This window comes from Ruminococcus sp. XPD3002 (assembly GCA_900119535.1).
Lineage (GTDB): Bacteria > Bacillota > Clostridia > Oscillospirales > Ruminococcaceae > Ruminococcus > Ruminococcus flavefaciens_H.
Genome location: FPJT01000003.1, coordinates 115,343 through 173,013, shown reverse-complemented (window position 1 = coordinate 173,013; position 57,671 = coordinate 115,343). Strand labels below are relative to the sequence as shown.

General features: G+C 44.8%; 41 protein-coding genes (1 of these 41 cut by a window edge). 26 read left to right on the top strand and 15 right to left on the bottom strand.

Annotated elements, in window-relative coordinates:
• From BT127_RS03740 to BT127_RS03705, 8 genes are all read left to right on the top strand, one after another.
• Positions 1-598: the 3' end of an ammonium transporter gene (locus BT127_RS03740; protein ID WP_075423692.1), read on the top strand. The gene continues 1,214 nt to the left of window position 1, outside the view; only the last 598 of its 1,812 coding nucleotides appear in the window; its start codon lies off the left edge, out of view; its stop codon occupies positions 596-598.
• A gap of 89 nt (positions 599-687) precedes the next feature.
• Positions 688-2,289 carry a CTP synthase gene (gene pyrG, locus BT127_RS03735; protein WP_075423691.1) on the top strand — a complete coding sequence of 534 codons (1,602 nt, stop codon included), beginning with the start codon at positions 688-690 and terminating at the stop codon, positions 2,287-2,289.
• A 3-nt stretch (positions 2,290-2,292) separates the two neighbouring features.
• Positions 2,293-4,380 carry a glutamine synthetase III family protein gene (locus tag BT127_RS03730; protein WP_075423690.1) on the top strand — a complete coding sequence of 696 codons (2,088 nt, stop codon included), beginning with the start codon at positions 2,293-2,295 and terminating at the stop codon, positions 4,378-4,380.
• Between the two features lie 4 nt (positions 4,381-4,384).
• The gene (gene dapF, locus BT127_RS03725; RefSeq protein ID WP_075423689.1) at positions 4,385-5,221 is read left to right on the top strand and encodes a diaminopimelate epimerase; all 837 of its coding nucleotides are present in this window, start codon (positions 4,385-4,387) and stop codon (positions 5,219-5,221) included.
• A gap of 11 nt (positions 5,222-5,232) precedes the next feature.
• Positions 5,233-6,432 (top strand): LL-diaminopimelate aminotransferase, encoded by a 1,200-nt coding sequence (locus BT127_RS03720; protein ID WP_075423688.1) that lies wholly within the window; start codon positions 5,233-5,235, stop codon positions 6,430-6,432.
• 226 nt (positions 6,433-6,658) lie between these two features.
• The gene (locus BT127_RS03715; protein WP_075423687.1) at positions 6,659-9,409 is read left to right on the top strand and encodes an RICIN domain-containing protein; all 2,751 of its coding nucleotides are present in this window, start codon (positions 6,659-6,661) and stop codon (positions 9,407-9,409) included.
• 270 nt (positions 9,410-9,679) lie between these two features.
• Positions 9,680-10,435: a flavodoxin gene (locus tag BT127_RS03710; RefSeq protein WP_082334886.1), complete on the top strand. Its 756-nt coding sequence runs from the start codon at positions 9,680-9,682 to the stop codon at positions 10,433-10,435.
• 226 nt (positions 10,436-10,661) lie between these two features.
• Positions 10,662-11,318 carry a GNAT family N-acetyltransferase gene (locus BT127_RS03705; RefSeq protein ID WP_075423686.1) on the top strand — a complete coding sequence of 219 codons (657 nt, stop codon included), beginning with the start codon at positions 10,662-10,664 and terminating at the stop codon, positions 11,316-11,318.
• 164 nt (positions 11,319-11,482) lie between these two features.
• On the opposite strand, the gene BT127_RS03700 is transcribed toward BT127_RS03705, so the two are convergent.
• The 4 genes from BT127_RS03700 to BT127_RS03685 form a co-directional block, all read right to left on the bottom strand.
• On the bottom strand, positions 11,483-13,861 hold the full coding sequence (locus BT127_RS03700) for a hypothetical protein (RefSeq protein ID WP_075423685.1): 2,379 nt from the start codon (positions 13,859-13,861) through the stop codon (positions 11,483-11,485).
• Positions 13,848-14,402, bottom strand: a complete 555-nt coding sequence (locus BT127_RS03695) for an RNA polymerase sigma factor (RefSeq protein ID WP_075423684.1) — start codon at positions 14,400-14,402, stop codon at positions 13,848-13,850. The genes BT127_RS03700 and BT127_RS03695 overlap by 14 nt, the downstream gene beginning before the upstream one ends.
• 166 nt (positions 14,403-14,568) lie before the next feature.
• Positions 14,569-17,142 (bottom strand): dockerin type I domain-containing protein, encoded by a 2,574-nt coding sequence (locus BT127_RS03690; RefSeq protein WP_075423683.1) that lies wholly within the window; start codon positions 17,140-17,142, stop codon positions 14,569-14,571.
• 183 nt (positions 17,143-17,325) lie between these two features.
• Positions 17,326-18,867, bottom strand: a complete 1,542-nt coding sequence (locus tag BT127_RS03685) for a glycoside hydrolase family 11 protein (protein ID WP_075423682.1) — start codon at positions 18,865-18,867, stop codon at positions 17,326-17,328.
• Positions 18,868-19,293: 426 nt separating this feature from the next.
• Here BT127_RS03685 and BT127_RS03680 point away from each other — a divergent pair, with 426 nt between their 5' ends.
• The 4 genes from BT127_RS03680 to BT127_RS03665 all read left to right on the top strand — a co-directional run bounded on the left by BT127_RS03680 (position 19,294) and on the right by BT127_RS03665 (position 28,315).
• Positions 19,294-24,708 carry a leucine-rich repeat protein gene (locus BT127_RS03680; protein WP_075423681.1) on the top strand — a complete coding sequence of 1,805 codons (5,415 nt, stop codon included), beginning with the start codon at positions 19,294-19,296 and terminating at the stop codon, positions 24,706-24,708.
• A gap of 192 nt (positions 24,709-24,900) precedes the next feature.
• Positions 24,901-26,616 (top strand): PstS family phosphate ABC transporter substrate-binding protein, encoded by a 1,716-nt coding sequence (locus BT127_RS16190; RefSeq protein ID WP_082334884.1) that lies wholly within the window; start codon positions 24,901-24,903, stop codon positions 26,614-26,616.
• Positions 26,617-26,738: 122 nt separating this feature from the next.
• Entirely contained in the window at positions 26,739-27,422 is a 684-nt protein-coding gene (locus BT127_RS03670; protein ID WP_075423680.1) for a helix-turn-helix domain-containing protein, read from the top strand.
• 41 nt (positions 27,423-27,463) lie between these two features.
• Positions 27,464-28,315: an IS3 family transposase gene (locus BT127_RS03665; protein ID WP_082334890.1), complete on the top strand. Its 852-nt coding sequence runs from the start codon at positions 27,464-27,466 to the stop codon at positions 28,313-28,315.
• A gap of 247 nt (positions 28,316-28,562) precedes the next feature.
• On the opposite strand, the gene BT127_RS03660 is transcribed toward BT127_RS03665, so the two are convergent.
• Entirely contained in the window at positions 28,563-29,390 is an 828-nt protein-coding gene (locus BT127_RS03660) for a poly(ethylene terephthalate) hydrolase family protein (RefSeq protein WP_075423679.1), read from the bottom strand.
• Between the two features lie 157 nt (positions 29,391-29,547).
• Positions 29,548-32,085 carry a glycoside hydrolase family 3 protein gene (locus tag BT127_RS03655; protein WP_075423678.1) on the bottom strand — a complete coding sequence of 846 codons (2,538 nt, stop codon included), beginning with the start codon at positions 32,083-32,085 and terminating at the stop codon, positions 29,548-29,550.
• 409 nt (positions 32,086-32,494) lie between these two features.
• Here BT127_RS03655 and BT127_RS03650 point away from each other — a divergent pair, with 409 nt between their 5' ends.
• Entirely contained in the window at positions 32,495-33,583 is a 1,089-nt protein-coding gene (locus BT127_RS03650) for an SGNH/GDSL hydrolase family protein (RefSeq protein WP_075423677.1), read from the top strand.
• Between the two features lie 184 nt (positions 33,584-33,767).
• Here the strand turns inward: BT127_RS03650 and BT127_RS03645 are convergent, their stop codons facing one another.
• Together BT127_RS03645 and BT127_RS03640 are read right to left on the bottom strand one after the other, a co-directional pair.
• The gene (locus tag BT127_RS03645; RefSeq protein WP_075423676.1) at positions 33,768-34,766 is read right to left on the bottom strand and encodes a GGGtGRT protein; all 999 of its coding nucleotides are present in this window, start codon (positions 34,764-34,766) and stop codon (positions 33,768-33,770) included.
• A 14-nt stretch (positions 34,767-34,780) separates the two neighbouring features.
• On the bottom strand, positions 34,781-35,473 hold the full coding sequence (locus tag BT127_RS03640) for an iron-sulfur cluster assembly scaffold protein (RefSeq protein ID WP_075423675.1): 693 nt from the start codon (positions 35,471-35,473) through the stop codon (positions 34,781-34,783).
• A 251-nt stretch (positions 35,474-35,724) separates the two neighbouring features.
• Here BT127_RS03640 and BT127_RS03635 point away from each other — a divergent pair, with 251 nt between their 5' ends.
• Positions 35,725-36,207, top strand: a complete 483-nt coding sequence (locus BT127_RS03635) for a deoxycytidylate deaminase (RefSeq protein ID WP_075423674.1) — start codon at positions 35,725-35,727, stop codon at positions 36,205-36,207.
• A 51-nt stretch (positions 36,208-36,258) separates the two neighbouring features.
• Here the strand turns inward: BT127_RS03635 and BT127_RS03630 are convergent, their stop codons facing one another.
• Together BT127_RS03630 and BT127_RS03625 are read right to left on the bottom strand one after the other, a co-directional pair.
• Positions 36,259-37,404 (bottom strand): ribose-phosphate pyrophosphokinase, encoded by a 1,146-nt coding sequence (locus BT127_RS03630; protein ID WP_075423673.1) that lies wholly within the window; start codon positions 37,402-37,404, stop codon positions 36,259-36,261.
• A gap of 70 nt (positions 37,405-37,474) precedes the next feature.
• A complete protein-coding gene (locus BT127_RS03625; RefSeq protein WP_075423807.1) occupies positions 37,475-38,005 on the bottom strand; it encodes an inorganic diphosphatase in 531 nt (176 codons plus the stop codon).
• A 430-nt stretch (positions 38,006-38,435) separates the two neighbouring features.
• On the opposite strand from BT127_RS03625, the gene BT127_RS03620 reads away from it, so the two are divergent.
• Positions 38,436-40,346 carry a GGDEF domain-containing protein gene (locus tag BT127_RS03620; protein WP_075423672.1) on the top strand — a complete coding sequence of 637 codons (1,911 nt, stop codon included), beginning with the start codon at positions 38,436-38,438 and terminating at the stop codon, positions 40,344-40,346.
• Between the two features lie 127 nt (positions 40,347-40,473).
• Entirely contained in the window at positions 40,474-41,892 is a 1,419-nt protein-coding gene (locus BT127_RS03615; RefSeq protein ID WP_075423671.1) for an alanine/glycine:cation symporter family protein, read from the top strand.
• Between the two features lie 105 nt (positions 41,893-41,997).
• Here BT127_RS03615 and BT127_RS03610 read toward each other — a convergent pair whose 3' ends face one another.
• The 3 genes from BT127_RS03610 to proC are packed head-to-tail and all read right to left on the bottom strand — an operon-like array spanning position 41,998 to position 44,407.
• Positions 41,998-42,918, bottom strand: a complete 921-nt coding sequence (locus tag BT127_RS03610) for a YesL family protein (protein WP_075423670.1) — start codon at positions 42,916-42,918, stop codon at positions 41,998-42,000.
• A 47-nt stretch (positions 42,919-42,965) separates the two neighbouring features.
• Positions 42,966-43,544 carry a hypothetical protein gene (locus BT127_RS03605; RefSeq protein WP_075423669.1) on the bottom strand — a complete coding sequence of 193 codons (579 nt, stop codon included), beginning with the start codon at positions 43,542-43,544 and terminating at the stop codon, positions 42,966-42,968.
• A gap of 56 nt (positions 43,545-43,600) precedes the next feature.
• Positions 43,601-44,407, bottom strand: a complete 807-nt coding sequence (proC, locus tag BT127_RS03600; protein ID WP_075423668.1) for a pyrroline-5-carboxylate reductase — start codon at positions 44,405-44,407, stop codon at positions 43,601-43,603.
• Between the two features lie 162 nt (positions 44,408-44,569).
• Between proC and BT127_RS03595 the strand changes: the two genes are divergently transcribed.
• The 5 genes from BT127_RS03595 to BT127_RS03575 all read left to right on the top strand — a co-directional run bounded on the left by BT127_RS03595 (position 44,570) and on the right by BT127_RS03575 (position 50,598).
• On the top strand, positions 44,570-45,364 hold the full coding sequence (locus BT127_RS03595) for an EFR1 family ferrodoxin (RefSeq protein WP_075423667.1): 795 nt from the start codon (positions 44,570-44,572) through the stop codon (positions 45,362-45,364).
• Positions 45,365-45,719: 355 nt separating this feature from the next.
• Positions 45,720-46,616: a hypothetical protein gene (locus tag BT127_RS03590; RefSeq protein WP_075423666.1), complete on the top strand. Its 897-nt coding sequence runs from the start codon at positions 45,720-45,722 to the stop codon at positions 46,614-46,616.
• A 267-nt stretch (positions 46,617-46,883) separates the two neighbouring features.
• Positions 46,884-47,438, top strand: coding sequence for an RNA polymerase sigma factor (locus BT127_RS03585; RefSeq protein WP_075423665.1), 555 nt, complete (start codon positions 46,884-46,886; stop codon positions 47,436-47,438).
• Positions 47,425-48,999 (top strand): hypothetical protein, encoded by a 1,575-nt coding sequence (locus BT127_RS03580; protein WP_075423664.1) that lies wholly within the window; start codon positions 47,425-47,427, stop codon positions 48,997-48,999. The genes BT127_RS03585 and BT127_RS03580 overlap by 14 nt, the downstream gene beginning before the upstream one ends.
• Before the next feature lie 147 nt (positions 49,000-49,146).
• On the top strand, positions 49,147-50,598 hold the full coding sequence (locus tag BT127_RS03575) for a dockerin type I repeat-containing protein (protein WP_139275391.1): 1,452 nt from the start codon (positions 49,147-49,149) through the stop codon (positions 50,596-50,598).
• Between the two features lie 79 nt (positions 50,599-50,677).
• On the opposite strand, the gene BT127_RS03570 is transcribed toward BT127_RS03575, so the two are convergent.
• Entirely contained in the window at positions 50,678-51,058 is a 381-nt protein-coding gene (locus tag BT127_RS03570; RefSeq protein WP_075423662.1) for a YegP family protein, read from the bottom strand.
• Between the two features lie 243 nt (positions 51,059-51,301).
• Between BT127_RS03570 and BT127_RS03565 the strand changes: the two genes are divergently transcribed.
• Positions 51,302-52,171: a hypothetical protein gene (locus tag BT127_RS03565; protein ID WP_075423661.1), complete on the top strand. Its 870-nt coding sequence runs from the start codon at positions 51,302-51,304 to the stop codon at positions 52,169-52,171.
• Between the two features lie 374 nt (positions 52,172-52,545).
• Here BT127_RS03565 and BT127_RS03560 read toward each other — a convergent pair whose 3' ends face one another.
• Positions 52,546-54,213, bottom strand: coding sequence for a CotH kinase family protein (locus tag BT127_RS03560; protein WP_075423660.1), 1,668 nt, complete (start codon positions 54,211-54,213; stop codon positions 52,546-52,548).
• A 228-nt stretch (positions 54,214-54,441) separates the two neighbouring features.
• On the opposite strand from BT127_RS03560, the gene BT127_RS03555 reads away from it, so the two are divergent.
• The 4 genes from BT127_RS03555 to BT127_RS03540 are packed head-to-tail and all read left to right on the top strand — an operon-like array spanning position 54,442 to position 57,611.
• Positions 54,442-55,116 (top strand): response regulator transcription factor, encoded by a 675-nt coding sequence (locus tag BT127_RS03555; protein WP_075423659.1) that lies wholly within the window; start codon positions 54,442-54,444, stop codon positions 55,114-55,116.
• Positions 55,117-55,127: 11 nt separating this feature from the next.
• Positions 55,128-55,916, top strand: coding sequence for a class I SAM-dependent methyltransferase (locus tag BT127_RS03550; RefSeq protein WP_075423658.1), 789 nt, complete (start codon positions 55,128-55,130; stop codon positions 55,914-55,916).
• A gap of 13 nt (positions 55,917-55,929) precedes the next feature.
• Positions 55,930-56,592: a response regulator transcription factor gene (locus tag BT127_RS03545; protein WP_075423657.1), complete on the top strand. Its 663-nt coding sequence runs from the start codon at positions 55,930-55,932 to the stop codon at positions 56,590-56,592.
• Positions 56,589-57,611 carry a sensor histidine kinase gene (locus BT127_RS03540; protein ID WP_075423656.1) on the top strand — a complete coding sequence of 341 codons (1,023 nt, stop codon included), beginning with the start codon at positions 56,589-56,591 and terminating at the stop codon, positions 57,609-57,611. Before BT127_RS03545 ends, BT127_RS03540 begins: the two co-directional genes overlap by 4 nt.
• The last annotated feature ends 60 nt before the right edge of the window (positions 57,612-57,671 follow it).

The window sequence follows — 57,671 nt, the reverse complement described above, 5'->3', positions numbered from 1 at the left end:
CAGAGCTTCCGAGCAGGAAGAGATTCTCGGTCTTGACATCACAGAGCACGGACTCGTTTCATCCTATGCTGACTTCGCTCCGGCAATGAGTGATGCATCAGTTCACGGCTATACAAAGGACGATGCAAAGAGCGTCAAGAAGGTAGGTACTCCCGAGGCTCCGAAGATACCCGTTGATCAGGCTGTTGTGGTTGAGAACTACTCCGCACCTGCACCTGACGGCAGACCTAAGATGACCAACATCGTAGTGGTATTCAAGCAGCAGAAGCTCCAGAACTTCATCGAGGCTATGGAGGCTATAGACGTAAAGGGCATCACGGTCACGAACGTTCTCGGCTGCGGAATGCAGAACGGACAGCGTCACTACTACCGCGGAACTACAGTTGAAATGAACCTGCTTCCGAAGGTAAAGGCTGAGATAGCAGTCTGTGCGGTACCTGTTGAAAAGGTCGTTGCAGCAGCTAAATCGGCACTCTATACAGGCAACTACGGCGACGGAAAGATGTTCATCTATGATATCGAGAACGTCATTAAGATTAGAACAGGCGAGGAAGGCTACAACGCTCTCCACGATTCGGCAGAATGGGAAAAAGCATAAGCTGACAAGGGCGTCTGCGGACATAATAATTTTCTCCCCCTGTCCGCAGACTGTCTTTATCATAAATGTATTTCAAGGAGCATAAACAAATGTCAAAGTTCATTTTTGTAACAGGCGGAGTCGTTTCGGGACTCGGCAAAGGTATCACAGCGGCTTCACTGGGAAGACTTCTCAAACAGCGCGGATATAAGGTGACTATACAGAAATTCGATCCCTATATCAACGTGGATCCGGGTACAATGTCCCCCTTCCAGCACGGTGAGGTATTCGTAACGGATGACGGTGCCGAGACCGACCTTGACCTCGGTCACTACGAGCGTTTCGTGGACGAGAATCTTTCGGTCCACTCCAACGTAACAACGGGAAAGATATACTGGAACGTCATTACAAAGGAGCGCCGCGGCGACTATCTCGGCGGTACCGTGCAGGTCATCCCTCACATCACCAACGAGATAAAGGACAGGGTATACAGTGCCGCAAATGAAGCAGGTGCAGACGTTGTAATAACCGAGATTGGCGGAACCGTAGGCGATATCGAGTCCACACCCTTTCTCGAGGCGATACGTCAGGTAGGTACGGAACAGGGACGTGAAAATGTGTGCTACATACATGTGACCCTTGTGCCGTACATTGCAGGTTCTGAGGAGCTTAAATCCAAGCCCACACAGCACTCCACAAAGGAGCTTCTCTCCATAGGCATACAGCCTGATATCATCGTCTGCCGCACGGAAAAACGCATCCCCGACGACATGGCTGAGAAGATAGCGCTCTTCTGCAATATCCGCAAGGAGGACGTTATCCAGAACCTCACAGCTCCGTCGCTGTACGAAGTTCCGCTCTGGCTCGAAGATGAGGGACTTGCTCATTCTGTTTGCCGTCACCTCGGGATAAAAGACAATGCTCCTGACCTGACCGAATGGACGGAAATGGTACACCGTGCAGAGAACGCTCACAAAAATGTAACTATAGGACTTGCAGGAAAATATGTGGAGCTCCACGATGCCTACCTTTCGGTAGCAGAGGCGCTCCGACACGGCGGCATAGTCAATGATGCAGCCGTTGAGATAAAGTGGATAGACTCCGAGGAAGTGACCGCAGAGAACGCCGCATCTGTTTTTGCGGAATGTGACGGCATCATCGTTCCCGGAGGATTCGGACACAGGGGAGTTGAGGGCATGATAGAGTCCATACGCTATGCCCGTGAGAACAAGGTACCATTTTTCGGTATATGTCTCGGAATGCAGATGTCCGTTATCGAGTATGCAAGGAACGTCTGCGGACTTGCAGGTGCAAATTCTGCGGAATTCGGCGAGACTCCCTATCCCGTCATAGACATTATGGACGAACAGAGGAATATTGACCAGAAGGGCGGAACGATGCGCCTCGGACTTTACCCATGCAAGCTTGGGGAGGATACAAGATGCCGCAGTATCTACGGTGACGAGCTTATATACGAGCGTCACCGCCACCGTTACGAGTTCAACAACGCATACCGCAAGGTACTTACTTCAAACGGACTTCACATCGCAGGTCTTTCCCCTGATGAAAAGCTGGTGGAGATAGTAGAGCTTCCCGAGCATCCGTGGTTCGTGGGAGTGCAGTTCCACCCCGAATTCAAATCAAGACCAAACAAACCGCACAAGCTTTTTGCGGATTTTATAAAAGCATCGCTTGAAAATAAGGAGGACTAAATTATGGAAAAGGTAACTGAATATTTCGGCTCAATGGTGTTCGATGACAGGATAATGAAGGCAACGCTTTCTGAGAAGGTATACAAGTCACTTAAGAGGACTATCGACAGGGGCACACCGCTGGATATATCCGTAGCAAATGCAGTTGCGGCAGCTATGAAGGACTGGGCGATAGAAAAGGGCGCTACACACTACACTCACTGGTTCCAGCCGATGACAGGTGTTACAGCCGAAAAGCACGACAGCTTCATATCTCCCGCACCTGACGGCAGAGTTATAATGGAGTTCTCGGGCAAGGAGCTTGTAAAGGGCGAACCTGATGCTTCATCATTCCCTTCGGGCGGACTCCGTGCAACATTCGAGGCAAGAGGCTATACAGCATGGGATCCCACATCATACGCCTTCATCAAGGACGGCACTCTCTATATCCCTACAGCATTCTGCTCCTACACAGGTGAAGCACTTGACAAGAAGGTACCACTTCTCCGTTCAATGGAAGCAATTAATAAACAGGCGCTCAGAATACTGAAGCTCTTCGGCAATACAAGCGTAAAGAGCATAAAGACTTCCGTAGGTCCCGAGCAGGAGTACTTCCTTGTGGACCGTGATATGTGGAAGCAGAGAAAGGACCTCATCATGACGGGACGCACTCTCTTCGGCGCTATGCCTCCGAAGGGACAGGAAATGGACGATCACTACTTCGGTTCCATCAAGCCGAGAGTTGCCGAGTATATGGCTGACCTCGACCGTGAACTCTGGAAGCTTGGCATCCTTGCAAAGACCAAGCACAACGAGGTAGCTCCCGCACAGCACGAGCTTGCACCTATCTACGATACAACGAATATCGCTGCAGACCACAATCAGCTCACTATGGAAGTGATGCAGAAGGTAGCGCTCCGACACAACCTTGTGTGTCTCCTTCACGAAAAGCCCTTTGCAGGAGTGAACGGTTCGGGCAAGCACAATAACTGGTCTATATCCACCGATCAGGGCGAGAATCTTCTCTCTCCGGGCGAGACACCTTCCGAGAACGCACAGTTCCTGCTGTTCCTTGCGGCAGTCATCAAGGCAGTGGACGATTATCAGGACCTTCTGAGACTTTCTGTTGCTACAGCAGGCAACGATCACCGTCTCGGAGCAAATGAAGCTCCTCCTGCTGTTATATCCGTCTTTCTGGGCGATGAGCTTACGGCAGTTCTGGACGCAATCGAGAAGGATAAGCCCTACGGCGGTACTGCAAAGGAGAAAATGAAGCTGGGAGTGGACGTTCTTCCGCAGTTCAGCAAGGACACCACAGACCGTAACCGTACTTCTCCGTTTGCTTTCACAGGCAACAAGTTCGAGTTCCGTATGCTTGGTTCATCAAACAGCATCTCCTGTGCAAATATCCACCTTAATGCCGCAGTTGCAGAGGTACTGAGACAGTTTGCCGACAAGCTTGAAAAGGCAAAGGACTTCAACAAGGCGCTCCACGACCTTATTCGCAAGACTATCAAGGATCATAAGCGTATCATCTTCAACGGCAACGGCTACGATGACGCATGGATAGCCGAGGCAGAAAAGCGCGGACTTATGAACCTTAAGACCACCGCAGACGCAATGCCTCATATCTGCGACAAGAAGAACGTTGAAATGCTCACATCACACGGCATCTTCACCGAAGCTGAGATATTCTCACGCCGTGACATAATGCTTGAAAACTACATCAAGACAGTGAACATCGAAGCTGTTACGATGATAGACATGGCTCGCAAGGAGATAATACCTGCTGTAGCTAAATTTGCAGCAGATACAGCTTCGGCAGTATCGGTCAAGAAGAGCGTATCAAAAGCAGCCTGCAAGTACGAAACAGGACTTGTTACACAGCTTTCCGACCTCATCGACGAAATGGATTCCGCTGCATCCGCACTTGAAAAAGCTGTTGCCGAGTTCAGAACTATTGAAGTCATAGTTGAAGCATCCGAATTCATACGGGACACAGTCCTTCCTGCAATGGATGCTCTCCGTGCCGCAGCAGACAAGGCTGAAACGGTAACGGCTGAGACTTACTGGCCATTCCCTGCATACGATAAACTGCTTTTCGGAGTGTGATACAATGAGATTTACAAAAATGCACGGCTGCGGCAACGACTACATATACGTGAACTGTTTCAGGGAGAGTGTAAACTCTCCCCGTGAGACAGCCGTAAAGCTCAGCGACAGACACTTCGGTATCGGTTCGGACGGACTTGTGCTTATAATGCCAAGCGAAAAAGCGGACTGCCGTATGCGTATGTTCAATTCCGACGGAAGCGAGTCCGAGATGTGCGGAAATGCCATAAGATGCGTTGCGAAGTACGTTTATGACAGGGATATCATTCACAAGCGCAGCATTTCCGTAGAGACACTTGCAGGGATAAAGTACATCGAGATAAATACGGACGAAAACGATATCGCACGTACAATGACAGTCGATATGGGCGAACCAGTTACGGAAGCATCCGAAATACCCGTAATTGCAGAGACCTCTCCCGTTACGGACCTTGAAATCGCAGCCTGCGGACGTGATTTCACATTCACCTGTGTATCTATGGGAAACCCTCACGCTGTAACATTTATTAACGAGGACGTAAAACTGTTCGACGTTGAGCGTTACGGAAAGGTGCTTGAAGTTGACGAACACTTCCCGCGGAAGGCGAATATCGAGTTTGCAGAAGTCATATCTCCCACCCACCTGAAAATGAGAGTATGGGAGCGAGGAGCAGGTGAGACACTTGCCTGCGGAACGGGTACCTGTGCAACTGTAGCGGCTGCATGTCTCAACGGTATCTGTCCCCGTGAGAAAGTGCGTGTGGAGCTTCTGGGCGGCGAACTCAGCATAGAGTGGAAGGAATCGGACGGTCACATCTACATGACAGGTCCCGCAGAATTTGTATTTGACGGCGAAATATAACGGAGGATATTATGGCAAAGTTTAACGAGAATTTTCTTGAACTGAAAGAAAGCTACCTGTTCAGCGAGGTTGCGAAGAGAGTAAGCACATACAAGGAGAATCACCCCGAAGCTGACGTTATACGTCTCGGCATCGGGGATGTAACGCTGCCTCTGGGACGTACTGTCATCGAAGCAATGCACTCTGCCGCCGATGAAATGGGCATGTCAGAGACATTCAGGGGATACGGTCCCGAACAGGGATATGACTTCCTGAGACAGGCGATAGCAGTTCATTACCGCAGCTTCGGAGTTGAACTGGACGAGGATGAGATATTTGTTTCCGACGGTGCAAAGTCCGATACAGGAAATATCACCGACCTTTTCAGCAGGGACAATACCGTGCTGATACCCGATCCCGTGTACCCCGTCTACGTGGACACCAACACCATGAACGGCAGGAACATCGTCTATATCAACGGAACAGCAGAGAACGATTTCCTTCCCATGCCCGACAGGAATGTCCACGCAGATATCATTTACATCTGCTCTCCGAACAATCCCACAGGTGCATGCTACAACAGGGAACAGCTTCGTGAGTGGGTGGACTATGCCCTTGAAAACGATGCAGTTATTCTCTTTGATTCCGCCTATGAGACCTTCGTATCGGATGATTCTCTGCCCCACTCCATATACGAGATAGAGGGTGCAAAAAGCTGTGCAGTGGAGTTCTGCTCCCTCTCAAAAACAGCAGGCTTCACAGGTACAAGATGCGGCTATACAATAGTACCGAAGTTCATTACCTCCGTCAGCTCGGAAGGCGTGACCATGAGTCTCAACAAGATGTGGAACCGCCGTCAGTGTACGAAATTCAACGGCGTACCCTACGTGATACAGCGTGCTGCGGCTGCGGTATTTACCGACGAGGGACAGAAGGAAACAAAGGCTATGACTTCCCTTTACATGGAAAACGCACGTATCATATCCGATACTCTTTCAGAGCTCGGCATCCGTTTTACAGGAGGAATAAATTCGCCGTATATCTGGTTCGAGTGTCCATTCGGCATGAACAGCTGGGAGTTCTTTGACTATCTCCTTGAAAAAGCGGAAGTTGTTGGTACTCCCGGGGCAGGATTCGGCAAAAACGGAGACAACTGGTTTCGCCTTACTGCGTTCAACGACCGTAAAAACACCGAAGAAGCAATGAAGCGTCTTAAAGCGCTGTTTGCGTGAATATAACTTTTCTTCCCGATCATCAGCCTGACATGGCTCACTATTACAGGTTTGCGTAACCAGTGAGTGACATGTCAGGTTTTTTCAGTTATTGCTCCGACTTTCATAATGACATAAAAAGTTATATAAAGGGTATGATAGGTCATTTACATTCAGCTTGTTTTATTGTATTATATATATAATTAAGGTACTTTATATAGGCAATGTACTTTGAAAGGAGTTTACTATGAAAACTATGCTTTTAAGAAAAGCTGCCGCACTTGCCCTCACAGGTGCGATGCTGCTGGTTCCCTCAAACCTTCCCGCATCAGAGTTAGAAGCGGTCGCAGCTGCGGACAAAGCACGTGTTTCAGTCCATGATCCCTCTGTTATCAAGGACGGCAGCACCTATTACATCTTCGGTTCGCACATCGAGGCAGCTAAAACAAACGATCTTCAGAACTGGACACGTTTTTCAAACGGCTACGCAAGGACGAATAACGTGGAGTTCGGTAACCTCTCGGACAACCTGAAAAAGGCTTTCGCATGGAGCGGCGAGGACTTAGAGGACTGTGCAGGCGGATTTGCAGTATGGGCACCCGATGTTATCTGGAATCCCGATTTCCGCAACGCTGACGGTACAACAGGCGCATACGTCATGTATTTCTGCACCTCCTCGACCTATATCAGATCGGTAATATGCTTTGCCACATCGAAGAATATACAGGGACCGTATACATTCGGTGATACACTTATCTACTCGGGTTTCACCCAAAACGATCAGTATGTGACCAGCGCTACCAAGAACGTCAACAAGAAGTATACCTCGACCAATGTGGACGATCTTATCAGCAAAGGTGAGGTGACGATGAACAACAGCTGGTTCAGCGGAAACAATTTCAACAACCAGCTTTTCCCGAACGCTATCGATCCTACTATCTACTATGGCACTGACGGTAAGATGTACATGACTTACGGTTCGTGGTCGGGCGGAATCTTCACACTGGAGATAGATGCGGCAACAGGACGTGTTATCCACCCGAAAACAGGTACTACACCTGACGGACGTATGGTGGACAGCTACTTCGGTATCAAAATAGCAGGCGGTTACGGCAAATCGGGCGAAGGTCCCTTCATCGAATATGAGCCTGATAACGGCTACTATTATCTCTGGACCACATACGGCGGTCTTAACTGGGACGGCGGTTACAATATGCGGGTTTCACGTTCAAAGAGTCCCACAGGTCCCTTTACTGATGCCGCAGGCAGAAATGCGGTGCTTGAACCCTCTACAAACCTCGACAGTGTAGGCGTCAAGGTCATGGGAAACTACAAGTTCAGCACTCTCGATTCAGCGTATTTTGCTCCCGGTCACAACTCCGTTCTTCACGACGATGACGGAAGGTGGTATCTGTTTTATCACACACGTTTCGAGAACAGCAATATGCATCAGGTAAGAGTTCACGAAATGTTCTTCAACGAGGACGGCTGGCCTGTTGTTACTCCATTTGAGTACGGCGGCGACCATATCTCCGAGGGCGGTTATGAAGAAGCCGATATTGTGGGCGATTACGAGTATATCAACCACGGAAACGGTACAAACGGCGATCGCATAAACTATCAGAGTATAAAGCTCAATGCCGACCATACTATCTCTGGTGCAGTTTCGGGCAAGTGGGAACAGGCTGCGGACAGTGCTGAGGCTACACTTACTATCGGAAATCAGCGTTACAGCGGTTACTTCATTGCAGCCGAGAATGAAAAAGGTACAAAGGTAATGTCCTTTACGGCAGTCGGAAGCAACAATCAGACTGTATGGGGCGCTCAGAACAAGCAATACTCGGGAAGCGAAAGAGCTTCACTTGCGGACTATACAAACGCAGATGCTGAACTGGTAATGGCTCCCGAAACTATCGGCGAAAAGAGCAAGTCCGTGAAGCTCAGCGGAACCGACCTCATAAGCGGCGCGACCTATTTTATAACAAACAAGAACAGCGGTCTTTCCCTTGACCTTCCTGACGGCGCACTGGAAGCAGGTACCAACATTCAGCAGTGGGACTTCAACAAGAGCTGGGCACAGCAGTGGCGGCTCGTTTCGGTGGATGATAACTATTTCCGCATTGTTTCACTGGGCGACGAATCAAAGTGTGTTGCAGTTGCGGAGAATTCCGCAAGGGACGGCGTGAACGTGGAATTACAGACCTATACAGGCGCAGACAACCAGCTTTTCAGGCTTGTTAAAAGCGGAAGCTATTACGGCATCGTTTCAAAGTGCTCCGCAGACAAGAGCGCACTTGATGTATTCGAGTGGTCCAAAGAAAACGGCGGAAATATCGCTCAGTACCCCTATAAGGAGTACGAGTGTCAGGTATGGAAGATAGAGGCTGTACGTCCCTCTGTTCCAAGCGGTACATATACGATAAAGAACTTAAACAGCGGAAGATATATCGCTGACAAGAACGGCAGCGCAGTCCAGAGCGAGGCACGGAACTGGAACATAACAAAGCAGGATGACGGCACATACACTATTCAGACTGCCGACGGCATGGCGCTTACTGTTGAGAACAGCTCCGCAGAGGATGGCGCAGACATAAAGCTGTCAGAATTCAAGGGGGACAGCTCCCAGAAGTTCAACATACAGTGCGGCAAGGACGGCACATATTCTCTGCTGACAATGGCATCAGGCGGCAAAAGCTGTGCTGACGTTTACGAGATAAGCACTGAGGACGGTGCAAATATCTGCCAGTGGGAATACTGGGGCGGCGACGGACAGAAGTTCATCCTTGAACCTGCTGTACCTGAAAAGGCTCCCGAAAAGGTAGTTGGTGACGTCAATGCAGACGGCAGCTTCAATGTTGCGGATCTCGTAATGATGCAGAAATTCCTGCTGAACGCAGACGTTCTTACCGACTGGAAAGCGGGAGACCTTTCCGAAAACGGTCGTATCGACGCTTTTGACCTGATAATGATGAGAAAGTTCATTGCCGTATCAGAGTAAAACCTTTAAAACCGAAAACATCTTTTCACTCCGCAGAGAGCTTCTGATTTTCAGAAAGCTCTCTGTTTTTTGTAAAAGCGTCCGATACTTGTATGAACAGTACAAACTGCGGAGAGGTAAACAGTGCAATATGACAAAAAAGCGGAAACGTATTGACATTGTGTCAGAATACTGCTATAATGACTATAGTGACACGATGTCAGAATTAACGGTTAGGATTTGCGTCCTTGCCTTAAACCACAATAAATACCGCAGAGAAGGGAGTTCATCATGAAAAAAATCATACCGCTGATAGCATCGGGAATGATGCTTTTGACTTCATCCGCTGTTTCTGCCGCAGACATCTATGCAGAAGCTGACGCCGATTCTGCCGCAAATGTTGCTGTCTCTTATACCGCAGAGGACCTTCAGGATTTGCAGGATTTCCTTCTTGCGAAGCCTTCGGATAAGGACCTCTCAGGGAAGTCCTATGACCTTAACGGTGACGGCAAATGGGATGCCTTTGACCTGTGCCTTATGAGGGAAAAGCTCGCCGAAAAGCCGAATACAGGCGGAGATACGATAGTTGTGTATTTCTCACGAACAGGCAATACCGAGAAGATCGCCGAATACCTTATTGATATCACAGGTGCGGACAGCTACGTCATCGAGGCTGTTGAACCCTATTCGGATGCGGATATCGAATACAATAATTCGGACTGCCGTGCAAACAAGGAGCAGAACGACAAGTCTGTACGTCCTGTCATTGCAGGTGAGAAGATCTCTCTCGATGCCTATGATACGGTATATCTCGGCTATCCTATCTGGTGGGGACAGGAACCGCGTATCATCGATACGTTCCTTGAAAGCTATGACTTCTCCGAAAAGACTGTTATCCCGTTCTGTACATCTGCAAGCAGCGGAATATCCACAAGTGAGAGAAATATCGCCGCACTCGTTCCAATAGGTGAACAGCTTGCAGGCAGACGGTTCTCTGCAAGCGCTTCAAAGGAGGACGTTAAAAAGTGGACGGAAAGTCTCGGGTGACAGAATTTTCCGCAGAATATCGGTATCTTCTTGACAATGAGCAAATGATATGATACAATGAAATTGAACAGGAGATTTGTACCCTGTTACATTATAACTTAAGGAGATATTTGCATGATGAATAATACTAAAAAGGAGATAGCAGCGTAAACGGGAGGTTTGCGAAATACTATCTCAACTCAGACCTCCCGTAAGTCTTGTCAGCTATTTCAGGAGGAATTAAAAAATGAATAAATATGACTACATCATCCGTTTGGAAAACGAAAAGGACTACCGCGAAGTTGAAAACCTTGCAAGAGAAGCATTCTGGAACCTCAGTGTTCCGGGCTGCACCGAGCACTATTTTATCCACATGATGCGTGACCACGAGGACTTCATCCCCGAACTGGATTACGTCCTCGAAATGGACGGTAAGATCGTCGGATGCGTTATGTACTGCAAGGGCAAGCTTGTGGACGAACAGGGCAATACCAAAGAGATACTCACTATGGGACCTCTCTGCGTACTTCCCGAATACCAGCGAAAAGGCTTCGGAAAGGCACTTCTTGAGCATACATTTGCTTTGGCGGAGAAAATGGGATACGATACCGTTATTAATTTCGGCAATCCCGATAACTACGTTGCAAGAGGCTACAAGAGCTGCAAGAAGTACAACGTGTGTTTCGAGGGAGATATTTTCCCTGCGGCACTTCTCGTAAAGGTGCTGAAGGAGGACGCTCTCGACGGACGCAAGTGGTTCTATCACCAGTGTGATGCGGACAAGTGCTGTGAGGACGAGGAAGCTGTGGAGCGCTTCGACGCTGAATTTCCGCCAAAGGAAAAGGCATGGCAGCCCAGTCAGGAGGAATTCTACATACACAGCCACTCAGCGATAACATGGTAAGCGGTAAGAAATAGTAAAAATAGGGGAGACCTGTCTTTCGGCAGGTCTCCTTTTGTATCTTTATTTAGTCAAAATGTCTCTTAAAAAGGGTTCGGGGAAAACTTTTCAAAAGAAAGGTTTTCCCCGATGTATAACTGCTGTATGTGGGAACAGCCGTTAGTGCGTTATTCTATAGGCACGTTAGCATCTATCTTCTGTATCTGGAGAGCGTCCAAAGGAGTGATGCCGTCGCCTGTCATGTAGATATCAGCGTTGAAGTTACCTGTTACGCTGAGAGGATATTTTTCGCTGTTAGCGTTGTTCTGGAGGATGAGGAGAGCGTCAGCGAGACCTGTTTCCTCGTCGCAGTTAGCGTCGCCCGAGCGGTCTATATCAGCGGATTCCATTATAGCAAGGTTCTGCTGATTTGCTTCTTCGTCCATAGACTCGAAGATAGAAACGAGAGTCTGTGTGCTGATGTCATCGGGGTTCTTGATGAGGAACTCATTGATGATATAAATGTCAGCAATATAATAGTCGTCATGGTCACCGCTTATGCCGTTGTTGTTGAAATCGCAGTTAGTCTTGATGTTTTCCCACTGCTCCGGAGTGAACTTAGTCTTGTCGCTTCCGGGATATTCCTGATAATCATAAGACGAGTACATTTCGCCTGTCCAGAGAAGATCGAGTGAATTCATAACTCCGTCATTGTTGAGGTCGGGAGCTTTGCGGAGCCCGTTTGCAACGTCCTCAACGAACTGATCGTAAGCTCTCTGAGCCAAAGTATGGCTGCCAAGTTCGTTATCTGGGATAAGCTCCTTGAAGCCTATCTTCTTGCTGTATCTGTCCATAACGTTAGCAGTTACTTCGGATTCGCCGCCGGGGAGGATGGTATCATAGTATGAAGCCTCTGAATACTCGGGGAGCATTTCCATGTTCTTGAAGATAAGGTCGGGGAAGAAGAACTCACAGCATGAATCAAGGTCTTCATTGCCGCCCAAGCTATATCCGTGGTAGTCTGAGAAGTAAATATTGTTTGTATCAACAAGTGACTTTAAGAGGCCTGCCTGGATCAGGAGCGGCTCATTGTTGTAGTAGTATCTGTAATCTGTGAAGAAATCGTACTCTGCAAGAGCGTTAAGAGCGTCAGTACACTTGTTGAACTGATCCTCGGGAAGTACATCCTGTTCAGCCCATGTATAATCACCGAAAACGTGAACCATGTCAGTAGATTCATTGATCTTGTCTCTCAGATACTTGGTGAATACTCTGTAGCTTTCATGGTATGACTGGAAAGTATTGAGATATGTGGGGATGGAGTATCTGTCAACATTCTCTTCTCTGTCCTTCATGTAGGTAACGAAGATGTTCATGTCGGCAGGAGTAAGGGTGCCGTCGCTGTCGAAGTCGAGGTCGAGAATACCCTTATCCATCATATCCTCGAAGAGAGTATAGCCGTTAGGAAGGAGAGTGAGGCTTCCGCAGATACGGTAAGCGAACATCTCGTTCATAGCCTTTATGAACTGCTCATCTTCTTTGTAGTACTGATGCCAGATGCTATGTTTTGCATCAACATATACATTATCAGTGAAGTAAGGATCGTTGTAGTATTCCGGAGTTACTATATCTGCTGTGATGTCGTGAGTAATGAGGTAGTAGTTAAGGAGGTTCTCATAGTCTTTGAGGTCATCCTCAGTGATGCTGAGGTTCACGTCCGGGTTAAGGTGTACTTCTTCATCCTGAATAGTGAAAACTTCATAGCAGTCGAGAAGGTCGAATTTGCCGTCGCCGTTTACGTCAGTTTCGAGTTCTCCGTTCTGGAACTTTGTATAGTCGATTATTTCATCCTCGAACAGGTAAACAGAGTGGTTGGTATAGCCGAATGTATTGTTTGGATCTATTTCAGGTGGAAGGATTAGTTCTGCGGCTGTTGAAGTGAACGGCATACTGAGTGCGCTGAGAGATAAAGCAGTCAGCATTGAAGTAAACTTTTTCATATAAATTCTCCTTTCGGTATCGATGACCGCATTCTGATCGGCGGTCGTAACAGTTACTTGCACCTGTGTTTCCGCAGGCATTGTATTTACGGGCGTGGGAGCGTTTACGCCATTCACAGGGGAGGGGGTATCGGCGATATGATCGTCTGCGCTCTCTTGCTGCGGAACGTAAGGCTTCACTGTGTTTGAATGATCATTCTGTTTGACTGCCGCGGTACTGTTTTCCCTTGCGGCAGGAGGTCCCTGAACAGTTCGGGTATTATGTGAGCTTTCGCGGCTCACACCTTCCGGCGCTCTGGTTGGAGAGACGATATCTGCCGCATCTGTGGCAAGTTCCGTAGAAACTGTTTCCGATATTTCAATATCATGGCTGTTCATTTCAAACGGCTTGGGCGATGGATCCACATCCTTAAGGTTATGGATACCTAAACCGATAACAGCAGCAGCGCAGAGTCCCGAAACAGCAGCAGTAGTTCTTCTGATCCTTGCGGCACGTAATCGTCTGTGTTCAATTATACTGTCACCCTTTGCGATAACGCTGGCGATAGTTTCGTCATAGCTTTTCATACACAAAGCCCTCCTTATCAAGTTCTGTTTTAAGAGCCTTTCTTGCATGATAGAGCAGATCACGTATCTGCTTCTCGGTTTTTTTCATAATATCGGCTGTTTCACGGTTTGAGAAATCCTCAAAATAAGTAAGATAAAGCGCCTGTTCGTATTCGGGTTTAAGTTTCTGAAGTGCCTTATGCAGGGCACGCTTCTCCTCATTTTTAATTGCTCTTTTTTCAAGATCGGCATTGTCGGCTACACCTGATGCAGCCTCGAGCTGAGTGTAAAGGTCTGAAGGATGCTTTCTGATATAGTCTATTGCAGTGAATCTTGCTATTGAGTAGAGCCAGGTTTTGAAGGAGCTTTTGCCTTTGAACTTAGGTTTATCGACATAGAGCTTGACAAAAGTATCTTCCATGATCTCTTCAGCAGCGATGATATTTCCGACAATGCTGTTGATGTAAAGAACAAGGCCGTCGCGGTAATTACGTATGATATCAGCGAGACCGTCTTTGTCACCCGAAAGAAAACGGAGGTAGCTACTTGCACCGTTATCCATACAGACCTCCTTTCGGTAGATCAGCTTTAAAAGCTGTTCTATTTATTAGTCGCATCGACACATGAAAATGTCGAAGCAAAATCTGAAAAAATTTTCGGGAAATTTTTCGTGCAACGCGAGAACCCCCACAGACAGCGGTAAACCGTCATGTCTGGGGGGGGATTTTTTATTTGAACATTTCTGTAATGCTGTAGTTGCCTGAATAGCTGAGACGATAGCCGCGGTATTCAAGGAAATCGTCGGAAGTCAGCTCGATGTCTCCGGAAGGAGTGTCAAAAGTGATAGTGTAGTTATCTCCGCTGAGGGGAGCATCGTAGATCAGCTTATCGCAGGCGAAGGGAGCGGTTCCCTCCTTTATCGGAAGCTCATGAAGGAAGCTGTTGTTTGCAGGAACTCCGAGGCTTGGTATCTGGAATGTATAGAATGCGACTGAGCTTGTATCACCGAATGTGTGTTTGGAGACATTAATATACCTGTTGTAATTCTTGCTGCTGTCAACGAATGTGGTGAAAGGACCAAGGTCGTTTATTGAACTTCGATTCTTGAGGGTGATTATCCGATAGTTGACCTGCTTGTGTGTATCCATTACAATTTCCGCATCCTTGTCTACAGTTTTAGGGATGATGAAAACATTGAGGAATTCATTGACAGTGTCGCCGAATCCTAAAGACGAACAGTTGTTTATTGTGAGAGTATTGTTTCCATCTGTGTATTCACAGAAGTAAGTTTCATCTATCGGCTCTGTGCTGACGTAGAAGTATACGAAGTTATCCTTGAACAGGTTCTCATCGAAAGTAATTTTTTCACCGTCAGCAAAAGTTTTGTTAAGTGTTGCAGCTTTCTCGTTGATCTGCGGAAGGTAGCAATCACCTGATTCTGTGGTCAGAAGCTCAGTGAACTCATCAAGCGAATACGCTTTATATTTTTCTCCCCATAATTCATGGTAAAGCTCCGGCAAATAAAGACCGAATGAGAAAGTGTTCAGAGGAATATCAACTACTTTCATTGGATCTATCCATGGTCCATCTATTATCTGCTCGTGCCAGTTGATATTTTTTAGCGTGCTGTAGTCAGCCTTCGGGACGCTAACCTGATAGAGAACTATGCCGTCAGCTGTATCGGAATTTGTATCGAAGCGGTCGATAGTTATATCAAGTTCGTTCTCGTCGCTGACTTTGATGCCGGATATCCTTGAAATGTATCCGTTGTCGGTCTGATTGCCGATACGGAGAAGAAGAACATTCTTCTGGAAGAAGTTTTTATCATAGCGCTTGTCCATTTCTCTCAGTACAGTTTCGCTGAACAGCGGCTTAAGAGTAGCGCTCAGCTCTGTGGGAGAGGTTATCTTGTATGTCTTCTTTGCGGCTGCGGCTTCGTTTGCCTTGTAATCAGCAAGGTCGGTGACATCGGCTCTGAAGCTGAAAGCGTACTGTGATGTGATATTCTCCATAACCAGCTGACGTAGCACAACAAGGTCGAATACGTTTACCTTGCCGTCGTCGTTGATATCCAAAGCACTGTCTGCATCATTGTCACATCTGCCGCTGAGGTATTTTTCAAGCCAAAGAAGATCAGCGATATTCACCTCGTAATCGTAGTTTACATCGCCTTCCGGAGGTGGAGGCGGCAGAGGCAGCGGATTGGGAAGTACGGGCCATTTAGGTTCAACTATGCCATTAAATTTGCCATTTGATACATTGATATAATTTGTGTTATATTGTGTATAATTAAAAGAATCGTTATTTGTTACTATAACAAAATCATCAGTAATATCAGGATTTACTCTGTATGTAGTATAAGTAATGTCATCATAAAACACATGATAATCAAGCATTGAAAAGCTGTCATCTGTAGGATTTATTTTTTCATCTATATTGTCTGTATTATAAATAATATCGTCATTACTCATCAAATAGTCAAACGGTGTTTTTTTATAACCTGTATATGCCGATCGTTTATCAAGATAATGTGCTATATCTTTGTCGATTTCACTACCATTTTTTATGAACATGAATAGGATATCGTTATCGGAGTTTACGACAAGTTCATCGGTTATATCGTTGAACATGTCAATGTGTCTGAAGTAAGGTGTTCCCTTTATTTGCTCAGAATAGTAGGAATCATAATAAGGTTGTTTTAATATGTTTTTAATGAATGAAAGATAAAAAGTGCTGAGTATCTCTCTGTCATCAAATGGAACGACTGTAAAAGGCTTGAAAACGGCACGATCACCGCTCTGGTATGATTCAAGGTCTCTCTCTGCATATCGTGCGGTTAGTTCGTCCAGATCAACGAAAGTGTTGAAATCGATATCATCTATAAGTTCCACAGAGATGCCCGAACTCTTATCGTAATCGATAGTATACGTCCTGAATTCGGGGCAGTAGTAACTGAAGCTGTTTTTGATATCTTCGGTTATATCGTACTCGATTATCTTCTCGGGGATTGTTACAGCAGTTACTATAAAGCTTGATTCGTCCTCAGGTGTTAACACGAATGAACTGTTAAGTCCGTTATCGTCCCTGTAGCCGCTGTCGTATTCTGTAGTGACAGAGTTGATAACGAAATAGGTATCATTCGTGCTTGTGAATACGACGCTTCCGTCATTAACAGTATAGCTGAAACCTTCGGATCCGGCTGCTTCGTCAGCTTTATCTGTTTCAGCATAAGCAGGCATGGCGGCACAAAATGACGTAACCGCAAGTGCTGCCGAAGTGATAAGTGTTATAAATTTTTTCATCTTTTCTACCCTCCAAATACAATGATCTGAGAAATATTTATCTATTTTAATGATAACATGAAAGTTATAGCGTTTCATGTGCTTTATATTAATTTTTTGTAAATTGCAGAGTGAATTTGTGCAGCTTTTATAAAGAAAACCGGAAGCTCCCGAAGGAACTTCCGGCTGTGGTCAGCTTATAGCTTAATATTTTTCAGACTCTGTGAGAATGAACTTGGCAAGTGCGATGATATCGTTAATTGCGAACTTTCCGTCGCGGTCAACGTCCGAAACGTCAAGAGCAGGAGCAGCCTTAGGATCTGCCTGAGCTTCTACGAGGTATATCCTTCCTGCAAGAACATCGAAGGAATTGATTTTCTGATCTGTACAGAAGTCACCTCTCAGAAGACCTGATACAGGCACAAGTGAACCCTGTCCGTTGATATATCCTGCACCTGTTTCTACATCGGACTCAGTGCCCTTTACAGCAGCCATGAAGTTATCGATATAGAAGTCCGTCATTGATTCGGGAGCCTCGAAATAGAGCGTCAGACCTGTAGCGTCATTTGGAATGGTGTATTCGGTGTTTTCGATCTTTATCCACTGACCGTCCTTAGCGGAAACATGAGCGATCTCGTCATAATTTTCCTCGCCGCTGAGGCTGTACTGAAGAGTCATTTTCAGTTCGGTTGCTTCACCGCTCTTCTGGAGTGCAGCGGCACTGAAGCTGTAAGTCTCTCCTGGTTTGAATATCTTTGAAGGAAGTGAAAGTGAAGCGCCGTGCCAGCTGTCCTCACGTCCCGAAACGAACATCGAGCCGCCGCCTTCGTAGTAGTTATCCTTATCGACCTCGACGCTTGCGGAGCCTCTGCCTGTGAAGCCTTCGATCTCCTTGTCGAAGTTATACTTGATGTAAGAGCCGTCCTCAGCAGGTTCTACGGGAGCAGAAGTTGTCTGCTCGGGGAGTTCGCCGCCGATAGTAACGACGTTTTTGTTAACGGTTGCGGAACCTGTGCTTTCCCAGCCTTCAATATTGAGCGCCACCTCATAGATATTACCCAATTCAAGACCGTTAGCCTCCCATGCCTTGAAGTGCTCTGAAACGCTTACCTGACCTGAGTCTCTGCGGTCGTGACGAACGCTGAAATACTGAACGAATTCCTTTTCGCCTTCGATGGTGTATGATTTGCGGAATTCCTTGTAGATATCGTAGGTGCTTCCGTCGATATCGACCTGAGCTATAACGTTGCCTGAACCGTTTCCGCCGCCTGCGGGAGGTCTCCAGTTAGCCCAGTCCTCAACGATGTAGTATTCCACGAGCGGTTCCTGAGTCCAGCCGTAGACGCATACACGGGAGTTGCCTGCCTGGCTTGGCTTGAAATCAACGTCGAAGTCGCATACGATATTGCCGTAATCCTGGTAATGCTTCACGCTTCCGAGACGCATACCGCGGCGAGCAAGGAAGTTGCCCTTGTCACCTGTACAGTTCCATGCAGTGTTGAATTTACCTCCCTCGCCCAGATACATAGTGGACTTGTTGGGAGTATCGGCAGCCCATATCTCGTAGCTGTAGCCGTCAATGTTCTCCTCGGCGAACCTTCCGGCTCCATTCAGAGTAAGCGTGTCACCGACTTTTGCGTTTGCAGCGTCTGTGGTAGATCTCATTGCTGCAAAATTAACTGATGCAATACAGATGAAGCCTGCAGCAAGTCCGCTTACTAAGCGTTTAAAACTCTTGAATTTCATGTGTTATCATTCCTCGCTTTCTTGAAATATGAAGTGAGAGAACGTGCCGAAAATTCTCCCCCTTCAGGTATATTATACTATATTTTTCAATCAAATGCAAGAGTTTATTTGCTGATTTGATCTATATGATGCCGAAATTTTGTTGAATATTTTGTACGAGTTTTACAGTTTTCTTGTAACATTAAGTTCATACAATTTCAAAAGATTAACTTTATGAGGACTTGTTAAAGGCAAGAACATAAGACGGAATACAGTTCAACAAAACCTTTGTTATTAGAGTTTGAACATATAACTATTTTGAAGCTCCACAAATCGCCGGGATAAAAATATTTTAGAAAAATCTGTTTAATCATTGAAGTTGTACTTAATTTCTGGTATAATTAACTCAGACGCCATTTATTAATAATGTATAAAGGAGAAAATCAAATGTCAAACAGAAAACTTAGATGCATGAGCATGATACTCTCGGCGATACTGGCAATGTGTCCCGTTACCGAGACAATGAGTGCATGTGCTGAGGATCAGACGATCTCGGGAAGCGCGGAACTGACCGACTTCTACAGCGAGACTCGTCTTGCGGATATCCCCGTTATCGATGAGAATGGAAACGATACAGGCAGGACCTACCTTGTCTCATATAGGGTATCAAACGACAAGGCGGAGATAGTCGGAGGCAGCATCGCAGATGCAGGCAGTTATGTCCGCATACCCGAAGAGATAGAGGGTTACACCGTTACAAGCGTAACCAACTTTGTCAAAAACAAGGATACGGTTGAGACTGTTGTTTTCCCTCCGACAGTTGAAAAGATAGTTGATTCGTTTACTGGCTGTACCAATCTTAACAGCGTTAAGTTTGAAGGTGCGATACGTAATATAGAGTCCTCCTTCACGGATTGTCCTGTGCTGATGGAGGTTGTTTTCGATAAGACGGATAACGTGTATCTGGCTTATTCCTTTAAAAATTGTCCGAGTCTCAATTGGATGACATTATGGTACAATACAAGGCTTTACATCAATGATTCCTTCAGCGGTACCACAGTCAGAAATGTGAATTACTACGGTACAGAGGCTGAAGCCACATCCCGCGAGATCCAGTTAAAATTCCCCAATGCCGAGATACATTATCTCATGTATTCCGATGACGGCATGAAGTGGTATATGTACAACGGAAAGGCATATATCGACAGCTTTGAGAACCGTGAGGACTCGACATACGTTATCCCTGCAAAAATATCAGGCTATACTGTTGCTGATATCAGAAAGGGAGCTTTCCCTTATAATCCACTTGTCCTTTCACGCATCAGCCGTGATGTGTGGCAGGAGTTTGAAGTTGCAGGCGACTTTGCGGAAACTCCCGAAAATGTGAAGTTCGGATACAGAGGAAAGCATCTTCTTGGAGACTACGAAGCGGAGATATATGACAATAATGCTATCCTTGTCAATTACACGGGAACCGATACGGATGTAGACATCCCTTCGGAGATAGACGGATTCAAGGTAACTGCACTTAAGGATACCTTCAGGGGCAATACCGAGGTCGAATCCGTGGCAATACCAGCATCTGTTACCGGGATACTGACAGGCAATCCCTTCAGAAAAGCAGTATCGCTCAAAAAGATAACCGTTGCGGAGGGTAACCCTGTATTTGCATCTGAGGACGGAGTTCTCTACAGCAAGGACAAGTCGAAGCTCATTGCATATCCTGCGGCATCATCCGCAGATAAGGGCTTAGTCATTGACAGTACGGTAAGAGAGATAGGGGATTACGCTCTTTCGGAAGCTGATTTCGACTACGTTTTCTTCCCGTCGACTATTGAGAAGTTCGGCAGAGCAATGTTTGATTTCAGAAGGAATCCTGTCTTCTTTGAGGATGAGATAGAAACTGCAAAGAGCAAGAATTATACTCCCGAAGGCGGAGCGACATATTGTTCTGAGATATCGGGCGATTTCATCTACAGCTGTGCAAAGTATTACCAGAAAGGTGATGAATTTGAATATAACGGTGTGAAATTCATTGCGGACAGCAGTACAGGTCCCATAAAGTCCGATGAATACAGTGTAGAAAAATACATAGGTGCAGGCGGAGACGTGACCATTATATCCGAACTCAACGGCAAGCCTGTAACCTCCGTGACCACAGCATCATTACAGCACAGTGACAACATAAAATCCATAACACTGGGCAAAAACATCCGTGAGATAGGGGATCATGCATTCTACTGCTGCAAAAGTCTTACCACGGTAAAAGCACCCGTGGGACTTGAAAAGATCGGTAATAACGCATTCGGCGGATGTGATGTGCTTAGTACGGTGGAGCTTCCCGAGGACCTGAAAAGCATCGGAAGCAATGCCTTCAGATATTGCTCCGCACTTACTTCCATAAAGATACCCGAGGGCGTAACTGCACTTAATGAGGGACTTTTTGAGAGCTGCGGCAATTTAGCTGAGATATCACTCCCTTCAACTCTTGAAACGATAGATAATACCGCATTCAAGTCATGCCGTAAGCTTGATAACATCACTATATCCGAGAACAATGCGAATTTCAGTTCGGAAAAGAATGTCATCTACAACAAGGACAAGTCCGAGGCAGTACTGATATGCGGCGGCGTGGGTAAGCTTACAGTTATCGCTGACGGTGCAAAAGAGCTTCGCAGCGGATGCTTTGATAACTACTTCGCAGATAAAGGGGGTGCGGTTTACCTGCCGAGTACCGTAAATGCAGACCTTAAGGCTATAAAAGCTGATGTATTCAGCGAAAGAGACGGTTACAGACTTTCGGACAACATCGTATATTCAGTGAACAAAAATGGTGCGGCCATTGAATATATCGCAGACCTTCCGGATGCTTATACAACTCCCGAAACTGTGAAAGGTTTTCCTGTAGTGGAGCTTGGCGAGAAGGCGTTCGCTAATAACAGCCATATATCCGATATTACTCTCAGTGAAGGCATAAAGGATGTTTACTCCTATATGGAGAGAGTCGGCAAAGTTGATATGGATGATTGGGAGGTCGGCTGTTATTATTCACTGAATTCAAAGTCCTCTGACGGAGCGGTAAGAGAGACTGCGTTAATGACAGCGACCGAGGCAAAAGAGTACATTGAAGCTCATCCCGAACTTCAGTTCACAGGAAAGAGCTTATACCGCTACAGTTCGACTTTTAAGGACCTGAACTCCATTGAGAAGCTCAGTCTGCCTAAGACATTCAAGAGCATAGATGCAAGAGTCATCCCGAAATATCAGAGCATAAACCTCACTATCAATGCAGACGATGTCTATATCGAGGAAGGCGCTCTGAACTGCCGTATATACGGCAATACAGGTTCGGAAAGCGAAAAATACGCGATAGAACACGGACTCAGCTTCACTCCGCTTGACAAGGCGGATGCACCTTCTGTTTATACAGGCAGTTTCAGCTATCAGGATATCGGAAGCGGCATAAAGATAACAGGTTACGAGAGCGATACCGATGAATACGAGGACGTAGTCATACCTGCGGAGATAGACGGCAAAAAAGTAATTGCGGTCGGTGAATACACATTTGACCGCTGTAACAATGTACGTTCGGTAACTGTTTCAGAAGGCATTACGAGGATAGAAAGAGCGGCTTTCGCACAGAACTTCATGGACGACGGCATAAAGATAAGCGAGATACACCTTCCTGCAAGTCTGATGAGCGTCGAGGGCAGTATCAACACTACAGGTCTTAAAGTCATAACCGTGGATGAGAACAGCAAATATTTCAAGGCTATAGACAATGTTCTCTATAATGCGGACCTTACAACTATCATCACCTATCCTGCAATGAAAACGGACAAGGAATACGTAATGCCCGAAACTGTCACGGGTGTATACGGCAGATTCTGGAACGACTACATTGAAAAGCTGACTGTATCCCGTGATATGCCTGCACCGTGTCCGTTAGGCGATCTTCCTTCACTGAGCGAGATAACGGTACAGGAGGGTAATACCGAACTGTATTCCGAGAACGGTGTACTCTTTGAACAAGCTGACGCTCATATCATGAAGGACGGCGATTTTGTACTTACTCACGTAAAGAATTATGAACTCAGTCTCTATCCGCCGATGAAGAAGGGCGATACCTATAACATACCCGAGGGTACAGTTACAGTTGCTTTCGGAGCGTTTGACGATAATCCGTATCTTAAGAAGGTCATTCTTCCTTCAACACTGGAAATGTTCATCACCGAGTTCGCTGACAGCAAGATAGAGAAATTTGAGGTCAGCAAGGATAGCGAGACATATTCAGCGGATAACGGAGTTCTCTTCCTTAAGGACGGTTCAAAGCTTGTGAAATATCCTCCGAACGCACAGAAGGAAAGCTATACTGTCCCGAAGTACGTGAAAACTATCGGAGCAAATTCCTTCAGCAATACGAAGGTAAGCGAGGTCGTTCTTCCCGAGGGACTGTTCAGCATCGACGACAAGGCGTTCCGCAATTCGGAAGTTACGAAGATAAACATCCCGTCAACAGTCAAGAGCGTGGAGTCCTCAGCATTTGATATCAAAAATTTCAGCAGCGGTTTGGACACAATTGTTATCGACGGCTGGCTTCTGGGACTCAGCAAGGATGACGAAACAGGAGCGATAGTTGTTCCCGAGGGCGTAAAGAACATAGCTTCAAATGCACTGTTGAACTATTCGGAAAGCAAACTGTATCTGCCTTCCACACTTGAATACATCGGACAGAATGCGCTGCGCCTTAATGACGAGCTCAGGGATATCTACTTCAACGGAACCGAGAGCGACTGGAAGAAAGTAAAGATCGAAACTCAGAAAAATGCTTCTCGTCCGAATGAGACAGATCCGCTTACTGTGGCTGTAATGCATTATGAGAGCAGATCGCCTGTAACTACTCAGCTTGTTACTACAACCAAGGCAAATACCACTACGACCACCAAGACAGCTGTAACAACAACAAAGACTCCTACCACCACAAAGGCACCTGTTACAACTACAAAAATTCCTACTACAACAAAAGAACCTGTTACAACTACAAAGGCTCCTACTACAACAAAAGCACCTGTTACAACTACAAACACACCTACTACAACAAAAGCGCCTGTAACAACTACAAAGACACCTACAACCACAAAGTCACCTGTTACAACTACCAAGATACCTACAACCACAAAGGCACCTGTTACAACTACAAAGACACCTACCACCACAAAGGCACCTGTTACAACTACAAAGACACCTACCACTACAAAGGCGCCTGTAACAACTACAAACACACCTACCACAACAAAGGCGCCTGTAACAACTGCAAAGGTAACTACAACCACAAAGGCGCCTGTTACTACTACCAAGACTCCTACTACAACAAAGACTCCTGTAACAACTACAGAGACATCTACTACCACAAAAGCACCTGTAACAACTACAAAGACTCCTACTACAACAAAGACTCCTGTAACAACTACAAACACACCTACCACAACAAAGGCGCCTGTTACAACTACCAAGACTCCTACAACCACAAAGGCGACTGTTACTACTACAGAGACACCTACTACGACCGCACCAATAACTACCACTCAGCCGCAGGTTACTACCGAACCCGATTACATCCTCGGCGATGTTAACGGCGACGGAAAGATCAATGCAGGTGACGCATCCGATGTGCTTGTTGAATACTCCAAGCTCTCAACAGGTGAGATACCAAGCTTTACTGGTACACTGAAACTTATTGCTGATGTGAATTTCGACGGTAAAATAGACTCGGCAGATGCTTCCGACATACTCAGCTATTACGGATATCTGTCCACAGGCGGTACAGTTTCATCGAACGAATACTTCCGCAAAAATAAGTAAAACGAGCAGTCCTCTGTTCTGGTGATATCAAAGCGGTAAACTGTTGCTGCTATATCTGTCCGGTTGATTTTTGTTAAAAACGGCTAACTATAAAGAGTTGATTTTTTTCTGTTATTTTATTATAATGTTAATAAAAATGAACGTTGTTTTCAATTACCAGATTAAACCGACTATCGATTATAAGGAGGAATAATGAAAAAACAGATACTATTATCGACTGCTGCTTTGCTGACTTTTTCTTTACTGACAGGATGTTCGGAAAAAGCTGATATCAGCTCATCGGTCGTCAGTACGGAAGAACCTACTGTAGAACCAACTACACAAAAAATTATCAGCATAGATCCTTTTGAAGATCTGGATCTGGAATATCACCACCGAAAAGGCGGAGTTATCGAAGAATGCGATCATCCTTTCAACAGGGAACGCCGTCTTGTTGCGGATGATGAAACGAAAAATGTTCTGGTCATGTCTGAACCGACGGCATACAGTATAAGAAAACGTGAAAACCTTGGGTTAAGCATGGAAGTCTATCGTGATCCTCTTCCTGATGATATTAAGGAAGGGGATACGATAACTCTTCATCTTCTGATAAATAACAAGTATGTTCCCGAAGATAATATGAAGGAATATGTCAGAGAAACATTTGGAGTTGAATTAACGAGGATCACCAAAGATATAACTGTTCATTTTAATGAAGATCCCAAAACTGAAATTGATCCTTTTGAAGGAGTCGAGCTCAAATTTATCAAGGACGGCAATCAATATACGATCGAAGAGAACCTTGAGGAATGTAAAGGATCCGATAAACTGAAATATATGAACATTGATATAAACTATAAGCTTTCCCTTGCCGAAGGCTATAGTATTTATCATCTTATCTATGGTGACAAGATCAAGTACACTGTTACATATACCGAAGACGGAAAAGAGTATTCAGGTGAAGAAATAAACAAGTTATTTGATGAAAGATGGCAGAATGTTCATCTCACAGAGACTGAAAAGGTTTTTGAAGTTGAAAACAAATATGCGTATGGAAGATATTCAGCAAATATCAATGTCAGTCTGACTCGTCCCGATAACTGGTATCAGGTAGCAAGCAACAGGAACAGGTTTACAAAGTATGACCTTAGTATGATAGACGGTTCAACAGCGACTGTACCCATAACAGCGGAACTTATCAGGCAGTTCAACGGTATTGAGGATAAACAGCTTCCATACTACATCGACCATAATACAACAGGTGATGCTTATGAAAATCTGATACTCGGAAAAAAATACAAAAATCTTATTTTCGTTACAGAACCTTCTGATGATGAACTGGCTTTGGCTGCGGAGAACAATGTTGAACTTCAGGTTGACAAGATTGCACTTGACGGCTTTGTCTTCATAACGCACAAGGATAACCCCGTGGACAGCCTGACGCTTGACCAGATACGTGACATCTACAGCGGTGCAATAACGAACTGGTCGGAAGTCGGCGGTTATGATGAGGAGATAATACCTTATGTACGTTCCAAAAATTCAGGAAGTCAGACAGCTATGGAGAATATGGTAATGCAGGGAATACCAATGATAACACATCCCGATACCAGAGTTCAGATAGCTATGGAAATGGGCGGACTTATAGACAGTATCGCTTCATACCAGAATTCATCCAAAAGCATAGGTTACTCTTTCAATTATTATCTCAGGAATCTGTATAAGAACGAGGATATAAAGGTACTTAATATAGACGGGATATCGCCTGATAACGAAAATCTTATCAATGGAACATATCCGCTTTCATCAGGCTATTATGCTGTAACAGTAAAAGGAAGAGATCAGAAAGCGGAAGAGATAAAAGAATACCTTCTGTCAGATGAAGGTCAGGAAATGATCGAACTTGCAGGATATTGTCCTATCCGATAAAAAGCCGTACGGTCATAATATTATAAAAAATAGTCACAGGAATCAATTGATGATTGATATAATCCCCATAGAGTAGACACACTAAATAAACAAAAGTGTGAAAACTCTAAGGGGGTTATTTTATGTCACGAAGAAAAATGACAGATAAAGAATGTATAGCTGTTGTGCGGGAGTATCAAGATGGAAAGGGCGGTTACAGTACAATAAGTAAAAAGTACGAAGTATCGGAGTATGCCATTCGTAATCTAGTAAATAGAGCAAAATCAGAAGGAATAGACTTTATCAAAAGTACAAGGACAAATAAGAAGTACTTAGCAGAAACAAAGATAAAAGCTGTTGAAGAATATCTGTCAGGAAAATCAAGTCAGTTTGAAATATGTGCCAAATACAAGATAACAAGCAGATCACTTTTACGTAACTGGATTTCATGGTATAATAATGGTAAAGACTTTAAGAAGCGTACACGCTCGGAAAGAGGGATTACCATGAAAAAAGGCAGGAAAACAACACAGGAAGAGCGCACAGAAATCGTAGCGTTCTGCATTGAGAATGGCAAGGATTATGGGCTTGCAATAGAGAAATACGGCGTATCATACCAGCAGATTTATTCCTGGGTGCGCAAATATGAAGCAAAGGGCGTAGAAGGTCTTGTCGATCGTAGAGGAAAAGCAAAGCCCGAAGATGAGCTCACCGAAGCGGACAGGCTGCGTATGGAAAACAAAATATTGCAGGCAAGGATAAAAGATCAAGAAATGGAGATAAAACTGTTAAAAAAACTCAGGGAGTTGAGAGGGGGCGGTTGCTGAGCGGAGTAAGAAACGAAGAAATATACCTTGCTGTCCAGTATATGAATGAAGCCGAGCATTATCCAATTCGAAAGCTCTGTGATGCTATTCACATAGCACGTTCTGCTTACTACAAATGGCTGCATAGGACACCAAGCCATAGACAGTTGGTCAATGAACAGCTGGTAGAATGGATCAAACAGCACTATCAGGAACGAAATGGGATTTTAGGATATCGACAAATGACAGTTGTAATTAACCGGGAACATAATGTACATTACAACAAGAAGCGTATCTACAGACTGATGAATATTCTTCATCTGAAATCAGTCACCCGTATCAAGAAGAGTACATATATACCGTCAACGCCGCAAATCACAGCGGAGAATAATCTGAACAGAGATTTTCATGCAGATAAGCCGAATGAGAAGTGGCTGACTGATGTAACTGAATTCAAATACTATGTTGGTTCGAGTGTCAAGAAGCTGTATCTTAGCGCCATTCTTGACCTTTATGACAGACGTATTGTAGCTTACAAGATTGAAGATAGTAATAATAATCATCTTGTATTTTCCACATTTGATGAAGCCATCAGGCAGAATCCAGATGCTCATCCAATCTTCCACAGTGACAGAGGATTTCAATATACCAATAAGATATTTCATCAGAAGCTTGTCGATGCAGGAATGATACAGAGTATGTCACGTGTCGGAAGATGCATTGATAATGGTCCGATGGAGGGCTGGTGGGGAATCCTGAAATCCGAGATGTATTATCTACGCAAATTTACTGATAAGGATGAACTTCTCTCAGCGATAGAGGAATACATCACCTATTACAACACAAGACGGTACCAAATCAAGCTGAATTGCATGACACCAATGGAATATCATGAAGCATATCCTGTGGCATGACTGGTGGCCGAGCGCCGCGGCAAGCACCTTTTTCCATTCGTCGCTACGCTCCTCACTCCAAAAGGTGCTTGCCATTTGCTGCTAACAACAAAGCAGCCTGCACAAATTGCACAGACTGCTTTTAGTCATTACATGGAATATTTTTTGTTTTTTGCGCTGTCTACTTGACAGGGGGCGGGTCAGATCCTGTGACTATTTTGCTTTTTCTCAGTTTAATAATATTTCAAAGGGGATTATCGCTATTCGATCAAAAATACTTTGAAGTATAATCTACCCATCTGCTGTCCTTTGAAAGAGCGCCGCCCTTGACGAATACACTCTTTGAATAGCTGTCGTTTTTAAGGAAAGCGTCAAACCACTTTACAGCATATTCAGCGAATATTTCAGGTGCATGAGCATCGCCGGGGTCTAAGTGCTTTCCATTCTTTATACTTGCATATACAGCAGGAGCGTTGCAGGCGTTATAAGAAGCCTTTACCCATAAAGAATTGACCACTTTATCATTTGTACTTGTTATAAAGAATGTTGGTACTGTCAGTCTGCTTGCTTCAAGAATATTCTGACAACCCTGTATATCATATACACAATCTATCTTTGAATTGCGTACAGAAGAGTTTACTGCACTCTGTCCGCCCTGAGAATGTCCGCCTGCACCGATATGCTCAGCATCTACCTTGTTATAGAAAATGCTGCCCGACTTTTTGCCCTCACTGACGATATATTCCACAGATACGGACTCTGATATTCCCGAGCCGCAGAAACGATCGTTATTTGCTACGACGATATAACCCTTTGAGGAGATCTCGCTGAGAAGCTCTTCATAAACGGCAGATGTAACAAATGTACCGTTTCCCCATACAACTACAGGATATTTCTTGTCGGATGTTGTCATTTCCTTAGGGAAAAATATAGTTCTCTCATAGAGTAAGTCTTTACGCTTTACAGAGCAAACTGTACCGTCTAAATATGTCTGATAATTTGGTGCTGCTGCAGCATCAGCTACGCACTGGTTTGATGCGAAAGCAGGTGTTAAGATAAGTGCTGCTGCCATGATAGATATGATTTTTCTTTTCATTTTACGACCTCTGGTTCTTTTAGTATTTTTGCTGCGAGGCGATCATTGCCTCATAATTAAATTATAAGTTTTTATGGTCGGAAATGCAATATTTTTCCGGTTAACGGTAGGTGAAATCGTTTTTTCGGTAAAAGCGGTCATTGCTGTATGTTTTTCATCACTTTATCTCCTCAAACAGTGATTCATAGTATTCGGGAGTTTTTTCGGGTTCGCTTGATGTATAGTGCAGGAAACACATTATGTCGTCGTCGATCTTTCGCATAGTAAATGCCTCATAATTAGTCTCTGCTCCGTCATAGAATGCAACATCTCTCAGGTATTCTTTCCCTGCGATAGTGACTTTCTTTCTGTCCTTGTAATCAAATTCAAAGTTTTGTTTTTCGGCGACATTTGCGATATAAGCTCTGTAATAATCGAGTGCATCCTCCTCCGTGATCTCATCCTTATCAGGGAAAAGCACCGGTAAGAGCATCTTGGTGTTGATGAAAAAGACTCCTATTGATTCTGTCGGGTTCCCGAAAATAGTATCGGTAACCGTTGCTGTTTCTACGGCAATTTCTTTTTCATCTGTGAGTTCTGCTATGTATTCTTCCTTTTCTTCGGGCTGAACAGGGAAATAATTGAGATTTTTCGGAACATTCAGCTTGATACCTGCATACTCATTGACATATACACCGTCCTTGTAAAGTCCTGCTTTATAATTAGTGCCTTCAATTGCAGGATCTTCGGGGATTATTGTGGGCGGATCGAGTATAGTCTCAGGCTCGTCAACAGGTTTGAAGTCCTTGCCGTATGTCAGACCATAACCACGTTCAAGCCAGCATTCGTCTGTACGTATCTGGTCGGTATTGCTGTACCACGGTGAGGGGAGCTTGCCCGTGAAGTCAGCGCAGCCGCAGAGCACATCGGAAATGCCTTTGCCCTCAGAGCCGGGGAGATAGCACATTACAACGCTGTCCCATTGATCATATATTCTTGGGCTGATAATAGTCTGTCTTCCTGCGACTATACATGTAACTATCGGTTTTCCCAGTGACTTTGCTTCTCTCTGAGCTTCGGAATTGCCATTAAGTCCAAGCGCACCGAAAAGGTTCATATCCTCGGTATCGCCGTTCCACTCGGCATATGCCTGTTCACCAAGACAGAGAAGAACCACATCGGCTTTATCTGCCTGTTCCTTATCGGTAATGACCTCAATGCCGTAGTCCTCGGCATAACGCTCGAAAGCCTCCTGTATGGTAGTAACTCCCGGTACGTCTTTTGAGGTAGGACCGTTCCAGTCCATGGTCCAGCCGCCGCACTGTGACTGACAGTTGCTTGCCGCAGGTCCTGTGATGTAGACCTTTGTGCCTTTTTTCAGCGGAAGAACGTCGTTTTCGTTTTTGAGAAGCACAAGGCTTTCCTCAACAAGCTTTTCGGCTACCTTACGGTATTCGAGGGAACCTGTGACTGTTTTTTCGGTAGTCATGGTTTTCAGCATCGGATCGTCAAACAGTCCCTCATCTTTTTTGACCTTGATTATACGTGTAACAGCGTCGTTTACACGTTCTTCGGCAATATCGCCGTTTTTGACTGCATCAATGATTATCTGCTTTGCCTCGTCGAACAAGTCGGTCTCCATAAGCATATCAATGCCTGCGTTAACGCTCTTGATGACCTGTTCCTTGTAGGAACTGCCCTCGATATGCTGAACAGAACCCCAGTCGCTGACGATGAAGCCTTCAAAGCCCATTTCGTCTTTCAGCTTCATGATATATTCCTTGTTCTCGTGCATCTTTACGCCGTTGAGTGACGAATGGCTTATCATGATAGTCTGAACCCCTGCATCTATCTGAGCCTGATAAACTTTGAGAAGTTCATCAATTTCTGCATCCGTAAGCTGAGCATCGCCGCGGTCTATACGCATAAATATATCGCCCGGTTCACCTGTTCCGTAAACAACGTTGCCGTCACCGAAATAATGCTTCGTACAGGCAACAAGTCCGCCGTCTATGAGTCCCTTTGTGTAGGCAGTACTGAGCTTTGTAATGGTCTCAAGGTCTGAACCGTAAGACTCGTAGGTTCTTCCCCAGCGCGGATCAACGGACTGAGCAACACATGGCGAGAAGTTCCACATCATGTGGCATAGTTTGGCTTCATCAGCGGTGATAAGTCCCACCTGATAAGCGAGTTCCTCGTCATTAGCCGCACCCTGACCGATGTTGTGAGGAAAATATACTGCGTTGCGGCAGTAGTTTACGCCGTGAACGTCGTCCTGACCGTAGATATAGGGAATACCTGCCTCGGACTCAATAGCTGTCTGCTGAAACCTGTCAACTGTCGCAGCCCATTCATCCGATTCGATACAGCCGACTGTGGAAAGAATACTGCCGTAGTCGTTGGCTTTCATGTCCTCCTCAGTGACATTGTAGATTGCAGGCTGTACCATTTGTGCGGCTTTCTGTTCGAGAGTGAGTGTTGCAACTATCTCCTCGGGAGTCATTGATGCGTAAGTTTTATACTTTTCACCTTCAAACTTTATCTCGCTTTTTGTTGTAGTTTCGGATTCAGTTGTTGTTTCGGCTTCTGTTGAAGCCGATGTTGCGGCAGATGTTGCTGACTCCGGTGAAGCCTCGGATGAACTTGTTTTCTGTGAGCAAGACACTGAAGATATCAACAGTGTCAGAGGGAATAAAAGTGCTATAGCTTTTTTCATTGATATACTCCTTTTTCTGTATTATTGATTTTTATTATTGTCAAGGTTTATTTTTATGTCTGTTTCAAGCTGTACACATAATAGTGATTTAAAATGGAATAAAAGACGAAAAAACTTCTTGTTAAATGATAAAAATATATAAACTTCTCAGTCATAAGCGCTGCAAAGAAAATAGTGACGGAAAAGTGTCTATGTGAAATTATTCTCTCTGTATAAAAAAACCATTTATTGCTTTAGATTTTTCCATTTTTGCTTAGTTTTATGCGAAATCTTTACAAATTGATGTTGAGAGTGTATAGTAGAGTTGTGAAATAAAAACAGAGATCGGGAATTATTTTACATTAAGACGGGAGGTGAGTCTTTTAATATCACTGATCACAAGTAAACAGTTGAAGGAGGTTAATGATTTATGAAAAATGAAAAAGGAAAATTCAGATTTGCGGGACGTCTGTTCAGAGTCGGTGTATCAGCAGCTTTTACTGCATTTGCAATGACTTCTGCACTTCTTCCATTATCTCTCTCACAAGCGTATGCTGCTTCAAAGAGTGATAAGATCAGGATCATGCCTGTAGGCGACTCTATTACATTCGGTATGGGCGATACAGGCGGATACAGAAAGTACCTGGACTACTTCATGAAGGAAAAAGGATATACAGGTATAGATTTTGTTGGTCCCGAAGGTCAGAACAGTGCAAGCTTCAATTACAATGGTCAGAGAGTTACATATGATGATAACCATGCAGGTTACAGCGGATTTCAGATCAAACAGCCTGCAAGCTGGGGACAGGACAGCAGTCTCTATAATAAGCTGAAGGAGAAAAATGCAGTAAAACAGGCACAGCCGGATGTTATTCTTCTTATAATCGGTACGAATGATATGACTGCTAACCGCTCTATGAACGACTGTGCAAGCGACCTTAAAGACCTTGTCAACTATATGCTGAATGATATGCCGGAGGGCGGTAAGGTCTTCATGGGTTCGATCCCTGAGTTTACAGCATACGGCGGAACTGACGGAAGAGTTACAAGATACAATAACACGGTTAAGGATGTAGCAGAGGAGTTGAAGAACTCGGGCAAGAATGTTGAGTTTGCAGATATCCACGGATGCCTTAACGGTACGGCTGATCTTGGCTTCGATGGTCTTCATCCGAATGGTACAGGCTATGAAAAAATGGGTAAATTCTGGGCTGAAACTTTAGACGAATACCTTAGTTTTTCAGCAGAAGAACCTGCAACAGAACCGCCTACCGAAGCTCCCACCGAACCTCCTACAGAACCTGAAACAGAAGCACCGATCCGGCGCGGTGATCTTGATTTCAACGGTCGTATAAATGCCTTTGATCTGGTTATTCTAAGAAGCTGTTTTGAGAAAGGGTTTTCAGATCTCAGTCTTTTAAAGCCGTCTGATGTAGATGAAAACGGTTCTGTTGAAATGGCTGATATGGTACTTCTCAGCAAGTTCCTTATGGGGCAGATATCAGACTTCAGGGAATGAACAGGAAGAAAACAGTTACGTGACAAAAAACAACAGCTTCCCCGGTATTTGAAAGGGGAAGCTGTTTTCAGTACTTGGAAAAAATCTTCATGTGAACGTTATTTGTTCTTATAACAGTAAAATCCTGACAAGTCATAAAACCTGTCAGGATTTCATTTTTATGCGATTTATAGCCGTTCAGCTATTACTTCATAGCCTCTTCAACAGCAACTGCGCAAGCAACTGTTGCACCAACCATCGGGTTGTTGCCCATGCCGATAAGTCCCATCATCTCAACGTGAGCAGGAACAGAAGAAGAACCTGCGAACTGAGCGTCAGAGTGCATACGGCCGAGAGTATCAGTCATACCGTAGGAAGCAGGACCTGCAGCCATGTTATCCGGGTGGAGAGTACGTCCTGTACCGCCGCCTGAAGCAACTGAGAAGTACTTCTTGCCAGCGTCAACACGCTCCTTCTTGTAAGTACCTGCAACAGGGTGCTGGAAACGAGTTGGGTTAGTTGAGTTACCTGTGATAGAAACGTCAACATTTTCCTTCCACATGATAGCAACGCCTTCACGAACGTCGTTAGCGCCGTAGCAGTTAACCTTAGCGCGGAGACCGTCAGAGTAAGCCTTGCGGAAAACTTCCTTAACTTCGCCTGTAGCGTAGTCCATATCTGTCTCTACATAAGTAAAGCCGTTGATACGAGCGATGATCTGAGCAGCGTCCTTACCGAGACCGTTAAGGATAACGCGGAGGGGCTTCTTACGAACCTTGTTAGCCTTCTCAGCGATACCGATAGCACCCTCAGCAGCAGCGAATGACTCGTGACCTGCGAGGAAAGCGAAGCACTCAGTATCCTCTTCGAGGAGCATCTTACCGAGGTTACCGTGACCGAGACCAACCTTACGCTGGTCAGCAACAGAACCTGGGATACAGAAAGCCTGGAGGCCTTCACCGATAGCAGCAGCAGCGTCAGCAGCCTTTGTGCAGCCCTTCTTGATAGCGATAGCGCAGCCTACAGTGTAAGCCCACTTAGCGTTCTCAAAGCAGATAGGCTGGATGCCTTCAACGAGCTTGTATATATCGAGACCCTTTGCCTTACATACCTCAGCACACTCTTCGATAGAGTTGATGCCGTATTCCTTGATAACAGCAAGGATCTGCTTTTCACGTCTTTCATATGATTCAAATAAAGCCATTTTACAAGTCCTCCTTATTCTTTTCTCGGATCAACGATCTTAACAGCGTCAGCAACTCTGCCGTACTGTCCCTGAGCCTTCTCAAAAGCTGTATTAGCGTCGTCGCCAGCCTTGATGAAGTCCATCATCTTACCGAAGTTTACGAACTTGTAACCGATTATCTCGTCATCCTCATTAAGAGCAAGACCTGTGATATAGCCGTCAGTCATTTCGAGGTAACGAGGTCCCTTAGCGAGAGTACCGTAAAGGGTACCAACCTGTGAACGGAGTCCCTTACCGAGGTCCTCAAGACCAGCGCCGACAACGAGACCGCCCTCAGAGAAAGCAGACTGTGAACGACCGTAAACGATCTGGAGGAAGAGTTCTCTCATAGCTGTGTTTATAGCATCACAAACTAAGTCTGTGTTGAGAGCCTCGAGGATAGTTCTTCCGGGGAGTATCTCAGCAGCCATAGCAGCAGAATGTGTCATACCTGAGCAGCCGATAGTCTCGACGAGAGCCTCCTGGATAACACCTTCCTTAACATTGAGAGTAAGCTTACAAGTACCCTGCTGTGGAGCGCACCAGCCGATGCCGTGTGTGAAGCCGGAGATATCCTTGATCTCCTTAGCTTTTACCCATTTAGCTTCTTCCGGGATCGGAGCAGCGCCATGAGCTACGCCCTGTGCGATTGGGCACATTGTTTCAACTTCATGAGAATAAATCATTATAAATACTCCTTTCATTATTAAGACAGCTGCGTAACTGTCTCAGCATACTTTTCTATTATACAACATTTTTGTTCTCAAATCAAGTATTTTTTCTGATTATTTACAATTATTTCTGATATGAAAAGCTGATAAGCGGATTATCGGGGGAAAGGGGCATATATATTCAGGCTTATGATAAAAACGGTATTGATTTATTGAGTATTTAATGTTATAATGTTCTCAGTTGATTTGATCGAAGGAGGAAAGTCATGAAAAGGACCGATTATATAAAATGGGACGAATACTTTATGGGTATCGCCAGATTATCCGCAGAACGAAGCAAGGATAACTCAACACAGGTAGGTGCATGTATAGTCAACAAGGATAAGAAGATAGTTGCGGTAGGTTATAACGGAATGCCCACAGGCTGCGATGATGACGAGATGCCGTGGGAGAGAACAGGGGATGATCCTCTTGAAACGAAATATCCCTTTGTGTGTCACGCTGAACTGAACGCAATTCTCAACAGCAACATCGGAAATCTTGCAGGCTGTACTCTTTACGTTACGCTCTTCCCCTGTAACGAGTGTGCGAAGGCGATAATACAGTCGGGTATCAAGCGCATCGTATATTACGAGAATAAGTATGCTGATTCCGAAAGCGTGAAGGCTTCATCAATGCTTTTCCGCAAATGCGGTGTAGAGACCGAAGCATACGTACCAAGCGGCAAGAAGATAATACTTGATATGTAAAAAAGAAAAATGCCGTCAGGAGGTAAAACTCCTGACGGCTGTATTTTTAGATTACTTCATTCCGTACTTTATAAGCAGGTTTTCGATCTTTGTGTGAGGATCGATGATCTTGCTGATAGATACGTCATGGTTGATAGCTTCAATGAAATAAGCGATATACTTTGATACATCAACATCGTGGAACCAAGGTCTGCTGAGCAGCTCGGGAGTTCTGTATGTAAGGTTTGTACCGAATACACCATCGATAATGCCGTCCTCATAAGCCTTATCGAACTTGTCGAGACCGTTTGTGAAGATAGCGTAAGTAGCGTAAGCGAAGATCCTTCCTGCCTTTTTCTCCTTAAGAGCGTAAGCAAGGTCGAGCATTGACTCACCTGAAGAGATGATATCGTCGGCAACGAAGATATCCTTGCCCTCAACAGGATTACCGAGGTATTCGTGAGCAACGATTGGATTGCGTCCGTTTACGATAGTTGAGAAATCACGTCTCTTGTAGAACATACCCATTTCAACGCCGAGAACAGAAGCGTAGTACATGTTTCTGTTGAGAGCGCCCTCATCAGGAGAAACGATCATGAAGTTTTCCTTTGAGAGGTTGATGTCCTTTATGTCCTTGAGCATAGCCTTTAATACCTGATATGTAGGCATTACGTTGTCGAAGCCCATAAGCGGAACAGCGTTCTGAACGCGCGGATCGTGAGCATCAACAGTAACGATATTTGAAACGCCCATAGCTTCAAGTTCCTGAAGAGCGCAAGCACAGTCGAGAGATTCACGGTAATTTCTTCTGTGCTGTCTGCCGCCGTAGAGTATAGGCATGATAACGCTGATACGGTGAGCCTTACCGCTTGCAGCCTGGATTATTCTCTTGAGATCCTGGAAATGATCGTCGGGAGACATAGCATTCTGATGACCGAAGTAGTCATACTTTATGTTATAATTTCCTACGTCAACGATTATGAAAAGGTCTTTTCCGCGGACGGTAGACTTGATAAAGCCCTTTCCGTCACCTGATGAGAAACGGGGACACTCGCATTCGATAAGGAAGCTGTCCACATCGTAACCCGCTCTTTTAGCCCACTCAACGAGGAAGCTGTCGATCTTTCCTCCGAGCTCGGTAACGCTGTTCATAGCGATTATACCGATAGGCGCTGCGCTTGATTCGGTGCTGAATAAATTTTCACTTGAAGCTGTCATAAAATAATTCCTTTCCCTAATTTTCGGCGCTGTACCGCAGAACGGCACACACCTTTCTTGCGGCATGGACTCACTTGCAGAAGTGATCGATATAGTTTTCTATATCGCAGGCAATGATATCTTTGGCGACGTCTGCATGATCGATCTCATTAACGGCAGTAGTTTTGTTTTCAAGTTCCTTATAGACCGTGAAGAAATGAGTCATTTCGTCAAAAATGTGCTTGGGGAGCTGTTCGATGTCCATATACATGTTGTAGTTAGGATCCTCAAACGGAATAGCGATTATCTTGTCATCGCGGTGTCCGTTATCGAGCATACGGATAACTCCGATGGGGTAGCACTTGACGAGAGTCAGAGGACTTAAAGTCTCTGAGCAGAGTACCAGAACATCAAGAGGGTCGTTATCGTCTGAGAAAGTACGGGGGATTAAGCCGTAGTTTGCAGGATAATGGGTAGAAGTATGAAGGATCCTGTCCATTTTGATAAGACCTGTTTCCTTATCGAGCTCATACTTTATCTTGCTTCCTTTACCGATCTCTATAACAGCATAGAAGTGATCGGGACTGATCCTTTTAGGACTGATATCGTGCCAGATATTGATCATTGTATACCTCCGCGTATTCAGCAGTATACGAGTTAGTATATGCTGATTTTTTCGCATTAAGCTACTTTTAAGTATAGCATTTTTTCAGGATTTGTCAATATAACGGAAAATTTTCGGCAAAGTGATATAATTTATCTCGGTAAGCGGACTTTTTTTCGTTTCATATAGGCAACAGCATTTCGGGATATCCGCATGGGCAGCAGGGAGGAGAGTCGGTCCGTAGGGGGATAGAAGGCTTAGAATTGCGGATAGTATATGAACAAAGCATTAATATGACTAATGAATATTATAATCTAAATCTATTGATTTTTTGTGATTTTTATTGTACAATATAAATAACATGTGTACTCAATAACCGCTTTTTAACGGTTGTTGTCCCGGACTATTTCGGATCGTTTCGTATCTTGCTTGTTTTGGAGGGATATCAATGGATAAACACAGGATCGCTGTGATAATAGCAGGTATTGACCAGAGCTATCAGAGTACTGTGCTTAAAGGAATGGAGCAGTCTGCCGAAAAGTGCGGACTGGAGCTTTATGCCTTCGTTTCCCTCGGCGGAGCTCTTGAAACTCCCCGTCACGACACAGGAGAAATGAATATTTTCAACCTTCCCGATCTTTCCTCCTATGACGGCGCGGTGCTTCTTACAAATACGATCAACGATGCGGAAACAGTTGAAAGCATCATCAACAGGATAAGAGAGGCAGGCATACCTGCCGTAAGTATAGATAACGATATAGAGGGAATGTACCATATCGGCATCGATAACCGAAAGGCTATGCGCCGTATGACAGAGCATTTCATCGATATTCACGGCTTTACACGTTTCTGTTATGTGTCGGGACCGAAGGACAACCCCGAAAGTACCGACCGTCTTGAAGCTTTCAGGGAAGTTCTGTCCGAAAGAGGCATCTCGTGCGGTGAGGACTGCATTTACTACGGTGATTTCAGAGCACCGTCAGGAAAGAGTGCCGTGGAAGCTTTCCTTTCACGTCCGGAGGAACTTCCGCAGGTAATAATCTGCGCCAACGATGCAATGGCGGCAAGTGTTGTGGGACGTCTGTTCAAAGAGGGGATAAGCGTACCCGATGATGTAGCGGTTTCGGGCTTTGATAACACCTATGACCGCTATAACTACCAGATGGAGCTCACTACAGTTGACAGACCGCTGATGCGTTCCGGAGAGCTTGCCTGTGAAAAACTTTGCAGGCACTTCAGAGGCGAGGAACAGGAGCGCAGTGTCACTCTTGAAATGTCCGTACACTTCGGCGAGAGCTGCGGATGTATGAAAGAACCGAATGTGGCGATATCCGATATCAGGGAACTTAATTACATCAACTATAAGCGCTTTGAGGATACACAGGAATTCATGGCATCCTCCAACAGACTTTCATGCCGTCTGCTTGCATGTAAAAGCTTCGATGAGTATATAGCCGCAATGAAGGACTTTGTCAGCTATGCCGATCCCGAGGAGTTCTGTCTGTGTCTCTGTGATAACTGGGATGATGACAGCTTTATCCGTGAAAGGGATTCAGAAGTTCATGTTCCCTCGCATTACACCGAGGAGATATATGCAGCTATTATCTACCGTAACGGTTCTTTCCTTGAACCTGTTACCATAAAGCGCAAGGAGCTTCTACCCGCAGCGGAGGGCGGCAGGAACGGTATCTCCTATGTGATCCCGCTGCATTTTGCCGAGCGTTGTCTCGGTTATATGTCGGTAAGAAGAAGCAGGATCTCGATATACAATTCCATGTTCCAGTCATGGTGCATAAGTATCAGCAATTCCCTTGAAAATATGCGTAAATTCATATGTCTTGAAAACGCTGTCGAGCATCTCGGAAGGCTGTACGCCCGTGATACCTTCTCGGGTATCTATAACCGCAACGGCTTCGTAAGAGCTACCGAGGAACTGTACGATCAGTGCGTTAAGGAGAACAGGTGTATAATGCTAATGTTCATAGACCTTGACGGACTTAAGAAGATAAATGATACCTACGGACACGATGTAGGTGACAGAGCCATTTGCAACATAGCGGACGTACTGAAAACGACCTGTGTACAAGGTGAAGTGTACTGCCGATTCGGAGGGGACGAGTTCATAATATTTGCACCCGATGTCACTCCGAAGGAAGCGAGACGTCTTACCGAGAAAATACAGAAGAACATCTCCGAGGTCAACGCAGGAAGGAAGAATCCATACGAGCTGAGTGCAAGTACGGGATACATAATCGCTCATCCGAAGGAGGGGGACGATATATTCGATTTCGTAACTCAGGCGGACAAGGTCATGTACGAGGAAAAACGAAGGAAGCACTCGGAATATCTCAGAAAATAAACAATATCAGGAGGAGCGTTTTGAATGAAATGCTCCTCTTTCTTGACTTTGAGTCGAGTTGATGATATAATTACTTTGTCATGTTTTTATCAGAGATCTCTGAAATACAACAAAAAGGAGCTGACAAATGGAAAAAATAAACGATCTTATCAAATCTATTGATGACTGTGTATGGGGAATACCTCTTATTGCACTCATACTTATTTGCGGAATACTTCTTACAGTGAGGATAGGGTTCCTTCAGGTCAGAAAGCTCGGCACTGCCCTTAAGTACATGCTGAAGGACGAGGAAACAGGTCACGGTGAGGTATCAAGCTTTGCCGCACTTTGTACCGCGCTCTCCGCAACAGTCGGAACGGGAAATATAGTCGGAGTTGCAACAGCAATAGCCGCAGGCGGTCCCGGAGCGCTTTTCTGGATGGAGGTCGCAGCATTCTTCGGAATGGCTACAAAGTACGCTGAGGGACTTCTTGCGATAAAGTACCGTGTTACCGATAACAACGGAAACATCCTCGGCGGACCTTTCTATTACATAGAAAACGGCATGGGCAGACGGTGGAAATGGCTTGCGAAGCTGTTTGCGGTATTCGGACTTCTTGCAGGTATCATGGGTATCGGTACGATAACACAGATAAACGGTATAACATCCGCAGCAAATAATTTCTTTGATCCCGAAAAGTCACATACTTTCGAGATACTCGGACAGAGCTTTACCTGGACTACCATGATAACTGGACTTATAATAACCGCCTGTGTCGCACTGATAGTAATAGGCGGTATAAAGCGTATCGCAGCTGCATCCGAGCTGATAGTACCTTTCATGATAATCGCATATGTGGGAAGCTGTCTCATGATAATATTCACTCACATAACCGAGATACCTGATGCGGTCGTTACCGTTGTAAAGAGTGCCTTCGGATTCCGTGCGGTTGCAGGAGGAGCGGCAGGTATATCGATAGTGATGCTTTCAATGCGAAACGGTATAGCACGAGGAATATTCTCGAACGAAGCGGGACTTGGTTCAGCACCTATCGCAGCAGCGGCAGCACGTACAAACGAACCTGTACGTCAGGGACTTGTAACAATGACAGGTACCTTCATCGATACAATACTTGTATGTACGATGACGGGACTTTCCATAGTAATGGCAGGAAGTTACTCAAAGGGACTTCAGGGCGTGGAGATAACTACTGATGCATTTGTTTACGGACTTCCTTTCCCCGAAAAGGTGTCCTCATTCATACTAATGGCGTGTCTTGCAGTATTTGCATTTACAACGATACTTGGCTGGAATTACTATTCCGAGCGCTGTCTTTCATATCTTACAGGTTCAAATGCAGCGGCAACACGCATGTTCCGCATAGTATACGTTGCGGCAGTGTTTATCGGTCCTTACCTTACAGTTGAAGCAGTATGGAACATTGCGGACATATTCAACGGACTCATGGCTATCCCGAACGTTATAGCACTTATTTTCCTTTCGGGAGTAATAGCCGCCGAGACAAAGGACTACTTAAAGCGTCTTAAGGAAGGCAAAGTTAAATAGCAGAAAAAATGAGGGAAGCTTTTTTGAGCTTCCCTTTTTTGGAAAACAAAAAGGGAAAACCCTCCGAAGAATGTTTTCCCTTAAATGCATGTTAACTTATGTGGCTCAGGAAATATGTCTGCCCTTGCCTTTTTTACGCTTTTCGATAGGCTTTTCCTTACCGCCCATGTCCTCGAATATCTGCTCGACTTCATCATCTGTATCGTCAAGGAGTTCCGGATTTATCTTACCCATATTAGTGTAATATGGATTGATAACGTACTTCTGGATAACAGGGTAGCTGTTGAAGCACACCACGAACCAGAGAATCGCAGCAGGTATGAACGGCATCAGTATCATGAACAATACAGGTGAACCGATAAGGAGTGCAAGCATTGAGATGAGAATAAACGCATAAATCACAAATGTAACGAGATTTATCTTCATGCCCACAAATGTAAGTGCGAAGGAGTTCTTGATAAGTTCCTTGAAGGAAAGGTCGGTAGCTACCATCATAAGGTAGATGTAGAAGTTCATAATAACAACGGTAAGAGCGAGGCTCAGCGTTAAAACCATCGGGACGTAAAAGACCTTTGTATCGTACAGAACAGCAAGTCCCGGGTAAACGTTATATGCAGCGAATGCAGACAATGCAACTATTACATCGAGTATACCGACTATCAATGCCTTTTTGAAGTTCTCTTTGAAGCCGTCGAAGAAATCACGAGTTATAAAGCTGTGCTTTTCGAGTACGAATTTACGCATCACTTTGGTCAGACCTGCTGTTGCGGGACCGATGAATATTGCGAAAACCGCAAGACAAAGTATAATTAGCGCAGTAGCGATAGTGGAGTCCTTGATGAAGCTCATGACAGCGAAAGCAAGCACCAGAGGAATGAAGAACAGGAAATACAGCATATTCAGTCCGATGATGTTCCAGAACTTTCGGAAGAAGATGTCGCAGAAAAGGGCGAAACCTTTCTTTTTAGGGGCATTTTTAGCTATTCCTGATCCCGAACTCTCGTAATCTTTAAAAAACAAACCCAAATTTATCTATCCTTTCATTTTAACGACCTGTAAATGCGAAACAGGTACTAATTATTCAGCAAGAAAAAAACGAATGAATACAAAGCCGAAAACAGTATTGAAGCGCCGATGAGAAGTATCCAGTGCAGAGCGTACCTTTTAATTCCGAAGGAGATATCACTGCCGTTAACAAGACAGCTAAGGATGCCTGTTGACATGGAAAAATGGTCATGAACGGCTATGCAGCACAGAACCGTCATAACAACGGCTTTCGGCAGAAAAAACATCAGAAGCTCCGATATACAGCCGCTTCCCAGTGAAATGAATCGTGATGCGGCAGATATTCCTGTCTCAGCTCCGAGATACACTGTAAAAGCTATGCCTAGCGGCTGAGCAAGGGCACAGGTACCCGTTATAAACACGGCTGAGATGAGCAGTGCCAGTGACAGGGAAGTGTTGAGAAAAACTGTCCCGGGAACATTGCCGCTGAAAAAGGGAAGAAGCAAGTGGTCTTTTACCGGACTTCCATTCTCCGAAAAGCAGCATGAATAAACCGAACCTGCAATTATACCTGCGATTAGACATCCAGTCAGCAGGAAAGAGCATTTTTTTTCGTCTGATGAGAAAAGTATATGGCTTGTACGCATTGTTATCAGTCCTTTCAAAGGAATAATATGCGTACAGTAATGTTTTTATGACGGTTTTATTTAGAAAGCTCGTAAGCTCTGTTTGTGCAGCTCTCACAGCACTTCTTTACGGTATCGGTCAGTGAACCCTCGTACAGTCTGTCAAGACCTGCAAGTGTTGTACCTCCTGGAGAGGATACCATTTTGATGAGTTCATCGATAGTGTAACCCGAATCGGTTATCATTTTTGCCGAACCGATAAGACTCTGAGCGAAAAGCTCCTCGGCAGCCTTTGCATCGATACCTACAGATGCCGCATAGTCTATGAATCCCTTCGCAAAGAGGTAGATGAATGCTGGACTGCTTCCGTTGATCGCAATTATCTCCTTCATCTTGTCCTTTGAGATAACAGCAGCCTTTCCGCACTTTCTGAATACGTTGAGTATTACCTCGAACTCCTCATCTGTGACCTTTTCGTTTCTTGAAAGGGCAGATGCACCTTCACCGAGAAGAAGGGGAGTATTAGGCATAACGAGTATGACTTTAGCATCGGGGATAGTCTTTGAAGCGATAAATTCGTCCGTAATGCCTGCTGCGATAGATACGAGAACCTTGTCGGCAGTGACAGAAGGAGCGGCAGCTTCGATGACCTTGTCGATTATCTGAGGCTTTACAGCGAAGAATATATACTTGCAGACACTTGCAAGAGCAGCTTCGCTTTCGCATGAAGAAACGCCGAACTCTTTGAGGCTGTCAGCCTTTGCGGAGTCGGGATCGTAGGTATACAGGGAAATACTGTCCTTAAGCTCGCTTCCTGCGATGCCCTTCATGATAGCGGAACCCATATTTCCTGCACCGATAAAACCGATATTTATCTTTTCCATTAAGAATCACTCCTGTTTAAATTAACTTTATGTTTATTACACTAAGATACATTATACTACAGTTTGCACAAAAAATCAAGAAAAACTTTTGTTATAATTACGATGTAAAGATAATGGTAATATGTGTTATAATAAGGTATACAATATTTGGAGGTTGGTAGTATGATCTTATATTTCACAGGCACAGGAAATACTAAATTTGCAGCAGAATACCTGGCTGATCATATTGAAGACGAGTTGGTCTCTCTTAATGATATATTAAAATATAAGCGTCCCCTTGAATTCAGTTCGGACAAGGCTTTCGTAGTATGTGCGCCTATCCACGCATGGGGATTCCCGAGGATAATCGTTCGTCTCATTAAAAGGGCAAAGTTCAGCGGAAGCAGCAAGCTTTATTTCATAGGCACTATGCAGTCCCAGACGGGAGACTGCGACAAGGAACTAAGCCGTATTACAGCAGAGATCGGAATGGAGTATATGGGCTTCTGCGGCATACCTATGCCAAATAACTACATAACAGGAGGAAAACTCCCCACTTCCTCACAGGCTGACGAGCTGATAGAGGCTTCGCTTCCTGTCATGAACGAGCTTTCAAGCAGGATCTTCCAGGAACTTGTTATCACCAAAACCGATTGCACTCCTTTTGCAGCAATTGCTTCGGGTGCAGTTAATGCACTGTTCAACAGATTTGCGGTCAATGACAAGAAGTTCATCGTCAGTGGACAGTGTACATCCTGCGGAAAGTGCGAGAAGGTCTGTCCCGTGAACAACATCAAGCTTTCATCGGCAGGAGTACCGCATTTCAGGGATTACTGCATCAATTGCTTCTCGTGCATCAACAGATGTCCTTCCGAGGCGATCGACATCGGAAACCGCACTATCGGAAAGCGCAGATACGTCTGTCCCGAGTATGAGACATGGAAGAAAAGCGGTCTCATAGAGGAATGGCATGACTGATAACTGCATCTGCGTCATATAAGTATTAAAAAAGGCAGATACTTCCGCGAGAGGTACCTGCCTTTGATATTCGCACAGATCGGGAGCGCTTCACTCCCATGAAATAGTGGATATTTATTGACATAACGGAGCTAAAATGTTATAATTGTTGAGCAAACAATAATATTGCTCCCCCAACTAACTCCTGAATTTTCTTGCTTGTCCTGACAGCGAAATACTGCGTCAGAAAGTCTTGAAATGCGACAGCATTCCTGCGGCTTTCTTCCTTGCCTTTCTCTGCCAGTCCGTCGCAATATTTCTTCAAGAGTTAATTGGTGGAGCAATAAGATGCTCATTTATATGGAGAAATGATACAATGGAGAATGAAAATAAAAGCGCAGAAAAGGGACTGATAAACAAGCTGTTCGGCGGGATAGATATGAGCTGGAAGAAGGTATTGCTCCTTGCAGTTGGTTCGGCGGTACTGACAGCGATATTCCTTATAGTACCGGTATTCAGGAACTCATCATTTGAAAGAATGGGAGTATATCTTGAGGCGTGGTTCTTTCTTGCGATATTTATAATGTCCAACTGCAAAAAGCCGTTTGAATCCGCTGTGAAGACCTTTGTTTTCTTTCTTGTGAGCCAGCCGCTGATATACCTGATACAGGTGCCTTTTTCCGACATGGGCTTCGGACTTTTCGGGTATTACAAATACTGGTTCATTGCAACGCTTGCGACTTTCCCGATGGCGTTCATCGGCTGGTACATAAAGAAAAAGAACTGGCTCAGTCTGCTGATAATTGCTCCCGTACTGATGTTTATGGGAGTTACAGCATATCAGAGCGGAATGAGCTGTATGCAGAATTTTCCGAGGCTTCTTGTAACAACTCTTTTCTGCATATTGCAGATAGTTCTTTACGTACTTGCGTTCTGTCCCGACGCAGTAAAGAGGGTGATCGGATTCCTTATACCTGTGATAACAGTTGCGGTATTTGCATTTATAAAGCCGCAGGTCGATGTTAACGGTACGGTTTTCCTTCCTGATGACAGAATCCTTACCGATTCAGCAGTTGTTATACAGGATGAGGGAACAGCGGCAACAGTTGCCATAGAGAGTACAGGAGAGGACAGCATGTTAAGAGTTCAGGCACAGAAGTACGGAACATCCGAGTTCACTATAAGGGACGGCGATTCGGATTACAGATATACTGTGCAGGTATACGAGGACGAAACAGGTCACGCACAGATAGAAATAAGTCCGATAGAATGATCCTCAGCCTTGTGCAACGACTATTTTATCCGTTTAATAAGCCTGACAGGGCACTCATTCAGATGCTGCAGATAATTATCTGCGGCTGGGAGCTCTGTCAGGCTGAAATTTTACAGCTGAAAAAATTTTTTTGAAAAAAGGTGAGACTTTTTCCGTTTTAAAAAGACTAATAAATGAAGAACAGAAAAACAGCGATCTGCTGTTCGCGGTCATTGCAGTGATCGGATGTTCGGACTAAATAATTTTTCCCTGCAAAGGAGAACTCTTATGGATAACGGTGCAAGTAGCTACCGCCGTTTCATCTCGGGAGATAAAAACGGACTTGGAGACATAGTCCGTGAATACAGTGACGGAATGATCCTTTACATAAACAGCATCGTACAGAATATATGTATCGCAGAAGAAATAATGGAAGAAGTTTTCGTTGAGATAGCGCTGAAAAAGCCTAAGTATTCAGGGAAAAGCTCCTTCAAAACGTGGCTGTATGCTATTGCAAGGCATACAGCGCTCGATCAGCTGAAGCACTACTCACGTTTCTCTGACCTTCCTTCCGACGATATGTATGATCTTTCCGATGAACAGGACCTGGAAAAAAGCTATATCAGGGACGAGCAGAAAATACAGCTTCATCAGGCGATATCGGTGCTCAATCCCGATTACAGTCAGGTATTGTATCTTGTTTATTTTGAAGGATTCAGCTATAACGAAACGGCAGGTATAATGAAACGATCTGAAAAACAGGTCAAAAACCTTGTTTACAGAGCTAAACAGGCTCTGAAAAAAATTCTTGAAGAAAGGGGATTCGAGTATGAAGAATTATGACGAGAGAATAGACAGCATTTTCAGAAAATATGAAGAGCGCCTTGCTGAAAAGAAACGCAGGAGCGCAATAATAAAACGTGCGGCGGTATCGTCGGGCGCAGGTGCTGCTGTACTGCTTGGAGTGTGGTTCGTTTCGGGGGACACACTCAGGAATTCAATGGATAACAACTATCCCGATACAGTAGTCGAGAATACCGAGACAACTGCGGTAACTTCCGAAGCAGTATCAGCTGTGACAAAAGATATCACCGAAGAAAAGACAACAACTACAGTCAGAACAAGAAAAACAGAGGCAAAGACCACCGCAGTCGGCGAAGCAAGAACTACAGCGGCGGTCCGGTCATCAGGCACTAAAGAAGCAGGACATCCGCAACAGACAGCATCGCCTTCACCGCAGAGGACAGAAGCGGCAGAAAGGTCAACTGCTGTTGTGCGTACAACTGCAACAGGTGCAGCTCCGGCAAATATCCCGACTGCAACAAGCGCAGGGACTGCAACACGTCCCGTTCAGCCTGCAACATCGGCAAAACAGACAACTACTGCTGCACACGCTGTAACGACGGCAAGACAAACTACTGCAATTGCCCATGTTATGACGCAGCCTGTAACTGCATTCGTTCCGCCTGTGACAAGTACAGTTCCCCCTCCGAACGTGGAAGTTATAAATCGGGAGACCGATGAGATAACAAATGAAGTTGTGCGTGAGTATTTCGGCGAAATAGATCTGTTCAAGGGAAGAAAATTGTCGTGGTATGCGGAAAACGTCTCCGAAAGCGTAAAGGGAGATTATATAACAGACGGATCACAGACAAGAACTCCAAACGGAAAACACTATTTCACAATGGTAAAATATTACAGGTATAACGGTACACATGAGGGTATGCCCGAGGATCTTGTCGTTGTTGAATTTGAAGACTGTGACGGTCTTTTCCTCTATGAATACACAGAGGATGAATCCTTCAACTGGGACTATTATTATCAGCTTCGCATGGAAGACAGCGATGTGGTCTATAAGAACAGAGATGCGGAGGTCGATGCATCCGAGATAGGTGAGCTGATCGGCAGTGCGTTCCTTTCTTACACCCACAATTTCACAGGAAAGGTAACAGAGGGCAGCTATGATGTTTATTCGATAAGCGGAATAAGTCCCGAATATGCAGTGGCGGCATGTGACGATAACGGCAGATATCATTTCTATTGCAATAATGAATTCAGACCTGCTTCGGTAGAGGATCTGTTTGAAAAACTTGACCTCAATGACCTTACTTTTGATGAAACGGCGAACTTTTTCAACACTCCGTTTTCGCAGCACAAGGTCGATTCAGACCGCATAAACGAGATACTATTCAACGATCCGAACCTCAGTATAAAAACAAAGCTTTCGAGGAAAAACGCATACATCCAGCTTTTCGCAAGCAACGGACATGATTTCATGGGAGATATCATATTCAATATCTATCAGAACGGCGAGATCGATCTTGAATTAAACGGAAATAATTATTATCTTCGTACGCTCTCATCAAGAGCCGAGGAATTATTCAGCTACGTAATAGAAAACTAAAAAAATTTCTGAAAAAGGTGAGACTTTTTTCATTCTGAAAAGACTAAGTTATAGAAGCAGATAAATGCTTTCAAAAAGGAGGTAATGACAATGGATACGAAACCCTCATTCAAGATCTGTAAACATTACATTCAAGGAGGTCTTACTATGAAAAAGAAGATATTATCAATAATTACGACTGCTGTAATGGGTACAGCTTTTATCGGTCAGGCAGCATTGTCAGTACCGTTTAACGCAGATGCCATTGCGGTACTGGTACAGAACGAGATAGCCGAAAGCATAGCAACCGCAGATTACGATCAGGTCGATGATTACGGTCTCTTCAATAATTATATTCCTCGGGAGCATATCACCTATATGCGTAATGACGGCAAAAAGTTCAGGGTTTTCTTTGAAGAGAACGAAAATATCTATTACCGTGAGATAGACACTGTTCCTGAATTCTCATTCAAAGGTTCGGCGAAGGAATTTGCTGAAAAATACCTTGAGGAAAACAAGATCGGTCATATGATGACCGATATCGATATGACAGGTGTTGACAGCATTTATCAAACTGCTTATGCGGACGGTTTCACTGTTGTATTTTACGAAAGCGTACCAATTAACACAAGAATAAAAGCTGCCGCAGAAATAGCTGCATCAGTCAAGGATAATACGGGACTGCCTGTATTTATGAGCATTTCTCCTGCTGACGCTGTAAAACTTTCCGACGTAAATACTGATGCAGTAAAGGTTTACGCAGATGTAAACGAATTCATTACTGCCGAGTACAGCGGCGCTGTAGTGATTAATACTACTTTTGCAGGCAGCGGTCAGAATGTAACTTACTTTATTACCCCCGACGGTGTGTTTCACGCAGTTCAGAGTTCATCTTCCCATTACGAAGTAATAACAGAAGAAGGAAAAGAGCTTCCTGTAGATGAAATAAATGAAAAGCTTGGCGAAAGCGGAAGTCTCGAAAGCCGTGGAGATACATATCTCCTTATTAATAAAACTGGTTCTGATGATGTAATTTTGGAGCTTGCTTCTTATGAGGAAGTCTGCGCTATCCAGAACGTATTTGATTTCAGACTGTATACAAGTGATATGGGTTATACATATGCCGATCAGCTTTTCGTTGGCGGAGATATAGACGATGAAGCATTCATTGCAGAGTTCCCCGAACTGAATCTGACTGTCAGCGAGTATCCCGAAACATTCGGTGATATGACGCATTGCTTCACGCTCAGACCGGCGCTGTCATCCATGACAAAGTCAGAAACAGCTTACAACGGTGTTAAGAAACTTGCAGAAAGCGGATACGAGTATGCATTCAGCGCAAAAATGACTGCAACTGCTGATGAATGGAAAGATGCAGGCAAAGGTACAACTACAGTATTCAGCAAGATCGATGCTCTAAAAGGCGATGCAAACAGTGATAATAGTGTTGGGCTTGCTGACGCGCTGACTATTCTTCAGTATATCGCAAATGCAGAAAAGTATCCAATGACAGCTCAGGAAATTTTCAACGCTGATATCGTCGGCGATGGCGACGGAGTTACTCCTCTTGATGCCCTCGAGATACAGAAGTGGGATGCATACAGAACGAACAACAGGTAATTCATTTATACATCTCCTTTGACCTTATCTGAACTAAAAAAGCCATAGTGTAACTTTGAGTAACACTATGGCTTATTTCTTATTTTTCTTCGGGCTGTATCACGGGAGCGTCCACAGCATTGGTGCGTACACTTTCGATGCCTTTCTTGCAGCTGTACTTGCGTACATAGCCTTCGCTGGCAGCGATTATCTCGCCGTTCTTAGCCTTAAGACGGAAGCGGAATTCTCCCGATTTGTCCTTAAAGATCTCGAACTTCGGATTACTCTGCTTCTCGAAGCCTTCGATAGTCTGATCCTCGATCTTTGCGATCGGAGCATTTTTAGCAACGCTTTCGATGCCTTTTTTGATGCTTGCGATACTGTTGTAGACTTCACCGCCTACAGCGATCACCTGACCGTTTCTGGCGATAAGAGAATAAGTGAAACCTGTTTTAGTTGCTTTGATAGAAAACTTTCCCATGATATTCAACACCTTTCTGCAAAATAGTATAATTTGCACTATAATTATAACTAAAACAAGGAGAAATGTCAATAGCTGTAAACTGATATTAACATAAATCTGTGCAGTATTTGGTAATTTTTATTATCTGAAACAAATGGGAAGCATCTGCATTAGTAAAAATGCCGAGAAGTACAGGCTCCGAAAGGGGATAGGCTGAATATAATGACATGGGAGGCGAAACTCCCGTAAGGAGGAATAAACATGGCAATTTTCTACAATCAGGCAACATTGTCCTATAACGGCAATGTAACTGCTTCAAATATGATAACAGGCGAGATAGTAGAGGTGCTTTCTGCATCGAAGAATGCGGTAGTGGACACCTACTCGCCCGAAAACGAAACGGTATTCGTTATAACAGCAGTAAATTCGGGAAATGAGGACTATACAGGACTCACTATCACCGATGACCTTGGCGAATACACCTTCGGTGAGGAGGAGATACCGCTTGTACCGCTGACCTATACAGCAGGTTCCGTGAACTATTATATCAACGGAGTTCAGCAGCCTGCACCAATGGTGACGAGCACATCTCCGCTGGTGATAAGCGGTATAGACGTACCTGCCGAGGGCAATGCCGTTATAATCTACTCTGCTAAGGCGAACAGCTTCGCACCAATGGGCAGCGGAGCGATAATTACCAACACCGCAGCTATCACAGGTCCCGGAGTAGGAACACCGATAATCGCAACAGCTGTTATCTCTGCCCTTGATACTGCGGACCTTACTATCAGCAAGTCACTGACTCCGTCTGCTGTACAGGAAAACGGACAGCTGACCTATACCTTTGTGATACAGAATTACGGCAGTCTTCCTGCAACGGCAGATGATACAGTTATATTCAGGGATGTGTTTGATCCAATCATAGTACCTTCGGAGGTAGTATTCAATGACAGGGCATGGATTCAGGGCGTGAACTATAACTACGACCTGAGGACAGGTGAGTTCACATCAGTCGAGGGACAGATAACAGTACCGGAAGCGGAGTTCACACAGGATGACGTTACAGGAGCGTGGACAGTAAAGCCGGGAACGAGCATACTGACTATCAAGGGACGGATCACAACAGGATAAAAAGAAAACCGCTTCCCGAAAAAAGATGGGAAGCGGATATTAAAAAATGAAAAACATAATGAACTATAATTAGTATATCATGTAACAAGGGGTTTGTCAACATCTTTTTTGAAAAAAAATATATTTTTTTATTTTAACCAAATAAAAATGGTTTGCCGGTAACTTATCCGCAATTTTTGGAAAGTATTTCATACGATTAGCAATAAGCGTCTTGATTAATTCACAATTATATAATAAAATATATTTAACAGCTCTTTTCTTCATTTCATTTTGCTTATATACGGCATCTGCACAAAGCCGTATATGAAAATAAAATTTGTTGTAAGGGACAAATCAGAAACAGCCGTACTGTTACAGTGCGGCTGTTTTCCGTTTTACTTGTTCTGTGAAACGAGCTTTCTCATCAGTACCATATCATAGGTGTTTACATTTCCGTCGCTGTTGATGTCGGCGGTGCTGTACTGAGTCTGAGTAAGCTTCTTCTCTGTAAGGAGGTATTTGCTCAAAATAACCGCATCTGCTATGTTGACTTCGCCGTTCTCGTCCAGATCGCCTGCAAGGAGATCGTCAAGGGCGAAAATGCGGAAATAGTCTGAGAGCCATTCGTTCCTGTCCCTGTACCAGCCGCGGAGGTATTCATAATTCTCCTCGTAGGTCTTGAAGGGCGGATGCATGAGGTTAAGATACTGCCAGCCCATATCCCAGTCCGTATCCGAATAGTTTCGCTGAAAGATATCGTAGTACTGAGAGCTTACCGTATAGAGAAGACCGTCCTCCTTGTATATGTTCTCGAAGAAGTCGTAGTGCTCTCTGTAGATATGTCTTACCTCATCTATGAACTCGTCGCATTGGCAGAGGTACTTGAAGAATATATAATTTGCTGCAAAAAGTCCTGTAGTGTCAAGACAGAGACGTGAATTCTCGGATTCCTTTTCGTTGAGATTGCCTGCGGCAAGGTCGTAGTCCCAGGGTGGACCTGCATAAAGCTTGCCGTTCTTATAGTAGAAAAAGACTGAACTGAATCCCACGTCAACGGGCTTGTAGTACTCGTTCATCAGGTAATAAGCCGCAAAGGAGTGAGTATCTATCACCTTGCATATCTCATCGTAGTCCAGCGACTCAACAATTTTTACGATATCAGTTGTCTTGTACTTGATATACAGTCGCTGTTCTTCGGACTGTACATCTGGATCCTTTATTCTGAAACGCATATCCTCGGCGGTAAAATACACATCTCCGGGATTGGCTCTGGAATACTCATACTGTATAAGGAATTCGTTCATACCGTTGTTGCTTTCAACGTCGATATCGACACGGTTCTTTCCTTCGCTTACGGGTTCGGTGAGTTCGTAGCATCCCTTGAAAACGCCGTCCACCCACACTTCCGTGAATCTGTGCTCGGAGGTGTAAGGGATATCAAGCTCCTTGCCCAGTTCAAAAGCCACGTAGTTACGCATGAATGTAGGATCAAGACAGTCCGCAAGGAGATTCCACTTTTTTCCCTTGCCCATACCGAGAAGGTTCTGTTTCGAGTCGAATTTGAATGCAAATGACTTCTTGGATACAAGTGCCGTGGAGTTGCCTCTGACCTTGATTATGCCGCTTTCGCTGACGGTCGAGCCGTCCGTATCGGTAACAGCAATATAAGCGGGGATGTAGCCTGTTTCCTTTATCAGTTCGTTGCCGATATTGTCATCGGTAGTTATGTAGACCTGCGGAACTTCTGCCTTTTTGTACTTAAGCTGAGCTAAAGCGGTGGACAGTTCATCGCAGAAGTGTACTTTCTGATCGCCTTCGAGTTGGAGTGCATCCTCTTTGGTGTATTTTTTCAGCACACCTGATAAAACAGCGGCGGACTCCTCGGTGCAGTACTTCTCGTAGTACCGCGGAACAGAATCGTACAGTATCTCCACTGTACCGGCAGGATCTTCCTCTGTGACCTCAGCTTCAGCTGCACGGGAAGTCAGCGTAGTCGCTGCAGAAGCGAATGACGGCAATACAAGCAAAACACCAAGAACTGCCGCAGTAAAACGTCTCAGCATAATATCACATCCTCTCTGAAATGATTATACCATATTTCAGCTGTTTCGTCAATTTGTTTCTCAGCTGTCAGAGAACGGTGATAGGGAAGTCAGAGAGCAGAAATCAGAAGGAGATGAGATCGTTCAGGACAATAAATACTTGATTATTTTAGCATAATATGTTATAATTTGATAATAAGGATGAAATTACACATATAATTTCAATCAGACTGCTTCAGGAGGTCGTATATGGCGAAGAAAATACTGATAATCGAGGACGATCAGGACATTAACGATATGCTCAGACTCTTGCTTACACAGAACGGCTACGAGACTGTAAGCGCCTATTCCGGTACGGAGGGACTTCTTGTTCACGGAAAGGATATCGACCTTATTCTCCTTGATATAATGCTTCCGGGAAAAAACGGGGACGAGATAATAAAAAGCCTCAAAGAAAAAAATCCGGTACCCGTTATCGTTACAAGTGCCGTACACGATGTACGGAAAAAAGTGGATATGTTCGCTCTTGGTGCGGATGACTACATCACAAAGCCGTTCCACAACGAGGAGCTTCTTGCACGCATCAGCGTAAGACTCAGGAACAACACATCACAAGGCGGCGAAAGCAAGCTCACCTACAAGGACATAACCATTGACAAGGATGACTACTCGGTTATCTGTCACGGTAAGCAGTGCGACCTGTCACGCCTTGAATTCGACCTTCTTGCGATTCTCATGGAGAACATCGGACGTACCTGCACAAAGACAAGTATTTATGACCGTGTGTGGGACTATGAGTCTTCTGCCGATGACAATGCACTGAACGTACATATAAGCAAACTCAGAAAGAAACTGAAGGAATGTAATCCCGATGAGGACTATATAGAGACTGTATGGGGCATCGGTTACAGACTTAAAAAGTGAAAGGAAAAATAATGGAAATAACAGATAAGAATATAGACAGCGGAAAGGCGTTCGACTGGGGACGCACTTCCTCAGATTATGCAAAATACCGCGATATCTATCCGCAGGAATTCTATGACAGGATACTTGAATGGGGACTCTGCGGAAGCGGTCAGAAGGTGCTGGACCTGGGTACAGGTACAGGCGTTATCCCGAGAAATATGGTGCGTTACGGCGCACAATGGATAGGTGCGGACATATCTCCCGAGCAGATAGAACAGGCAAAGCTGCTTTCACAGGGCAGCGGTATCGAGTACACTGCATGTCCAACGGAGAAGCTCACTTTCCCCGATGATACATTTGATACTGTAACAGCATGTCAGTGCTACTGGTACTTCGACCACAAGACCACAGCTCCCATGCTTCACAGGATAATAAAGAAGAACGGAAGCTTTCTTATACTTTATATGGCGTGGCTTCCGGGAGAGGATGCTGTTGCTGATGCAAGTGAAAAGCTTGTTCTGAAATACAATCCCACATGGTCAGGGGGAGGAGAGACCTTCCACCCGCTGTTCATCCCCGAGGAGTACATTGAAAACGGCTTCGAGCTTGCAAGGCATATCGAGTACCGTCTTGACGTGCCCTTTACACGTGAAAGCTGGAACGGAAGAATGAAAGCCTGCCGCGGTATCGGTGCTTCACTTTCAGCGGAAGAGGTCATGGCATGGGAGAAGGAACACATGGCGCTTCTTGAAGATATAGCTCCCGAGGAGTTCACTATCCGTCACTTTGCGGCAATGGCTGAACTGAAAAAAGTCTGAAAGGCAGGTAAGCATGAGCAAGATATTTATAGTAGAGGACGATCCTTCCATCAGAGCAGAGTTGACGGAGCTTTTACAGAATTCAGGCTATGAGACAGACTGTGTAACAGATTTCAGCAGAACTGCCGAGACTATACTCGCATCTGATCCCGATCTCATACTTCTTGATATAAACATACCTTATATAAATGGCGAGGAGGTACTCAGGACCATACGTCAGAAGACCGATACTCCCGTAATAATGGTAACGAGCCGCACTTCCGAGACGGACGAGGTGCTGTCCATGAGCTTCGGTGCGGACGACTACATAACAAAGCCCTATAATCCAACGATACTCCTTCTCAGGATATCGGCGATACTGAAACGCTCTGTAAAGAATGTTCAGACTCAGACCTACAGGGGGCTTGAAGTAAACGATGCAAAGGGCAGTCTCATAGGAAATGGCAAGGAGTGCGTACTCACAAAAAATGAAATGATAATATTCCGCCTTATGCTGGATAATATGGGACAGATAGTCAACCGTGACGACCTTATGACTGCACTCTGGGACAATGACGAGTTTGTAAACGACAATGCCCTTACGGTAAACATCAGCAGACTCCGTTCAAAGCTTACTGACATGGGATGCGAGGATGCTATCGAGACCAGAAAGAAGCAGGGGTACATACTGACATGAATACAGGCAGATTCATACGGGACCGCCTTCCTGCAATGTTCATCAGAGCGGCTGCAGTTCTTATCATCATACTGTTCATGTACTCCTACAGGGTGTCATATGGACTTATCATTGCAGTAATGATAGTTGCGGCAGCGGCGGAGGCTGTAACTCTGATAATAGATTACCTTAAGAGAAAGCCTTTCTACGATACACTTGAAAACAGTCTCGAAAAGCTGGATAAGAAGTACCTGCTTTCCGAGATGATAAGCTGTCCCGACTTCTACGAAGGTTCGGAACTATACGAAGCACTTTCCGAGTCGAACAAGTCCATGTGTGAGAACGTTGCGGAATACCGGCGTTCCGCAGAGGATTTCAGGGAGTTCATAGAGCTGTGGGTACACGAGATAAAGCTCCCCATTGCGAGTCTTCTTCTCATGGCACATAATAACAAGAGTGAGATAAGCGAAAAAATGCACACTCAGCTCCGCAGGATAGACGGATACACAGATCAGGTGCTGTACTATGCACGTTCCGAAAACGCCGAAAAGGACTATATAATAAAGGAAGTCCAGCTGAAACGCATAGTTTCGGCGGCAGCGATCAAGAACAAGGAGGACCTCCTTCTCAATTCTGTACAGCTGAATATATCGGAACTCGATTTCACCGTAAGAACGGACAGCAAGTGGCTTGAATACATAATAAGTCAGTTTATGGCGAACAGTATGAAGTACCGCTCTCCCGACCGTGAACCCGAGATAGACATATCCGCAGAAAAAACAGCGGATTCAGTCGTATTGAAGTTCAGGGATAACGGCATAGGTATCCCCGAAAGTGATATGCCGTACATATTCGGCAAGTCCTTTACTGGAGAGAACGGCAGAACTCACAATAAGTCCACGGGTATGGGACTATATATAGTACATAACCTGTGTCAGCGTCTTGGACACCGTGTCGAGGCGGAGTCGGTACAGGGCGAGTTCACAGAGTTCAGAATAATATTCGGAAACAATTCCTTTCTTGACCTTACAGAATTGTAATGTTCTGTAAGGTTGAACGAAGGACTTTTTTCTTTTCGGGAGATATAATATAATCAAGGA

Excerpts from the sequence above, each read along its gene's own strand:
- pyrG (WP_075423691.1), top strand. The coding sequence starts at position 688 with ATGTCAAAGTTCATTTTTGTAACAGGCGGAGTCGTTTCGGGACTCGGC.
- BT127_RS03730 (WP_075423690.1), top strand. The coding sequence starts at position 2,293 with ATGGAAAAGGTAACTGAATATTTCGGCTCAATGGTGTTCGATGACAGG.
- dapF (WP_075423689.1), top strand. The coding sequence starts at position 4,385 with ATGAGATTTACAAAAATGCACGGCTGCGGCAACGACTACATATACGTG.
- BT127_RS03720 (WP_075423688.1), top strand. The coding sequence starts at position 5,233 with ATGGCAAAGTTTAACGAGAATTTTCTTGAACTGAAAGAAAGCTACCTG.
- BT127_RS03715 (WP_075423687.1), top strand. The coding sequence starts at position 6,659 with ATGAAAACTATGCTTTTAAGAAAAGCTGCCGCACTTGCCCTCACAGGT.
- BT127_RS03710 (WP_082334886.1), top strand. The coding sequence starts at position 9,680 with ATGAAAAAAATCATACCGCTGATAGCATCGGGAATGATGCTTTTGACT.
- BT127_RS03705 (WP_075423686.1), top strand. The coding sequence starts at position 10,662 with ATGAATAAATATGACTACATCATCCGTTTGGAAAACGAAAAGGACTAC.
- BT127_RS03700 (WP_075423685.1), bottom strand. The coding sequence starts at position 13,861 with ATGAAAAGCTATGACGAAACTATCGCCAGCGTTATCGCAAAGGGTGAC.
- BT127_RS03695 (WP_075423684.1), bottom strand. The coding sequence starts at position 14,402 with ATGGATAACGGTGCAAGTAGCTACCTCCGTTTTCTTTCGGGTGACAAA.
- BT127_RS03690 (WP_075423683.1), bottom strand. The coding sequence starts at position 17,142 with ATGAAAAAATTTATAACACTTATCACTTCGGCAGCACTTGCGGTTACG.
- BT127_RS03685 (WP_075423682.1), bottom strand. The coding sequence starts at position 18,867 with ATGAAATTCAAGAGTTTTAAACGCTTAGTAAGCGGACTTGCTGCAGGC.
- BT127_RS03680 (WP_075423681.1), top strand. The coding sequence starts at position 19,294 with ATGTCAAACAGAAAACTTAGATGCATGAGCATGATACTCTCGGCGATA.
- BT127_RS16190 (WP_082334884.1), top strand. The coding sequence starts at position 24,901 with ATGAAAAAACAGATACTATTATCGACTGCTGCTTTGCTGACTTTTTCT.
- BT127_RS03670 (WP_075423680.1), top strand. The coding sequence starts at position 26,739 with ATGTCACGAAGAAAAATGACAGATAAAGAATGTATAGCTGTTGTGCGG.
- BT127_RS03665 (WP_082334890.1), top strand. The coding sequence starts at position 27,464 with ATGAATGAAGCCGAGCATTATCCAATTCGAAAGCTCTGTGATGCTATT.
- BT127_RS03660 (WP_075423679.1), bottom strand. The coding sequence starts at position 29,390 with ATGAAAAGAAAAATCATATCTATCATGGCAGCAGCACTTATCTTAACA.
- BT127_RS03655 (WP_075423678.1), bottom strand. The coding sequence starts at position 32,085 with ATGAAAAAAGCTATAGCACTTTTATTCCCTCTGACACTGTTGATATCT.
- BT127_RS03650 (WP_075423677.1), top strand. The coding sequence starts at position 32,495 with ATGAAAAATGAAAAAGGAAAATTCAGATTTGCGGGACGTCTGTTCAGA.
- BT127_RS03645 (WP_075423676.1), bottom strand. The coding sequence starts at position 34,766 with ATGGCTTTATTTGAATCATATGAAAGACGTGAAAAGCAGATCCTTGCT.
- BT127_RS03640 (WP_075423675.1), bottom strand. The coding sequence starts at position 35,473 with ATGATTTATTCTCATGAAGTTGAAACAATGTGCCCAATCGCACAGGGC.
- BT127_RS03635 (WP_075423674.1), top strand. The coding sequence starts at position 35,725 with ATGAAAAGGACCGATTATATAAAATGGGACGAATACTTTATGGGTATC.
- BT127_RS03630 (WP_075423673.1), bottom strand. The coding sequence starts at position 37,404 with ATGACAGCTTCAAGTGAAAATTTATTCAGCACCGAATCAAGCGCAGCG.
- BT127_RS03620 (WP_075423672.1), top strand. The coding sequence starts at position 38,436 with ATGGATAAACACAGGATCGCTGTGATAATAGCAGGTATTGACCAGAGC.
- BT127_RS03615 (WP_075423671.1), top strand. The coding sequence starts at position 40,474 with ATGGAAAAAATAAACGATCTTATCAAATCTATTGATGACTGTGTATGG.
- BT127_RS03605 (WP_075423669.1), bottom strand. The coding sequence starts at position 43,544 with ATGCGTACAAGCCATATACTTTTCTCATCAGACGAAAAAAAATGCTCT.
- proC (WP_075423668.1), bottom strand. The coding sequence starts at position 44,407 with ATGGAAAAGATAAATATCGGTTTTATCGGTGCAGGAAATATGGGTTCC.
- BT127_RS03595 (WP_075423667.1), top strand. The coding sequence starts at position 44,570 with ATGATCTTATATTTCACAGGCACAGGAAATACTAAATTTGCAGCAGAA.
- BT127_RS03590 (WP_075423666.1), top strand. The coding sequence starts at position 45,720 with ATGGAGAATGAAAATAAAAGCGCAGAAAAGGGACTGATAAACAAGCTG.
- BT127_RS03585 (WP_075423665.1), top strand. The coding sequence starts at position 46,884 with ATGGATAACGGTGCAAGTAGCTACCGCCGTTTCATCTCGGGAGATAAA.
- BT127_RS03580 (WP_075423664.1), top strand. The coding sequence starts at position 47,425 with ATGAAGAATTATGACGAGAGAATAGACAGCATTTTCAGAAAATATGAA.
- BT127_RS03575 (WP_139275391.1), top strand. The coding sequence starts at position 49,147 with ATGAAAAAGAAGATATTATCAATAATTACGACTGCTGTAATGGGTACA.
- BT127_RS03570 (WP_075423662.1), bottom strand. The coding sequence starts at position 51,058 with ATGGGAAAGTTTTCTATCAAAGCAACTAAAACAGGTTTCACTTATTCT.
- BT127_RS03565 (WP_075423661.1), top strand. The coding sequence starts at position 51,302 with ATGGCAATTTTCTACAATCAGGCAACATTGTCCTATAACGGCAATGTA.
- BT127_RS03560 (WP_075423660.1), bottom strand. The coding sequence starts at position 54,213 with ATGCTGAGACGTTTTACTGCGGCAGTTCTTGGTGTTTTGCTTGTATTG.
- BT127_RS03555 (WP_075423659.1), top strand. The coding sequence starts at position 54,442 with ATGGCGAAGAAAATACTGATAATCGAGGACGATCAGGACATTAACGAT.
- BT127_RS03550 (WP_075423658.1), top strand. The coding sequence starts at position 55,128 with ATGGAAATAACAGATAAGAATATAGACAGCGGAAAGGCGTTCGACTGG.
- BT127_RS03545 (WP_075423657.1), top strand. The coding sequence starts at position 55,930 with ATGAGCAAGATATTTATAGTAGAGGACGATCCTTCCATCAGAGCAGAG.
- BT127_RS03540 (WP_075423656.1), top strand. The coding sequence starts at position 56,589 with ATGAATACAGGCAGATTCATACGGGACCGCCTTCCTGCAATGTTCATC.